General features: G+C 57.6%; 39 protein-coding genes and 1 riboswitch (1 of these 40 cut by a window edge). Of the genes, 20 read left to right on the top strand and 19 right to left on the bottom strand.

Annotation, left to right across the window (positions count from 1 at the left end):
* Window positions 1–375: 375 nt before the first annotated feature.
* Entirely contained in the window at window positions 376–2,721 is a 2,346-nt protein-coding gene (gene metE / locus ABIA45_RS37595; protein WP_036016021.1) for a 5-methyltetrahydropteroyltriglutamate--homocysteine S-methyltransferase, read from the bottom strand.
* A gap of 100 nt (window positions 2,722–2,821) precedes the next feature.
* Window positions 2,822–3,026: riboswitch (cobalamin riboswitch) on the bottom strand.
* Window positions 3,027–4,005: 979 nt separating this feature from the next.
* Between metE and ABIA45_RS37590 the strand changes: the two genes are divergently transcribed.
* A complete protein-coding gene (locus tag ABIA45_RS37590) occupies window positions 4,006–4,710 on the top strand; it encodes a nodulate formation efficiency C protein (RefSeq protein WP_225137372.1) in 705 nt (234 codons plus the stop codon).
* Between the two features lie 1,195 nt (window positions 4,711–5,905).
* On the opposite strand, the gene ABIA45_RS37585 is transcribed toward ABIA45_RS37590, so the two are convergent.
* Window positions 5,906–6,136 carry a hypothetical protein gene (locus ABIA45_RS37585; protein WP_157784129.1) on the bottom strand — a complete coding sequence of 77 codons (231 nt, stop codon included), beginning with the start codon at window positions 6,134–6,136 and terminating at the stop codon, window positions 5,906–5,908.
* A 387-nt stretch (window positions 6,137–6,523) separates the two neighbouring features.
* Here ABIA45_RS37585 and ABIA45_RS37580 point away from each other — a divergent pair, with 387 nt between their 5' ends.
* The 3 genes from ABIA45_RS37580 (at window position 6,524) to ABIA45_RS37570 (ending at window position 11,004) form a co-directional block, all read left to right on the top strand.
* Entirely contained in the window at window positions 6,524–7,249 is a 726-nt protein-coding gene (locus ABIA45_RS37580) for a thermonuclease family protein (RefSeq protein WP_036016026.1), read from the top strand.
* 8 nt (window positions 7,250–7,257) lie between these two features.
* Complete coding sequence (locus tag ABIA45_RS37575; RefSeq protein WP_240538290.1) at window positions 7,258–8,001, top strand: carbonic anhydrase; 744 nt, start codon at window positions 7,258–7,260, stop codon at window positions 7,999–8,001.
* A 1,836-nt stretch (window positions 8,002–9,837) separates the two neighbouring features.
* Window positions 9,838–11,004 carry an acyl-CoA dehydrogenase family protein gene (locus ABIA45_RS37570; RefSeq protein ID WP_036016037.1) on the top strand — a complete coding sequence of 389 codons (1,167 nt, stop codon included), beginning with the start codon at window positions 9,838–9,840 and terminating at the stop codon, window positions 11,002–11,004.
* A gap of 1,027 nt (window positions 11,005–12,031) precedes the next feature.
* Here the strand turns inward: ABIA45_RS37570 and ABIA45_RS37565 are convergent.
* Window positions 12,032–12,679, bottom strand: coding sequence for an FkbM family methyltransferase (locus ABIA45_RS37565; RefSeq protein WP_036016040.1), 648 nt, complete (start codon window positions 12,677–12,679; stop codon window positions 12,032–12,034).
* 1,028 nt (window positions 12,680–13,707) lie between these two features.
* Between ABIA45_RS37565 and ABIA45_RS37560 the strand changes: the two genes are divergently transcribed.
* From ABIA45_RS37560 to ABIA45_RS37550, 3 genes are all read left to right on the top strand, one after another.
* On the top strand, window positions 13,708–14,022 hold the full coding sequence (locus ABIA45_RS37560) for a co-chaperone GroES (protein ID WP_036016041.1): 315 nt from the start codon (window positions 13,708–13,710) through the stop codon (window positions 14,020–14,022).
* Between the two features lie 84 nt (window positions 14,023–14,106).
* Window positions 14,107–15,747, top strand: a complete 1,641-nt coding sequence (groL, locus tag ABIA45_RS37555; protein ID WP_225137364.1) for a chaperonin GroEL — start codon at window positions 14,107–14,109, stop codon at window positions 15,745–15,747.
* 723 nt (window positions 15,748–16,470) lie between these two features.
* On the top strand, window positions 16,471–18,051 hold the full coding sequence (locus ABIA45_RS37550) for an acyl-CoA dehydrogenase family protein (RefSeq protein ID WP_081494644.1): 1,581 nt from the start codon (window positions 16,471–16,473) through the stop codon (window positions 18,049–18,051).
* A 1,417-nt stretch (window positions 18,052–19,468) separates the two neighbouring features.
* Here ABIA45_RS37550 and ABIA45_RS37545 read toward each other — a convergent pair.
* Both ABIA45_RS37545 and ABIA45_RS37540 read right to left on the bottom strand, forming a co-directional pair.
* Complete coding sequence (locus ABIA45_RS37545) at window positions 19,469–20,302, bottom strand: YopT-type cysteine protease domain-containing protein (RefSeq protein ID WP_036015409.1); 834 nt, start codon at window positions 20,300–20,302, stop codon at window positions 19,469–19,471.
* A gap of 2,986 nt (window positions 20,303–23,288) precedes the next feature.
* Window positions 23,289–23,504: a hypothetical protein gene (locus tag ABIA45_RS37540; RefSeq protein ID WP_036015415.1), complete on the bottom strand. Its 216-nt coding sequence runs from the start codon at window positions 23,502–23,504 to the stop codon at window positions 23,289–23,291.
* Window positions 23,505–25,429: 1,925 nt separating this feature from the next.
* Between ABIA45_RS37540 and trpD the strand changes: the two genes are divergently transcribed.
* The 6 genes from trpD (at window position 25,430) to ABIA45_RS37510 (ending at window position 29,719) form a co-directional block, all read left to right on the top strand.
* A complete protein-coding gene (gene trpD, locus ABIA45_RS37535) occupies window positions 25,430–26,443 on the top strand; it encodes an anthranilate phosphoribosyltransferase (protein WP_036015426.1) in 1,014 nt (337 codons plus the stop codon).
* A gap of 261 nt (window positions 26,444–26,704) precedes the next feature.
* Window positions 26,705–26,887 carry a hypothetical protein gene (locus ABIA45_RS37530; protein WP_404655412.1) on the top strand — a complete coding sequence of 61 codons (183 nt, stop codon included), beginning with the start codon at window positions 26,705–26,707 and terminating at the stop codon, window positions 26,885–26,887.
* 53 nt (window positions 26,888–26,940) lie between these two features.
* The gene (locus tag ABIA45_RS37525) at window positions 26,941–27,291 is read left to right on the top strand and encodes a hypothetical protein (protein ID WP_036015430.1); all 351 of its coding nucleotides are present in this window, start codon (window positions 26,941–26,943) and stop codon (window positions 27,289–27,291) included.
* A gap of 95 nt (window positions 27,292–27,386) precedes the next feature.
* Entirely contained in the window at window positions 27,387–27,785 is a 399-nt protein-coding gene (locus ABIA45_RS37520; protein ID WP_193375108.1) for a hypothetical protein, read from the top strand.
* A 137-nt stretch (window positions 27,786–27,922) separates the two neighbouring features.
* Window positions 27,923–29,215 carry a peptide ligase PGM1-related protein gene (locus ABIA45_RS37515; RefSeq protein ID WP_225174313.1) on the top strand — a complete coding sequence of 431 codons (1,293 nt, stop codon included), beginning with the start codon at window positions 27,923–27,925 and terminating at the stop codon, window positions 29,213–29,215.
* Between the two features lie 306 nt (window positions 29,216–29,521).
* Complete coding sequence (locus ABIA45_RS37510; RefSeq protein WP_036015433.1) at window positions 29,522–29,719, top strand: hypothetical protein; 198 nt, start codon at window positions 29,522–29,524, stop codon at window positions 29,717–29,719.
* Window positions 29,720–30,353: 634 nt separating this feature from the next.
* Here ABIA45_RS37510 and ABIA45_RS37505 read toward each other — a convergent pair.
* The 14 genes from ABIA45_RS37505 to ABIA45_RS37440 all read right to left on the bottom strand — a co-directional run bounded on the left by ABIA45_RS37505 (window position 30,354) and on the right by ABIA45_RS37440 (window position 47,089).
* Complete coding sequence (locus ABIA45_RS37505; RefSeq protein ID WP_036015434.1) at window positions 30,354–31,031, bottom strand: 2OG-Fe(II) oxygenase; 678 nt, start codon at window positions 31,029–31,031, stop codon at window positions 30,354–30,356.
* Window positions 31,016–32,239: a GFA family protein gene (locus ABIA45_RS37500; RefSeq protein ID WP_036015435.1), complete on the bottom strand. Its 1,224-nt coding sequence runs from the start codon at window positions 32,237–32,239 to the stop codon at window positions 31,016–31,018. The genes ABIA45_RS37505 and ABIA45_RS37500 overlap by 16 nt, the downstream gene beginning before the upstream one ends.
* 1,183 nt (window positions 32,240–33,422) lie before the next feature.
* Entirely contained in the window at window positions 33,423–34,286 is an 864-nt protein-coding gene (locus ABIA45_RS37495) for an electron transfer flavoprotein subunit beta/FixA family protein (RefSeq protein WP_036015436.1), read from the bottom strand.
* A gap of 508 nt (window positions 34,287–34,794) precedes the next feature.
* Window positions 34,795–36,612, bottom strand: a complete 1,818-nt coding sequence (nifA, locus tag ABIA45_RS37490) for a nif-specific transcriptional activator NifA (RefSeq protein WP_404655411.1) — start codon at window positions 36,610–36,612, stop codon at window positions 34,795–34,797.
* Between the two features lie 181 nt (window positions 36,613–36,793).
* The gene (locus ABIA45_RS37485; RefSeq protein ID WP_036015438.1) at window positions 36,794–37,630 is read right to left on the bottom strand and encodes an SDR family NAD(P)-dependent oxidoreductase; all 837 of its coding nucleotides are present in this window, start codon (window positions 37,628–37,630) and stop codon (window positions 36,794–36,796) included.
* Window positions 37,631–38,353: 723 nt separating this feature from the next.
* Window positions 38,354–39,466, bottom strand: coding sequence for a nodulation protein NodZ (locus tag ABIA45_RS37480; RefSeq protein ID WP_081494646.1), 1,113 nt, complete (start codon window positions 39,464–39,466; stop codon window positions 38,354–38,356).
* Window positions 39,467–39,589: 123 nt separating this feature from the next.
* Window positions 39,590–40,036: a carbamoyltransferase N-terminal domain-containing protein gene (locus ABIA45_RS37475; RefSeq protein WP_276324974.1), complete on the bottom strand. Its 447-nt coding sequence runs from the start codon at window positions 40,034–40,036 to the stop codon at window positions 39,590–39,592.
* Between the two features lie 301 nt (window positions 40,037–40,337).
* Window positions 40,338–41,126 (bottom strand): ABC transporter permease, encoded by a 789-nt coding sequence (locus ABIA45_RS37470; protein ID WP_036015439.1) that lies wholly within the window; start codon window positions 41,124–41,126, stop codon window positions 40,338–40,340.
* 3 nt (window positions 41,127–41,129) lie between these two features.
* Window positions 41,130–42,050, bottom strand: coding sequence for a nodulation factor ABC transporter ATP-binding protein NodI (gene nodI / locus ABIA45_RS37465; protein WP_085969282.1), 921 nt, complete (start codon window positions 42,048–42,050; stop codon window positions 41,130–41,132).
* A 1-nt stretch (window position 42,051) separates the two neighbouring features.
* Window positions 42,052–43,761, bottom strand: a complete 1,710-nt coding sequence (nodU, locus tag ABIA45_RS37460; RefSeq protein ID WP_036015440.1) for a nodulation protein NodU — start codon at window positions 43,759–43,761, stop codon at window positions 42,052–42,054.
* A 13-nt stretch (window positions 43,762–43,774) separates the two neighbouring features.
* Window positions 43,775–44,404, bottom strand: a complete 630-nt coding sequence (gene nodS / locus ABIA45_RS37455) for a nodulation methyltransferase NodS (RefSeq protein ID WP_036015441.1) — start codon at window positions 44,402–44,404, stop codon at window positions 43,775–43,777.
* An 11-nt stretch (window positions 44,405–44,415) separates the two neighbouring features.
* The gene (gene nodC / locus ABIA45_RS37450; RefSeq protein ID WP_100213401.1) at window positions 44,416–45,783 is read right to left on the bottom strand and encodes a chitooligosaccharide synthase NodC; all 1,368 of its coding nucleotides are present in this window, start codon (window positions 45,781–45,783) and stop codon (window positions 44,416–44,418) included.
* Window positions 45,784–45,800: 17 nt separating this feature from the next.
* On the bottom strand, window positions 45,801–46,460 hold the full coding sequence (gene nodB, locus ABIA45_RS37445) for a chitooligosaccharide deacetylase NodB (protein ID WP_036015442.1): 660 nt from the start codon (window positions 46,458–46,460) through the stop codon (window positions 45,801–45,803).
* Window positions 46,457–47,089: a NodA family N-acyltransferase gene (locus ABIA45_RS37440; RefSeq protein ID WP_036015444.1), complete on the bottom strand. Its 633-nt coding sequence runs from the start codon at window positions 47,087–47,089 to the stop codon at window positions 46,457–46,459. Before ABIA45_RS37440 ends, nodB begins: the two co-directional genes overlap by 4 nt.
* A gap of 832 nt (window positions 47,090–47,921) precedes the next feature.
* Here ABIA45_RS37440 and nodD1 point away from each other — a divergent pair.
* From nodD1 to ABIA45_RS37405, 7 genes are all read left to right on the top strand, one after another.
* Complete coding sequence (gene nodD1 / locus ABIA45_RS37435) at window positions 47,922–48,866, top strand: transcriptional regulator NodD1 (RefSeq protein WP_036015446.1); 945 nt, start codon at window positions 47,922–47,924, stop codon at window positions 48,864–48,866.
* Window positions 48,867–49,521: 655 nt separating this feature from the next.
* Complete coding sequence (gene nodD2, locus ABIA45_RS37430) at window positions 49,522–50,514, top strand: transcriptional regulator NodD2 (RefSeq protein WP_036015447.1); 993 nt, start codon at window positions 49,522–49,524, stop codon at window positions 50,512–50,514.
* 920 nt (window positions 50,515–51,434) lie between these two features.
* Window positions 51,435–52,148 (top strand): MerR family transcriptional regulator, encoded by a 714-nt coding sequence (locus tag ABIA45_RS37425; RefSeq protein WP_193375001.1) that lies wholly within the window; start codon window positions 51,435–51,437, stop codon window positions 52,146–52,148.
* Between the two features lie 290 nt (window positions 52,149–52,438).
* Window positions 52,439–53,578: a branched-chain amino acid ABC transporter substrate-binding protein gene (locus tag ABIA45_RS37420; protein WP_225156247.1), complete on the top strand. Its 1,140-nt coding sequence runs from the start codon at window positions 52,439–52,441 to the stop codon at window positions 53,576–53,578.
* A gap of 1,404 nt (window positions 53,579–54,982) precedes the next feature.
* Window positions 54,983–55,345, top strand: a complete 363-nt coding sequence (locus ABIA45_RS37415) for a NolY (protein ID WP_081493935.1) — start codon at window positions 54,983–54,985, stop codon at window positions 55,343–55,345.
* Window positions 55,346–56,333: 988 nt separating this feature from the next.
* The gene (locus ABIA45_RS37410) at window positions 56,334–56,579 is read left to right on the top strand and encodes a hypothetical protein (RefSeq protein ID WP_036015451.1); all 246 of its coding nucleotides are present in this window, start codon (window positions 56,334–56,336) and stop codon (window positions 56,577–56,579) included.
* A 483-nt stretch (window positions 56,580–57,062) separates the two neighbouring features.
* Window positions 57,063–57,671: the 5' portion of an outer membrane protein gene (locus ABIA45_RS37405; RefSeq protein ID WP_036015453.1), read on the top strand. The gene runs 117 nt beyond the window's last position; 609 of the gene's 726 nt are visible here — the first part of the coding sequence; the start codon lies at window positions 57,063–57,065; its stop codon lies beyond the right edge, outside the window.

Below are 57,671 nucleotides of genomic sequence, written 5' to 3'. Positions count from 1 at the left end.
GGGCTTGCGGTGACCGTCCGGCATCACTCCTCGCATTGCTGTCGCAACCGTTCCCAATGTACTCGCGAGCGACACACCCCTGTGTAGATTTTGACTCTCATACCAAACGATCGCTTACCACGTCATAGTTGGCCACGATAAATGTGTCGATATGAGTCCATATTTTCGGCGAATGTTCTCGCCTTGATAAACCGTCGGCTATTCTCTCCCGGCCAAGTAGCGCGACGCGTCAGCGTCGTTCCACCGGGTGCACGTCCTTCGGACCACCAACTGGGGCCAGGCATTTTGGTTGGCCCCAAGGCTTGCTCGAGATTGTGGAGAGCGCAAATGACCACAAGCGATTTCGCTTGGTCGAGAACAGACCCGAGCGCGGGATCAATGGTTTTGCGGATCGGATGCTGCACGCAGTTCGCGGGCGGCAGCGACCATGTTGGTTAGCGCAGGCCGAACCTCCTCCCAGTTGCGCGTTTTTAGGCCGCAGTCCGGATTGACCCAGAGCTGCGCTTCCTGCAAACGCGTCCGAGCCAGCACCATCAGCTCCTGCATTTCGCCCACCTCGGGAACGCGTGGAGAGTGGATGTCGTACACGCCCGGTCCGATTTGATTTGGATATTCGTACTTGCTGAATGCGTCCAGTAGCTCCATTTTCGATCGCGACGTTTCGATCGAAATGACATCCGCATCCATTGCAGCGATCGCACCGATGATGTCGTTAAACTCTGAGTAGCACATATGTGTATGAATTTGCGTTTGATCGGCAACGCCCGATGAGCAAATGCGGAAGCAATCTCCGGCCCAATCGAGATATGCCTTCCACTCCGATCGGCGCAAGGGCAATCCTTCGCGGAGTGCCGCTTCGTCGATCTGGATCATGGCCGCACCGGCATTCTCGAGATCGCGGACTTCGTCGCGGATCGCGAGCGCAAGCTGACGGCAGACCTCGCTTCTAGGAATATCATCGCGAACAAACGACCAGTTCAGGATCGTCACCGGTCCGGTCAACATGGCCTTCATTGGCTTGCTAGTTAGTGATTGCGCATAGCGCCACCAGTCCACAGTGATCGGCTTCGACCGCACTACATCGCCAAACAGGATCGGGGGCCTGACGCAGCGCGAACCATAAGACTGTACCCATCCCTTCCTGGTAAATAGGAAGCCGCCGAGTTGCTCGCCAAAGTACTGCACCATGTCATTGCGCTCAAATTCTCCGTGCACGAGGACGTCAAGACCAATGTCCTCCTGCCAATGTACGGCGCGGGCTATCTCCTCCTTGATGAACCTGTCGTATTGTTCGTCGCTCATCGCGCCTAGCGCATGCGCCGCACGAGCATTTCGAACCTCTCTGGTCTGCGGAAACGATCCGATTGTCGTGGTGGGAAACGCTGGTAGTCCAAAGCGTGCCCTTTGGATCTCGGAACGACGGGCAAATGGGCTTGCGCGCCTGCGCATCGTCTGGTCGATCGCCCTCATCCGGGTAGCGACATTGGCATCATGGATCTTCGGCGAAGTCCGGCGGGCAGTCGCAGCGCATTCCGAATCGGCAAGAGCGAGCCCAACATTTTGGTCGCCAGCGAGTGCTCGCGCCAGGATCGCAAGCTCACGCATCTTCTGAACAGAGAAAGCAAGCCAGCTCTTGACGTCGGACGTGAGCCCGGTCTCGAGTTCAACATCGACCGGCACGTGAAGCAGCGAGCAGGATGGAGCGAGCTGTACACGGTGCTTGCCGAGCTTCGCAATCGCGGGCTCCAGCCGCTGACGAAGGGACGACAAGTTCGACCGCCATACATTCCGGCCGTCGATGACCCCGAGCGACATGACGAGATCACTTCGGCCGACAGCGACGATCTTATCCAACAACTCTGGCGCTCGAACCAGATCAAAGTGCAGACCGGAAACCGGGAGGCTCAATGCGGTATCCAGATTGTCGCCTAGCTCGCCGAAATAGCTGGCAACCATGATCTTGATAGCCGGTCCCTCCTTTGCGAACCGGTTATAGGCATGTAGCAATGATTTTCGCACCGCTTCGTCCAGATCAAGGACCAGGCAGGGCTCGTCAAACTGAACCCAACTTGCCCCTCGTTCGGCCAATTCATGCAGAACGTCGATATAGACCGGTATCAAATCATCCAGTAGGGAGAGGGGCTGGAACGCGCTATCGGCACTCTTACCGAGATTTAGGAATGTGACGGGCCCGATCAGGACAGGGCGGGTTTGAAAGCCTAGAGCCTTTGCTTCCACATACTCTTCAATGGGTTTGCGAGAGCAAAGTCTGAACCCCTGTCCCTTGTAAAACTCGGGAACCATGTAGTGGTAGTTGGTATCAAACCACTTAGTCATTTCCTGCGCGGGTGCGCCAGACCCCCGCGGGCCCAGACCGCAACTCGCATCCTGATCGTCGCATTGTGATCCGCGAGCCATGGCGAAGTACGTCTTGAGGGAAACGGATTCTCCTTTCGAGGCGTAGATCTCCGGGATAGCGCCAACCATGACACTTGTATCGAGCACCTGATCATACAGCGAGAAGTCATTCGACGGAATGACCGTGACGCCGAGAGACTTCTGACGAGCCCAGTTCGCTGCGCGCAGGCCGGATGCGTCCTCGAGCAACTGCTGTTCGCTGATCTTTCCGGCCCAGTAGCTTTCAAGAGCGAATTTGAGCTCACGCCTTGGACCGATGCGTGGCGTACCGAGCGTAGCAACCGGAAGAGAGAGAAGAGACATAGTGTTAACCCCTGTTGGGGACAGAGGCCATGGCGGACGCAGGCAGAGGAAGTCGCGCGCGCGACGGCTGCTTGGCGCACCACCGAGACACCCCGCCCGTGGACCAATCTATCGTCGGGGCAGGTCTCCTGGCTCGCTGGCTCATCGCTGCTGTCCGGCCTTCCCAAAGCCGTGCGGGCTTCAGTGACATCGTTGGACAGTAGCTCGCCGCTCACAGTTGCGGGGGCAGCGCCGGCATTTGGACCGGCTTCCCTCTTAGCTCCGGATCAAGTGGGATTCGGAGAACCTCGACGAGCTTGGATTATCGGCAGGAGGACTCTTCCGTCAACCTCTCAGATTATGTGCCACGCTATCTGCGACATCTACTAGGCGAATGACCGTCCATCTCTATGATTCTCTAAACAGAGCTGTCGCAATCAGAGATGTCCTTGTCAGATGTCGGAGTGCGACTCGGAGCTGCCTTGAGGCGACGCCGCCCGCCCCATCAATGAAGGGACAAAACCAGCCCGCGTAGCGGCGATTACCGCCGTTTCGAGCAGAATGCATTCGATGCGGCTTCCGATTTCCAGCGGTTCGCCCAGCACATCCGCTGGCCAGCTATTTTCTCGACTAGAGGATCCCCATTGAACACGTCAAGGCAGGAGGCGCAATCTAGCAACATACGCGGCGAGCAGGTTGATTTTCGTGCCAGCCAGACCTTCTCGGCTTCGTATCGCCAGCCATCATGTAGGCCGAACGCCGACGGCAACTTTAGCGAACCACCCGGTTCAATGACGGCAAACACACCGTCGAATCTCATCAGGCACTTGGCATCGAGGCGCTCACCTCTTCCGCAAACTATCTGTGCGGGACAAGGATGCACAAACTACGCCGATACACTGAATGGAAACATCGAAACGTGCGCAGGTCGGAAAGTCGACAATAGGGACATAAAACCCGTGCAAATCTCCGCCTGCTGCCTGGCACGAAGAATGCAAGCCCCTCGACATGCCCAGTCTCTTCTGCTGGGGATGTCCAGCTCAGCCAATTGACGCTGTCGCTGGCTATGGAAGTTAGCGGCGCGTGACATAGAGGGGAGCGCCTGCCCGCGCGGGACAGCCGCGGGTGCCCCGTCGCGTCTCCGTAAACTTCTTGCGCTCGCTCATAGCAGGTTCAAGGTTGCCCGCCTTGAAAGATGTACGGATGAAACGTGATAGGCCGAGGGTTATGAAGAGAATGTCGGGAAGACCCGCGCTATGGCTTCGCATGGGCGGACTTCTAATCTGCCTAGCCTGGCCGGCTGCCATGAGTAACACTATTCGCGCCAGCGACAACCCACTTGTCGAAAGACTCAAGTCAACGTGGCGAGCGCAAGATGGTGAGACGATAGAACAAATCATCTCCAATGTCTCGAAGGTGGCACAGTTCGTCCCTCAGATGTGGGGGGTCGCTGAACTTGGCGAAAACGACCATGTTTTCGTTTCGTGGACCAGGCACCGAGACAACAAATCAGACGAGCAGTACGCTATCACCTGGAAAGTCGCGCTCGACGGTACGATTGAGCTTGCGTCAACCTATGCGAAGCCGATGGAATTGGGCTGGCGTGCCCTAGCGCTCTCGCTGATCGCCAAAGAAGTCGCAGATGGTGAAAGGGACGCAAATCTTAGCTTTCTGCATGATCCAAGTAACTTCAACTTTGTGACTACGCCGCAAGGCCGGCTCGGCGATCTTCTGCGGCAGGGCCGATGCACTATCATTGAACCTGTTGGGGTCGACTACTTACCCAAGCAGAATGACAAGCCGAACGAGAAAGGCGATCTATGGCGCATTCTGCTCTTGGTGAATTGCGATATCCAAGGACCACGTTATTTTACACACAACGGGGTCATCACCTTCGAGAAGAGCGAAGGCCAAGATTGGGAGCCACAATCCTCTTTTGCCAAGCGCATCGCGAAATTTCCTCCGGGCTCCTGGTTCCAACGGACCGAGCCAAAGGAAGAGGAAGACTAGGAGAGCGAAGGCCTTAGCAGACGGTCGCGCAGGGCAACATCGCACCGCAGCTGCCGTACGGTCGAACGCCTCGTACCAACTGCAAGACATACGCGCTCTGCAGTTGCGTTGTTTACGGCTCCGCAACAGTCCCGCTGCCTTTCTCGCAGCAGTTCGGCCCGCCGTAAGGAAGGTCGAGCAGCACAATTGCGTTCTTCCACCACGTGTCGAGCTTAGCGGCGCGTACTAGTTTGTGAGATGTGGTTTGCCGCCTGCACTCCACCCAGTGAGAGCACGCCAAGTTGCTGGGGGGGAACCAGCTCTCATGCATTCTTCAGTAGAGAGCTTGTAGATGCCTCCGGCCCAAGCCGACTCGGCGTGCGCGCCGCGCATCGTGTGACTGCGGCATACGCAGGAGCGTGAGCCAAGCGACTTTGACCCGGCACTAGGGACCTATGCTGAGACGAAACGGGCGAGGAAGTTAAACTGGTAGCAACCCCGGCATACCCGCTGAGCGCTTGCCCATTTCCGAGTGCGCAGGGCGGGAAGCTCCGGAGCTGTACGCAAGAACGTTGAGCGCCGAACTGATTCGGCCCTAGATTTCCTCGCATTCATTCGTCTGCACGTCATAGACCCGGATTTCAAGCATCGGAAACCGCTTCTTTAATTCTGCTCGACCTGCCGTGGCACCGTCTTTGGTCGCGAATTCGGCTCTGAGTTGGCCATCTACTTCAAGCGCGTAAGATGAGAGCGGTACTTCCCGAACGACTGCGACCATCTCATTCCCATTATGTAGTGAGGTGCTAAGGAACGATGTGTAGCTTGAGTCGGCTAAACCGCACCAGAGCTATTCGCCCCGAGTGCGCGATGGGCAAACACGTATTGTGGACTGAAACCTCACACTGAATTGCATCAGGATGGCACTCGCGATTGTCCGAACACGTCGGCAGCTTGCCCACGCCCGGTGCATCCACGGCAAAGCCCGCGGCTCGATATCGCAGCCTTTCCAATTCCTGGAGAAAACGGGCGCTGATGCCAGCGTTCCTGGGTAAGCCACTTGAGATCGCGGGGAACCGTCACTACCAAAGAGCGGCGGCCCGTAGCGCCGCCTGAGCCATAAACAGTTCAATTCTTGTACACACGTCTGGGCAGTAGCACCAACGACGATGGTGCCGCGCGGAGGAGCCAAATGCCATAATGCGATTGGTATCAACGATCATCTCGTCTGGCGTAACAAGGAACGGATTTGCGCGGTTTGCTCGAACAAGAACGCTTCATTTACGCGGCGAGCGTTGAGGCTGAACTCCATCGCGTCTTTGTCTAACCCGGTCAGAGCGAGCCAGACCAGATCCTTTTTGAACATCTTTTTCGTGACAAGACTTTGGGGCGAATTTCCTCGCCCTCGTCGGAACTGTCCGGTTTGCCGATGGAAGTCATCACCAACCATGGCAAGGTCGCTCCTCAACGCCTGACTCAGCCGCAAGCGCCGACGCTTCATAGTCGCTCACTTTTTGCAAGGAGGAGCACAGCATTCCGAGGATCGGGTTTGTCCAGCATCGCGAGTTCGGCGCCACGCGGAGGATCTCCTCCTTAGGTTCAACGGTACAGTACGCTTCCGGTGAGAGAGCCGCCGATGCTCGAAGGACACCGCCGCACGCACGGGAAGAAAGCTCTTGATCCTTACGCAGCGTCAGGTCGTAGGTTCGGTCTCACGCCAAGCTATCATAAAGCACACATCGAAGCCGGCGGAATCTACATCTGTGGTCGAGCAATCGAATGTATCGGCACCGTATCGTGCGTGAACATGGATCAGTAGCGAAAGGTTATTGTCGGGATGAAGCACCGCGGAATTATGTTCGCATTGATCGCTCTCATCACATCTCCGGTTTTCGCCGCGACACTCAGCGGTGCTCCGCGCATCCTCGACGGCAATACAATCCAGATCGAGAAAACGACCGTTCGTCTCTCAGGCATCGAAGCTCCTGAGACGGATCAGATTTGCCTCGACGCACAGGGCCGGAAATGGGCCTGCGGCGTAGCTGTTCGCGACGAGCTCATCAAGCATTCGAATGGGCGAACGTGGGATTGTCATACCGAAAGAGTCGATGAGTATCGGCGAGCCCTCGGCAGCTGCTTCATCGAAGGCGAGGATATAAACGCCTGGATGGTACGCTCGGGCTTGGCGCTATCGGCTGGTGCATCTCACCATACCTACCTTGTTTATGAGTTGGCGGCCAGCACAGCCCATGCGGGGCTGTGGTCCGGCGCGTTCATCGCGCCCTGGGACTGGCCTCGCCGCAATAGGGGTACGATTATCGTGGGCGCGACGTCGGTTCCGGTCGACGCTCAGGAAGTCCTGCTTGGATCCGTCCTGCTATCGGAACCGCCGTCCCCCAAGTGCCTGATAAAAGGCACTGTCGAGCGCAGAGGCGAGCGCATTTATTACCTGCCAGGGCAACCCGGTTACGAACAAATCGGCATGACGAAGAAGCGCGGCGAACGCTGGCTCTGCAGCGAAGCGGAAGCCGAAGCCACCGGGTGGCGTAAGGCCGTGCCATGAGGCGACACATGCAAGCAGCCCATTCTCAAGACATGTCCCATTTAAACAAGCACGCGCGTTCGCGCCGGTCACTGTTGCTCTTTGCTGCTTCGACAGCTTTCCTGCGGTTCGGCAGTAAGATTGTCGACGCGAAGGAAGCAAAAGGCCCGCCCAAGCCAAACAACCTGCTCTCGCCAGATGCTGCCCTGAGTCGGCTGCTGAAGGGGAACGATCGTTATGTCCAGGGCGCATCACGAGTCGACGATTTCAGGCGCGAGCGGCCGGTCTTGGTTGAGGGACAAAATCCATATGCAGCGGTTCTGAGCTGCGCCGACTCCCGCGTGGTCCCCGAACTTGTCTTCAACAGCGGACTAGGTGATCTGTTTGTCTGCCGGGTCGCCGGCAACTTCGCTAACGATGATACGCTCGCCAGTATGGAATACGCGGTTGCCATACTCAACACGCCGCTGATCCTCGTACTTGGCCACGATCATTGCGGTGCGATAGACGCCACGATCAAGTCGCTCCATGAAGATAAGCGGCCGCCGGGGCACATTTCATCCCTGGTCACTGCACTTTCTCCTGCAGTGAAAGCATCTGGCGACCAAGCCGGCGACGCGTTCGCCCAAGCAACCCGACAAAATGTGATCAATAACGTCAGCAAATTCAAATCGACGGGTCCGATTCTGAACGCCGCAGTCGAGCAGAACCGACTGAAGGTCGTCGGGGGCCTGTATCGGATCGACACCGGCAAGGTCGATATTGTGAGCTGATGCCAGCACCTTCACACTCCCGGCAAATCGTCTGCTGCCTGATACAGCGCTTCTGTTCCGCGCCGTTTTGTTGGTCCATCGTCTACAACAAATACGACGGATGCTATCCGCTCCACAATTGTCATCGCTTCAGGAACCCTTAGATATGCGCGGCCTCTTAATTCTTCTCGTGTTATACGCACTCATGTTGGCAACGCGCGGCCAGCATCAAGAAACACACATAGCGCGTCCGGCAGCATTCATGCCTCCTGGTTGAACCGCCAACCCAATGGAGGTGTTCAGGCAGCAGATCGCATCGCGAAGCATTGCAGGCTCTGAACTCCAGAGCACGCGACGATCCCGAGAGCTTCTCAGCTCCGAGCGGGCAAGGCATCCACGGTCCTGCTTTTATAACCGAGCTCAGCCAGGGCCGAGGATCACATAGTACAACCAGCAAGACTGCACGGCCTGGGGCTGTAAAGCAACATGCTACCCGCATCAGTACCGGACAGCCCTCCTGCATCAGCCATTTGGGAGACCGCGACCATCGGAAAGCCAGCCGCGCATCAATCGTTCGTTAGATCGTCTCGTTCGCCGTCCTCCATGACGAGCTCGACACGAAAAGAAACCGGCGAGACTTAGCGAATGTTTCGAGTTCTATCTGCACAGCTGACTTCGGTGCGCCAGCAGCCATGTTTCAACTGCGCGCACCGACGGAAATCATCTGGCAACCGCGCTTCCGGAATCAGGCTCTTCAACCACGGAGTCGCTTATGGGAACAGAGCACTAGCTTCAGAACGTGCCGTGCCTGGTCTGTCGCAACGCTCGTGATGCGCGCATAGTTGTCGCAGGAATTTGGCAAGCTCGGCCAAGATCGGAAGAATTGGTAGACCGCCGAAGAAAGAGCCGCCGGCGGCCGCAAGAGGGTCGGCCAGTCAGGAATGTGCACGAACTTCTCGCGTTCGGTACGACAGAACGCGGACAGGCTCCTCTGTTGCTGGCAAGCCCGGAAAGCCCCCGAAACCTGTTCGAAACGCTTCGTCTTCGCTTGCATGAGCGGGGCACTCTTGCAGTCACCTCGAACCACAGTTAATCGTGCAATTACAGCGTCTGGAGCCGCCGTGCGTTTCTTGAACACCTGCGGTCTGGAGGTCAGCTTCTAAGCAAGCGCTCACCAGCAGTCGCACGAGCAGCAAATTTGGGCTGTTGGTGGCGTCAGGAGACCGGAGCGGGACTTAAGCTTAAGGAGGAACGTTGAACCCGGTCGTTGGCGGTCGAGGTCCGCCTCTGTGGTTTTCTTTGCGGCTTGTTGAGTTAATGACATCTTGTGCCTGAAAGAAAACACGGAGACACGAGCATCGTGCTGGCATGGCACGGCCGAGTGATCTCGCGCGATTCAGACAAAGTCGGCAGCCATGCTTGATGGCACGTCAATTGCTGGGAAGGCGGGCAAGAGGCCGCAGGCTTGGGCGCTCTACCAAGCACAACTCAAGAATTTCAAACTTGGTTCGATCCGGCCTGTCCCAAGTGTGACCACACGTTCATGTGGAGAAGACATGCACCGCAGCCCCCGATCGACCGCCGGAGAGTCAGTGCGGCAAAGGCGAATCGATGCCGCCGCAGCGTACCGGCTGCTTTGCCGGCCAGCCTCAATGCCAGCGACAACAGCTACATCTCGTTCAGGCCTCCGGCCGCTTAACTTGGGAAGCTACCCCATGCAATCTCATGCATTCGATATCAACTGCGACAGGTTTGAGAATGCCGCCCAGCGGGTGCCAAATCACCTGGCCTCGCCATACGCCCAGTCCATATGAATGACTCGCGGCGATGATCGGCTCAAGATACGGAGGATGATCTATGAACGCTCTACCAGAAAAGATAACTTCCGGGACCCACGCCGCGGCTGCGACCTGGGCTGATCTGTCGAAGCTACTCGTCGACATCCGAGCGCGTCGCAACGAGTTTAGCCGCGCGCAGAAGATTCCAAAAGAAATCGTCGACGGCTTCAGACGCGTCGGCGTCTATCGCGCTATGGCTGCCAAGCGATTCGGCGGTGAGGAGCGAACGCCAGCCGATTTTTGTCGGCTGGTCGAGCGCATTTCCGAGGCCGACGGCTCCGCCGGTTGGGTCGCCAGCTTCGGGGATGGAGCTCGCTACCTCGCTGCTCTTCCCGACGACACCCTTCGCAAAGTGTACGCCAATGGACCTGACGTGGTGTTGGCGGGTGCGCTTTTCCCGCTCCAACCCGCTAAGCGATGCGCCGACGGATTTATCGTGAACGGCGTGTGGCCATTCGCTAGCGGCTCACCCGAGGCGGATTTGATAGGAGTTGGTATCACGTTGGAAGACGATCCGAGCGGTGACCTCCCGCGTGTAGCGGTGATGCCGGCCGAGAAGGTGACAATTCGGCCCAATTGGGACGTCATCGGACTGCAAGGCACCGGAAGCCACGATGTCGTGGTCAGCGACGTCATTGTGCCAGAGGAATGGACCTTGATCCGCGGCGGTCCGCCGACACTTGATGGGCCGATCTATCGTTATCCGGCCGTCGCCTTCGCCGCGCAGGCGCATGCCATTGTCGGCATCGGGATTGCGCGCTCCGCAATAGACGACGTAATCGCCATGGCCGAAACCCGTGGCTCGATCACTGGAGCGCCCGTGATGGCTGAGCGCGGCTATGTCCAGCTTGAAATCGCCAAAGCCGAAGCCATGCTACGTTCCGCTCGTTCCTTCTTTTACGAAGCCACGGAGGAGCTGTGGAAGGAGGCGCTCAAGGGTGAGGTAAATCTTGGTACCACGACGCTAATGCGGCTCGCCGCGACGAACGCCGCGCGGCAGGGGGCAGAGGTCTGCAGGATTGCGAGCGGTCTTGCTGGAACTGAGGCGCTCTATAGCACCAGCAATCTAGCACGGGCCATGTGCGACAGCTTCGTGGTTGCCCAGCACGCAGCTTTAAACGAGGGAACGCTCCAGAGCGCTGGCCGCGCCCTGCTGGGAAGTGCAATACAACCGGGTTTCCCATAAAGTGGGGCACGCATGGGCAAGCCACACGCCACGCCGACGGATTACTGCACTTGCGTGATGATGTGGTCTGCCGCTGAGGACATGGCCCCTTGTTTCAATGTGAACAAAGACACCGCTGGGCTCTCTTGATGCCCCTCCATATCCTGGACTACCCTTTCGTTGTCCAAACATACGAGCCCTTATAATCTCTTGGCCCCTGCCCCGATCATTGACGTGGCCGCCCAGGATACACCTGAACTTCTGCGCAACGGCTCGCGGTTCAACTCACGAACTCTCCAAACCACCACGCAAGCGGGCTCAACTCTCGCACCGGTTGCCTACTTGCCGCTTGGGGCGCACGGCGCGGAAGAAGCTCTCCATGGCCCACTATCCTATCACTCACCCTTGCGGCTCATCGATGCGGCACGCCAGCGCTGGCAACGGCCGTGGGACGTTAATCTGAAGCGTACTGTACACCCCCGATCGGAAAATCGATCAATCATCTTGCCGCTGCTGGCGAATCGGCATCGAGGGCGCGGAAGAGGCGCTTCGGCCCGCATGAGGTCGCGCTTCGCCCGGGCGGCTCTCTTTCGGCTGAAGAGATCCATGGCGCCCGCCAATACAGCTAGCCCTATGCCGTTTGGATGGAGTGATATCGGCAAGCCGGGCGCGATTTTGGCTGCGCCGGTGAAGCCACGCGATCAGGTTCGGCGTGATCGGCGTTAGATCCTGGCGAGTGTCGGTGGAGCCGAACCGACGTAGCGGCGCCATGAGCGCGCGAGCGCCGTGCTGCTACATCGGCTGTTCGATCGCCACGCTAGCCCACGGCCCTGCCTTCCTCAGGACGGCGTGGATCCGAGGACTGCGATAGCGCGCTGGCCGCTCCCGCTCGATCGGCCAACGTGCACGCCGGCCCAATGGCAACCGCAGCCGCACTGCCTGTCCGGCTCGCGATAACCGCTCGCCTTGATGATCAACGTTGTGCAGCTGCGGCCAGCATAGAATCCGCTGGTCAGGCCGTGAATGAGACGCTCGATCTGAGTAGCCGCTAGGCACGCGTATTCTTGAGCAAGACATCACCTTCCACTGCGCGCGGATAGTGAGCCGCCACTTCAAATGATGGCAACAAGTTAAGAATGGCTTGCAGGGACAACTGCCCTTCGTAGAGCTCGCGGTCACTATATTCGGTGTAGATGAACCGCGTGTTGCTCAAGGTCCGCATACCGCCGGCGATAACGTCGGCCTCGGCTCCCTGAACGTCCATCCAGATAAAATCGACTCCGTCCAGCTTGGCTTCGCTGCACCAGTCGTCCAGCCGCCGTGTCTCAACGGAGACAGGGTGCTCAAACCGGACCCAATCGTACTCGGTAAGATGGTTTTTTGGACGGCGTATTGAACCGGATAGGTCCCAATCTTTCGCATCGCCATCTGCATTGCTTGGATGGAAGTCGATCGTTCCGTTTCGATCACTGATGGCGATCTCAAACAGCTTCACCCTATTGAGGGATGGGCCGAGCTTCTTCTTGAAGCGCGCGATCGCTCGAGGGTCCGGCTCAAAGCAGTAGAGCTGGGGTTGTGGGCACAGTTCTAGGAACTTTTGCGTATCAGTCCCGTCATTGCAGCCGATATCCAGGATGACTGGATTCGGCTTCTGAAGAAGTGAGACGATGTGCTGATGTACTTCTACGGACGACACAGCTGCTTTTCCATGGTGCGCGGAGATCTGGTGAATTTCGACTTCAAATCCGCCTTCACACGCCGGAAGCCGCCGCACAACGTATATCAAGGTATAAGATTCATTTATCCGCCAGTCCTCTTGATCCACGAAGCTGTTTGGATGCCATCGGCATCAACCGGAGAGGCTATCCCTCGCGCTGCAATTCTCGAACCTATTGTCGGAAAGTGCGGCCTCAGTGAGCCAGATCGTCGTCTTAGCTCTTTCGAGTTGCCGAAAGAGCGCCCTCGTTTGAGCGTCACCTGTCAGATATGGATGCCAATTGCGCAGAATGTGCTCGGCCGACTGATGGCCGCCATCTCAGATTCGCTGCCAGTAGCTCCCGGCGCTCGTGGGCGAGGAACGAAGTCGGCGAAAGCCGGGACGCACGCGTTGCTCGGTGCAATCAAGCTTTCGTGGCGCGTGCAACTTTCTTCAAGTGCTGTCGGCGTACCGACGACCAGGGTCGATTCGGCAGGCTTTGAGTGCCCTGCCACGGCTGGACACGGGCAATCCGGTACGATTTCGATGGTGACCTGCCTTGGAGCACGCCACCGCTTACAAGAAACAGCACCTGATCTTTCGAGATCGTTGCATACATATTCGCATGCACGACTACGGTAGATTGGACGAGCCGCTCTTCGATAAAGCTTGTAGACCGCACGCTTCCGGCCACACTGCTAGATTGTACCGTCAGGTAATTATGTGCGATCCCGACGTCGTCGAAACCCGAGGCCTCTCGATCAGTGCAACCGCCGCCTGAGCAACGTTGAAGTGTCCCGGGGCTCTCTGCGGGTGTTTCGAAGAAGCGCAATGTCTTTTTCACAACACCCGAGTGGGCTGTGCACCTCAGCGCGTTTGCTTCCGGACAAACACACACGCTGCCCGGGCAATGCTTTTACAGAACTGGAAGGATAGATCGCTCAGCGCATTTCTGGCCTGACTCTTGCTACAGTCTACTTGTCACATTGTGCCTAACTTCAACTTGTTCAAACGCTCAGGAGACCTCTATGACTTTCCGTCCGCTTCACGACCGCGTCGTGGTCAAGCGCATCGACGCAGAAGAGAAGACCGCTGGCGGCATCATCATTCCCGACACTGCGAAGGAAAAGCCCTCCCAGGGCGAAGTCGTCGCCGTTGGCCCCGGTGGCCGCGACGAAGCTGGCAAGCTAATTCCGATCGACATCGAAGTCGGTGAGCGGGTGCTGTTTGGCAAATGGTCCGGCACCGAGGTCAAGATCGATGGGCAAGACCTGTTGATCATGAAGGAGAGCGACATTATGGGCGTTCTCACCGATGTGTTCTCCAAGAAGAAGGTCGCCTAATCCTGGGCTTGCACAGCTCACCCTCCTGAGGAGAGCCCACCGGGGCGCTGAAGGATGAATTAAACGGAACTGAGGGAATTCTCTATGTCAGTCAAAGAAGTCAAGTTCGGAGTAGATGCGAGGGATCGTATGCTGCGCGGCGTCGACATTCTCGCCAATGCCGTACAGGTCACGCTTGGTCCAAAGGGCCGCAACGTCGTGCTCGACAAGTCGTTCGGCGCGCCGCGCATCACCAAGGACGGCGTTGCCGTTGCCAAGGAGATCGAGCTCGACGACAAGTTCGAGAACATGGGCGCCCAGATGGTGCGCGAAGTGGCTTCGAAGGCTGCGGATGCTGCCGGCGATGGCACCACCACCGCGACCGTCCTGGCCGCCGCAATCGTGCGTGAAGGCGCCAAGTCGGTCGCCGCCGGCATGAACCCGATGGACCTCAAGCGCGGTATCGACCTCGCGGTCGAAGCTGTCGTGGCCGACCTCGAGAAGAACTCGAAGAAGGTCACCTCGAACGACGAGATCGCCCAGGTCGGCACCATCTCGGCCAACGGCGATGCCGAGATCGGCAAGTTCCTCGCCGACGCCATGAAGAAGGTCGGCAACGAGGGCGTCATCACCGTCGAGGAAGCCAAGTCGCTCGAGACCGAACTCGATGTGGTCGAGGGCATGCAGTTCGACCGCGGCTACATCTCGCCCTACTTCGTCACCAACGCCGACAAGATGCGCGTTGAGATGGACGATGCCTACATCCTCATCAACGAGAAGAAGCTCTCCTCGCTGAACGAGCTGCTGCCGCTGCTCGAGGCCGTGGTGCAGACCGGCAAGCCGCTGGTCATCGTCGCCGAGGACGTCGAAGGCGAAGCGCTTGCGACCCTCGTCGTGAACCGCCTGCGCGGCGGCCTGAAGGTCGCGGCCGTCAAGGCTCCGGGCTTCGGCGATCGCCGCAAGGCCATGCTGCAGGACATCGCGATCCTGACCGACGGCCAGGCGATCTCGGAAGATCTCGGCATCAAGCTCGAGAACGTCACGCTCAACATGCTCGGTCGCGCCAAGAAGGTGATGATCGACAAGGAGAACACCACGATCGTCAACGGCGCCGGCAAGAAGGCCGACATCGAGGCGCGCGTGGCCCAGATCAAGGCGCAGATCGAGGAGACCACCTCGGACTACGACCGTGAGAAGCTCCAGGAGCGTCAGGCCAAGCTCGCGGGCGGCGTCGCGGTGATCCGCGTCGGCGGCGCGACCGAGGTCGAGGTGAAGGAGCGCAAGGATCGCGTTGATGACGCGATGCATGCGACCCGCGCGGCCGTGGAAGAAGGCATTGTTCCGGGCGGCGGCGTCGCCCTGCTCCGTGCCTCCGAGCAGCTCAAGGGCCTGCGCACACAGAACGACGACCAGAAGACCGGCGTCGAGATCGTGCGAAAAGCACTGTCTTGGCCGGCCCGCCAGATCGCGATCAATGCCGGCGAAGACGGTTCGATCGTAGTCGGCAAGGTGCTCGATAACGAGCAGTACTCTTTTGGCTTCGATGCGCAGACAGGCGAGTACAGCAACCTCCTCTCCAAAGGCATCATTGACCCGGCCAAGGTCGTGCGCATCGCGGTCCAGAACGCCTCCTCGGTGGCCGGGCTGCTGATCACAACGGAAGCGATGGTTGCCGAGCTGCCCAAGAAGGGCGGCCCTGGCCCCGCGATGCCTCCGGGCGGCGGCATGGGCGGCATGGACTTCTGATCCACCTTCTCAAGTTCTCGATGACATGCGAAACCCTGGCAATAATGTCAGGGTTTTTTGCATGGAGCGGCCGGTAGCCCGTTGCCAGCCCCCGAAGGTCCGGCCCATCGGCCTATCTAACGTGCGCAGCGGCAGGACCCCGATTCAAATTTCATGTGCTTCGCGACGACAGTACCGCGTCCGGTACGACGATGGAGCCGGCTATTTTGACGCACGAAGCTGCCTCTGCTCATCCAAATGTTCGAACCCTTGGCGTGCGGTAGACCCGGCGCCGCCTGCCCGCTTTCGACCTCCTTGCCCACTTTCTTTTCCTGTCGCGTAACTGGAAGCGACGAAATGCCTTTCGTGACGTTTCGCACTTACATCTTGTGGCCTAAGGGCTTGTTCGAACCCGGAGAACATTCTCAAAAATCACAAGGTATTTTGCGGAAAGTGCGCCGATTATTCTGCGCCTCATTTGGTCATCGCGGACGGCGCTCCCCTCAACTCCCCTGCTGCGGAGCTCGGGGCATGACATGCTTTAGAATGATCGCACACTAAAGTCGCAAGGCTTGCTTTGCGTCCAATCTATAGGGTATCCGATGGGAATGGTGGGGTGCTTTGCAAAAGAACTCGCCGGCGGGGCGGCCGCAAGACACTCCGGCCCTCGGCAATGTGCCTATACTGCGCCTGCATCCACACTATACCAATGTCTGGCCAAGGTAGCCTCTCGGATGAATTGGCATGAAACGCGGTCAGGATCATTGTGGTCTTATGGCCATGTACACCCAAGTTTACGCTCAATTCGGGGAGACGCAGGAACGCTTAGCTGAAGGGCATGCAACTGCACGATACTCCAGTTTCATCGCTGAGCTCAGTCAGCTGAATTTCGCAGACGCGGATGACCGCCGAGCCTTCCCTCCGACCCTACACAGCATCTTGGCAAGGCATGGACTGTTCGGGCTCACCGCACCAGGAGAGCACGGCGGATTAGCTCTCTCTTTGCAAGAGGCCATCGATCTCATCTCCGCCACGGCATCGTTCGATGTCTCCGCTGCGTCGACCCTCGTTATCCATAACTTCCTAGCTTTGCCCTGCATCGAAGCGGCATCGCACATACCCGCACAAGCCCATATCATTCGGGGTGCAACAAGCGGCGATCTCTGCGCTTTCGCTTTGACGGAGCCTGGAGCTGGTTCTGCCCCGAGACATATAGAGGCTGCGGCTTTCATGCACGAAGATAAAGTGCGTATCTCTGGCCGCAAAATCTGGATCGGCCTTGCTGACTGGGCTCGCTGGATCGTTTGCTTTGCGCGCGCGTCAGGACCCGATGCGAAAGGTCGGCTGGTTGGTGTACTCGTTGACAGACAGGCTCCAGGCCTAAAGGTCACGCACGAGCATCGTACACTCGGCCTACGTGGCATCATTCAGAATACCCTGGAGTTCCAGGACGTCGAGATGCCCCGTTCTTACGTGCTCTCTCGCGATCAAGACGGCTGGGGTGCGGCGGCATCTAGTATGAACCGCGGCCGCATCGGTGTGGCTGCTATGGGTCTTGGAGCCCTTGAGCGCGCTATCCAGGTAGCCGCCTCTTATGCAAGCCATCGTCGGCTTGGTAAACTACGCATGATCGAGAACAGTTACATCGAGCAGCTATTTGGACAGATGGTGCTGCGGCGGGAAGTAGTGAAGGCGATGCTAGCAGCATCCTGCCGACTTGTTTCAGCGCGCGGTGCGCCGAACGTCCACCTTGCGTCGGCGACGAAGGTTTTGTCCTCAGAGTGGTGCGGCCTTGTCGCCGATCAATGCGTCCAGCTGTTAGGCGGCCGCGGCTACGATGAGGGAACGCCTTTGGCCAAAATCTACCGAGACGCTCGCATCCTCCGCATCTTCGAAGGTCCGACTGAGGCGCTCCTATCGCATCTCGGCCGTTGCCTCCTCTCTAAAGCCACACGCGACGAAATAGCCGATCTGTTTCGGTCGATTGGGGCGGCATCAGTCCATGCTGCTGCAATTGACCAGCTCTCCGGGCTGAATGAGACTGACGGTGCCGTGCTGATCTATGCGGGTTGGCTCACCACATTGGGACTGGCAAAAGCTGTCATGTCTGCTGATTGCTTCTCAGCGTCAGATTGCGCCGCAGCGGCGGCTGACCTGGTCAGTTCTGAACTGACATCTCTCCGCACTCGCGTGCCGGCACGACAATCTGTCGAAACTCGCAGTCGGGCTAATAGGACACTCGCCACCTTTCTTCACGATGCGGCTTGCTCCATTCGCTCACCTGTCCTCACAGACGACTACCTTAAATTGGTGCAGTATGTCTGACATCTCCCGCATGTCCGACGTCCTTCCACGCGGTGGTTCCGCGCGCAGCGCGCAACTTCCGTAAGCGGAAGGGTCCGTGAAAACTGTCACGTCTACATGCGGCACGCGCTGCTATGAGGGCCTAACCTTCTCATTCCTGGCGGCACGCCGCGGCAGCGAAGGCTTTCGCGTTAAAGAGCACCCGATACCGCTCCCCGATCGGGGCTGGCGCTCGAGAAGGCTGAGCCGCCTCGATTCGCCACGCGCTGCAAACATCGATAGGCGTGGTGTGGTTTAAGCGTCCTGCTGCCACCTTCTCGCTGGCACATGGCATATGCGAGTTTTCACGACCTCTTAAAGGTGGAGCTTGCGTCTGTACTCAGCGATACTTTTAAGTCAAACTTCCGCTAGGCGGGTGGCGGGGTTCAAGACGGGAGGGCTTCCCCCGCACAGGCCGCTTTCGCTTGATGCATGGCGTCGGGTTCGTCAGGTTTCGGAAAGCTCGCCCGTCTACATCGATGTTGAAGTTAGCAGCACGTGGTAGGGACAGCGCTTGCCCCGAGTATGCGTGGGGATTTTGGCGCCGAGTCACGTTTCTGCTAACTTCAACCAGTGGTGCGGGCGTGGCAGAGAGAACATCTGATACATCCAGTCCGACCAGCGCCGAGTCGCGCCCGCGCTGCTTCCGACGTGAGACTGGGATCAGATCCACACTACCGCGCGGCGGTCTTCCAGATCAAGCTCAATGCCCGCATGCGCTCGCTCCGTCGAGGAGAAGGATCTCACCTCGCATTATTCGGCGAGTAAGTTCTCAAACGTAGTCCAGCTCGGCGGAAAAATTCGACCGTGAGGCTTGGAACGACGCAGTGCATAGTGTTGTCACTGAGTTAGATCGTGGCTCAGGTTTTCACCAAAGCCGGACGCTACGGGAAGTGCAGCGACGCAACAAGGCGCGGGAGCTCGTGGCGAGTGAGGACCCCGTTTGGGCGCCGGTGCGACTGCATGCGGTTGTCGTCGGCTGCAGCTATTTGGTTGGCGAATCAGTACAGAAGAGCTGGCGAGGATTCCGAAGCAGTCGAACTACAGCTTGTGCCGGCTCTGTGGATGCCTGGTCACCGACCTTGGCCCTGAGCGCGATTGGCCGGGCATCGGAACCCACACGAGGAAGTTAGCCTAACGGGCCCTCGATCCTGCTCGAGTGCAAGGGCTTTGAGGCGGCGAGGACGCTGGCTCACGAACTTGGGTGATCGGACGACCTATATCGCCTGAACATTCTCCCCTCTCTGCACTACTTCCAGAGAGCTTCCGTCGAGAGCACCGATCCGACATCCGAAGAACCGCGTCGAGTGCACCATCTAGGCGACGTGGCTGTCCCGCACCGACCGATGAGGTTCCGTGCGGGGGCATCGGGTAAGGTCCGTTGCAACCTAGGACGCCCTCACGTCACCCTTTGTGTGACGACAGTCGATATGTACATTTTGTTCGGGGGGCTCCTGTAGCGCTTCGCAAGACTCTTGAATAACTCTCCGACCTCATCTGACGGAACAGAAAATTCCCCATAGTTAGGATCAAAGAGGGTCGTCGTTCCATTCGACGTCACTGTCGCAATCATGTGGGCGCCACCTGCGGCGAAACGCAAGCTTACCAAATACATGGACGCATCCTCGGTGAGCTCCTTCACGATCTGGTCAATGCACGAAGATGTATCAAACCTATATCGCGTCTCTTCAGCAGACGGCTCTAAGCCAGCGTCGCGTAACGTTGTGCTTTTTGCCTGGAGGTTGTGAGACCCTTCCGCGCCATCGTTTTTCAATTGAGCCTTGAGCTCTTCGTACTGTTCCTGTCGACTTGCCGCTGAGCGGTGCTTTTCAGTGTCCGGGAGCAGAGCCCTCATTCGAGATGACGGGCTGCTTGGGAGGTTAAGGAGCCACTCCGCTACCAATCCAACACAGATTCCGTTGACATTGGCTTCGGGCAATTCAGCAGTCCTGTAATCGAATAGAGCGCGGACAGGGCTATCGGCAGAGGATAACTCCGAGCTGGAGGACAGAGAGGAGCTGTGGCGCGAGTTGCTTGGACTATAAACGATTGACTCTGAGGTATGTGGCTTGCTGAAGCAGAGCCCCATTCTGTCGATCAATTCGCCGGACGGCAGGCTCTCTCGTCGCGCGACTTCAGTGAGTGTTTGCGCAAATTCGCTACTGTCTTCGGGCTTGATCGATCCGTCGGCTTGATCAGCGCGTGTGTATTGGCCATCGAGTCGATTATACATGCTGGTTCACCTGCTTCTTCGGCGCACGCGTCCTCAGGGAGAGCGCGCTGCTTACATCTTGCTGCGGATGATATCGCAGCAAACTGACGAAGAGCTGACCACCAACAAGCCTGGGGAAGCTACCGCTGCGACGGCCAATTGGTTGCACGACAGTGCCACTCACGAGCGGGGCTGCAGGTGTGAGGCAGTGGCCGAACGGCTAGTTACTCTTGCACACTTACGGAGGGCGAGCTTGGAATTGCAGATGCAGTCAGGATGATGGCTACGTTGGACAGCGCGACCGTCGGTTTGGTGGTCGATCTCACCTTTATCGTGTTGCGCCGCTCGGTCGGCACAACTTCGCCTCCAAGAGTGCGCAATTCGCGTCCCCGTGATCGGCCATCGGCCAGTGAGATGCTGTTGTTGCCGCTGACGTACCTTCAGCACAGATCCGAAAACCCGGTTTGAACCCAAGTTACGGTTTTGTTCACTCACAACAAGTGGCGCAGACATTTCTCTCGCCGATCAGTGTGCCGTTAGCCGCTCGTGTTTGACGGCGGCATTTCAGGTTCAGCCCGCCTGAACACTGCAACAGTCGAGCGAGCCCGACATACACCCGCATGTGACACGTCATTTCGGGAAGCCGAACCGGTGCTTGTGCACCCGCTCGACCACACCTTCTGCTCGCACTTTGTTAGCTCAGCCCGTCATGCTGTCGCGTTCATTCGCGCGAACAACGTTGCCGCATCTGAGGGACTTAATCCAACGACGCCTACGAAGCTCGGGGACGGCATCGGAATGTCTCGATAAATGGGTCTCCACAAGTGAAGGCAATATCGGCTGTTATTCACGTACTTTGAATGTGGCGGATGCAGTTGCATGACGCACTCTTCTTCATCCCAGAACAGGTCTTTCACAAAGCACATCTCGTCCCAGTTCGGACAACGCCGCGGGGTCGAAACAGCGACATGCTCCCAGCCAGGACGGACGAACGCACTTATCTTGAGCTCACACCCACAAGGCCCCTGCACGAGGAACAGACCGGAAGGGCCTGACCCTGGAGCAGTAGCGAACCGGCCGTGTTGCACGCGGCCGGCCTCCAGCTTGTCTATCATCTGCGCTCGCACGCCCGCCCCTTTGCTTCTCGGATAGCCCTGAAGTCTACGTAGATGACGGTGTCTCGTAACAAGTTAACCTGCTCGGTCCTCGGCCCAACGTTCCTAAACCAATCTACAGCGCGCCATCCGCGAAAGCCGTAGATGTCTATCATCACTCACTCTCCTCTGATTATTCCTCTAAGACGTATTGCGCCATCGGGCCGCCGGTTGTCTGAGCATGAGCGGTACCACTATCTGCACGTCGGGCGACTCGAGCCGGCGATTGCACCTGCCGCTACTTATGTAAGTCCATCATTAAGTCTCTCCGAGGCGAAACAGTTTGTCATCGATGCCAGGCAGTATTCACTGCTCATCGCCGGCAGAACCGCACATCCCGCATGAGCGGACGAAATCGGCGACTCTTGACGCGTCACGTCGTCTTCAATGAATTGGTCTTCATCATGGCACGCTCCCCTGTTGGCGACGACATCTAGATCTCATGATGCTCGCAAAACCAGTAGTGGCACCAGATAGATCGGGGTTACATTGCTGCTTCGCGAGAGAGTACTTGATCACTCGACGGCCTCCTCGCCAAGGCTGAACAGGCCTAATGCGCCATTTATGTGAAATTGGTTCAGTTTTATGGCTTCCAAATCGGCACACACATAGCCGCGGACGCCGGCATGCTCCGTTCTTCCAAATGAACCATCCGGCGGATCGCCTGCTATCTTGGTCGTAAGCTAACGGTCAGAAACTATGATTAGTCGATCTCATCGACTGCAACTGCGAATGTCGCCCGATTTTTCCGCATCACTGAGCTGCAGCTCCTAACACGTTGTCTACGGCATGGCGCTCGCGAACCGCTCATCCTTTGCCGCTAATCCGGGTGTTGTTTCCGACATGAATGTCGCGACTCAGACGTCGCACAACGGCTCCGTGTCACCAACCCACCGCATCAAAAGCGCTGCAGACACTTCTACCTCGTGGCATGTCGCTTGCTGTGCTGACAGAACGCGACCTCGCTGTAGCGAGGATGCACGAGCAATGAATCGGCCGAATCGTCGCCGCAACGAACATCGGTTCTGATGCACCATGAAAAGAGGACTGCTAACTTATGAGTGATAGGGGGCATGCAAAGCTTGGCATTTTTCTGTTCACCGGCGCTCAGCGCAATGAAATGACACATTGGCGCGCAACAAAGCGCCCAACGATCAAGCATTTCGGCGCTGATCGTCCCTCCCGGCGAGCCCAGAAAAGGTGGAACTTGTGGCCTCTGGCCGCACTCCTCATAAACGCGCTGCTTTGGGCCGGGATCTACTTAGTCATCGCAGCGTTCTTCTGAAACACTCTCGCGCATGGCAACCGCGCGATGGACTTCTGGCGCCTCTCGCAACCGCGGGTCGCCACGGCTGCGAACAAACTGATGCCAGGGCGCTTCGCGCTGCTACCTGGACATAGAGTGCGGCTGCTCCGGCGGGTGCAAAGGAAATGTCGACGCATGACCCAGATGCCTCGAATTAGCGACACTGATGTGCCGCTGCAGCGCGACGAAGTGCCAAATTGACCTGTAGCAGCTCAACCGTCCGCGGCGAGTGGGATCCGGGCTTGCAAGTGAGGCGCGACGGATCGACTGCAAGTGAGGACTAGTGCCCGTATTGCCCTTATGTGAAAGTTAGCTTTCGAGAAGCTGACGAAACAAGGTGACCTGGGGAAACGTTTGGCAGGCGGCCAGCTCGGTCCTCAAGTGCGTGTGGCATAGGACGGTCAGGCGCTTGCCTTCTGGCTTTCTCAACGCTCCGTACAGGCGGCATTGACTTGCTTGCTGAGCGATACCTAGCCAAAGGGTCGGCTAGAGATCGACGGGCTGAGGCCTTCTGGACCGTAGCGACGCTTTACAGCTCTTGCTCGGGCTACGTATCGTCCTCATTCTTGCGCATCTGCCACACGTGGGCACGCCACGCTAACTTGTCGTACTCCAAGGCGATCTTAAGGAGCCTGTCTTTGGCTTTTCCGTCGATGAGCGCTGCCGCTTTCTTTCGCGTTGCTTCCGCGCGGGCTCGCCAGTGATCGGGCTGGTACAGTTTGCTTTTCGGGTTCATGCCGAGAGCATGCAATCCGTAGATCAACGAATTGCGACACCGACGCTCCGTATTATCACGTAGGAGCGACGCTCGTGTTGCCGGCTGCCGAAGCAGTCAGTGCCCAGTCCACAGCAATCATTCAGAAACGACTGAATGCGCATTGCAGACGATGCTCGTACGATGGATGCACAGTCACCGACAGATTCAGACTATTGCTCCCACCAAAAGACTTGAATCGCACGCTGCGTTAGATTGTAGGGTTCTGGACAGGTTTGGATCACCTCTGACAATCAGTCGAGTGGTGACAGTTTACGAGCATTGGGAATGCCTCAAACATCTACAATCGCCCGGGACGACCGAAGAGAGAGCCTAACATCATCCAGATGCGAGCCGGCCCGCGATTCATCGAATCTTATTCCTCTTTCTGCTGGACGTAATCGCGCGTTACGACGTCTGCGCGGCCCGGTTCCGATCAACGCAGACTCCGCTGACTCGACGCAAGACGAAACCTACCTCACAGATAACCCCGCCCAACGTCTTCCCATAAAGTGGAACAGAAGCGCGATGACACCAAACATTGTCTCAGCGCGCCATCATGGTCGCTCTTGCAAGGCCGAATGCATCATCAACAACGACATAAGCACATCTGGCCTCTCTGATCTCTATGCTTCGCCAGAGCTGGCCAGGGCCGCGTCGAGCCGGCATCGTGGCGAGTCCGCCGCCACTCATCGGCCGGAGATTAGGCTGACCATAGTACCTCAGGTCATGTCAGGCCGACTCAAGCGATCCTCGAGGCATCGAGGCATGCACTGGCTGCACAATCACAGAAACTCCAAGACGTTCATCTGGTGCGTCGGCGCAGCTGTTAGGACCTCCCCTCTTTCGTAAGGCTCTGCCGGTATGGAAGGTGTCATTCCTGTCGTCCTGGAGCAAATGAAGAGCTCCGTACAGTGAGGACGGCAAACGTAGAACAACGAGCTTGCAGACAGCTAAGCAGATCCGCCTGTTTCCCGGTTTGCAGGTGATGCGTTCCGGGCAGCAAGAACAATAATCAGCTCCTCCGAACTGAAGAAATGTCATGGTTCAAAAACAACGAATTCAGCCGGCCCCGCGCCTGAGACTCTACTACCGCGATATAGCCCTAGGCCTAGCAATGGCAACTGTAATACTTGCGCCGGTCAACGCGCGTGATCGAACGCCGACCGCAGAAGAGAAAGAGGCCTGCATGGGAGACGTGGTTCGCCTTTGTAGCAGTCACATACCAGATCGTACCGCTATTACTGCCTGCCTCAGATCCAAGCAAGATCGCCTCACTCAGCAATGTCGCTACGTGATCTCCGGGCGGGACATCGGCAATAAGAGCAGCGGATCGAAGTGAAGATGCTGCGAGCTGTCCGTCCGACTCCTCTCCAGAAGTCGTCCCAGCTTGACGTGCAGCACGTCACACGAGGGTTCGCCGAACGGCTCACCACCTCATGCGGGGCCGTCAACGGACGCGTCCATCGCGCCTTGGAGGCTGTCATGCGGAGGTTCATTATAGTGAGGCGGGGTCATTTTGTAGAACCAGGTAAGCTCAGCCTGGAATTGGCATAGATTATATTCATAGCACGCGCGGAGGCCGCTCTGCGGCTCCGCCACAGCGGCACCGGAAAGCGAGGCCCTGTGATCCGGCCGAAACATCGACGGCAAGCGGGCGCGAGACAGAGCTATTATCCTCGCATCAAGCAACTCAGTGCTCTGACTAGCCGCCGATTTCCTCTCGAGGGCACCATCGAATGGAGAACGCTTGACCCTGACGTAGCGTCAGGTTGTAGCGTCGCCACGGATGCCACGTTCATCCGACGGCCCGCCAAGGACTCGTGCGGCATAGCGAGTGCGGATAGACCGGCAGCTGCACCAGGGCACCCGGTTGCGAAGACGCGTGGCTGAACGGACGGACCCTAGATTGGATAAGGAACGTGTAAAGTTCGATGGAACCGCTTAGATCGATCATCGGCAAAGTTGCCACCGGCGCCACTCTGACCCGCGAGGAGGCTGCGTCAGCGTTTGACAGCATGATGTCCGGCGACGCAACTCCCTCGCAAATCGGTGGCTTGCTGATTGGGATGAGGGTCCGCGGGGAGACGATCGAAGAAGTCACAGGCGCCGCATCCGCAATGCGAAATATAATGCCCACGGTCGAGACGCGATGTGACCCCATCGATATCGCTGGCACGAGCGATACCGTTATGTGTTCGCTCAACGTATCGACGTGCGCTTCGTTCATCGTCGCCGGGGTCGGCGTTCCCGTCGCCAAGAATGTCAACCGCGCGGCATCTTTGCGATCAAGCACCGCAGACGTGTTGGTACGCCTCGGCGTAAAGGTCGATCTCAAGCCTGAGGCGATTGCACGTTGTGTGCACGAAGCCGACATTGGCTTCATGTTTGCGTCACCCGACTATCCGGCGATGCAGCGCATCAGGCAGATCCGGAGCGTACTTGGAACCCACACGATGTTCAATCTAATCGAGGCTCTGTCGAATCCAGCCAGGGTCAAGCGGCAGATCCTTGGAGTGTTCACTCCCGAATGGGTGCAGCCTCTGGCGCACGTCTTGAAGAACCTTGGTGCCGATTCGGTATGGGTTGTTCATGGCTCGGACGGGCTCGATGAATTATCCCTCACCGACACAAGCTTTGTTGCTGCGGTTGAGGCGGGTACAGTCCGCACGTTCGAAGTCACGCCGGAGGAAGCCGGGCTCCCCCGCTACCGCGCCGATGCGCTGGAGTGCAGTGATGTCGAGGCTCATGCCTTTGCGTTACAAAAAGTGCTTGATGGCCTGCCAGGTCGTTTTCGTGATGCCGCCCTTCTGAATGCGGCGGCCGCACTGGTGGTGGCCGGGCGGGCCTCGAACCTACAGGAAGGCGTGGCGCTTGGACAAGAATCACTTGATCGGGGCGCTGCAGCCGCTCGATTGAATCGCTTGATCGCGGTTTCAAACGCCTGACCTCCGAGCTGGTTGATGCCGCATCCTGGCGATCAATAGTGCAGCTTACGCGCGAGAAACCTGTTGCAGCCGCGAATGCGCGTAAATTGTGCCGATTTCTCATGGAGCGCCCGCTTGCGCAAGTCCTTGTCAAAACAGCTCCGCGCTGAACACTCAGCCCGACAGCCAACATTTGGTGCACTAAAGGGTGTTCGAGCCCCGGTTGCTGAGGTGAGGACCCGCGACGAAGCGTGCGCAACGCGCCAAAGGAGACGAGCGAAGATGGCCTGGCAGAGGATTGAAACACTTGGAACTATCGCAACGATAGAACACATCATTCGGAAGTTTCGGGAATTGATCGATACAGATAGCTCGATCCCGCCGGAGCTGCGGCGTGCGCTGCACGAGACGCTGGATGGGCATCTTCTGGAGGCAAAGCGGCGTGTTCTCCTGAGAGAACATTAGGTCCGGATGCCGTTTACACACGGAGAGACACTGGCAGGCCGGCGTTGCGCTCTATGCCCACGCTCAAAAAGCTTGCGGCCAAGCTTGGCTTCGAGCTGCTCGCTCGTTCAGCGGTGATTCCGATGGCGATTGCTCAGCGCCGCTCATCTCGCCGCGGACTGGCCATCGATGGTGATGGCCTGCATACGCACCCTGACCAACTCTACATTTCGTCCAAACTGGCCGACTGGGGTCATGCGTTGGACACGCCGCCGGCGCGTTCGCCGGATCGCTCCTCCAAGGCCTCAGCCACAAGCTTCCCCCTCAGGGCAGCGCTGAATGCTTGCGACACCAGCCCCTCGGGGGCCCTCTTCGGGCAGCATGAGCTTGGCCACGTTCTCATTGGCCCGCAAAAAGGGGCTTGAATCTGACGTAACGTTAAATCGTAGGCTCTTGAGGTGTTACCTACATGGGTGTGGAAGGACTTCGGATGCCTCAGCTGCGATCCGCGGACCGGTCGATGGTCATGCTCCTTATGCCCGATGGCCCATCGGTCGAGAGGGCTTTGCAGCGAGTTCCGATTGCGGCGCTAAGGGTAGCACGTAACTTTCAATGGTGGGGCATTTCGGATCTGGACGAAGTGGCGGTCGCGTACCGCCCCGCCAGAGAGCCGATAACGACAGAATTGATCGAGGTAGAATTCAATCCGAAGCACCTAGATGGCGCTGCTTTCCTGAAGCTGACGCAAGCCCCTCCTCTGGCGCAGCAGCGCACAAAATCAGTTCGCCGAACCCGCTACCTTCAAGCTGCTTTCCCGCACGTGGCGTCTCGATCGCGCAAAGGTGTGACAGATGGTGGGCCTGCGCAGGTTTTCGAAGTGACCCGGCGTCTTACTCCGCGTGACCAGCGCGGCATCTGACGTTATTGCATGGCATGCTGGAGCAGCAAGTTGAAACACCCGGACGGTGGGGTGGCAAGGCTGTCATGCTTGCCATGACCATCCCATCCTGATCAAGTCCAGATGCCCGGAGGTCGCGAATGCCGCGGATCCTAATTATGAATGCCGGTACGCCTCAGATGTCGGGCGCCCATCTAACAAAGGCTCAACGTTCGCTGGCCGCCAGCTCGGCATACCGTTCAGCGTGGTTTGCTCAGGAGGGCGACCTGATCGTCTCCCCGGTAGTGATCCCGGCGGATCTGTTATCCTTCATTGGCGCGACGCTCGATTTCGATGCATCGAGTCTTCGCCTTGTTGTACCTGCGAGCCGCCAATCGACGATTCTCGATGATTGCACGTTGCTGTCCCAGCCCGTTGTCGAGCGGCTCAAAAGACATATTCGTCAGAAATCCGCCTGGCGATTGTATCCCTGCTACTTTACTGAAGGTGTCGCACGCTTGGCGGCCAAACTTGGCATATCGAAGACCGGGGACGACTTCGCTCTGCAGCGCGGGCCTGATCTTTTGAATCGCAAGAGCCACTTCCGTCAATTGGCAACAAGCGTCGCACTTCCGCTCCCTCATGGATGTGTCGCGACGGACCCAAATGGACTATTCAAAGCGGTCACTGCCCTCAAATCCGAGACCGGCAGGGTCATTGTAAAGTTGGATAATGGAGCTGGAGGAGTCGGAAATGTCATCTTGACCGGCAGCAAAAGCGATCCGCTACCTGGAGCCAGAGATACTCGGATGATTTCGTGGCCGTCGCTTGATCCTGACGCGCTTTACTCTGAGATCACAACAGCATCGTGTAAGACGCTGGTCGTGGAATCATACCACTTGGCCCGATCTTTATTTTATCTCGAGTATGCAATCCAGGATGATGCATCAATCGGTTTTATCAACAGTGGAAACATACGCCTGCGTAAAAGCACAGATCGGTCCGAACGGGCTCTCACCTGGACGGGGCTTGAGCTTCCAAGCGACCTGGAGAACGAGCAATGGTTGACTGCCCAGGAGCATGCCTACCGATTTGTGGCACTAGCGAGAGACCTGGGCTATCGCGGAATGATCAACATCGACGCCATTTTCACAAAAGACGGACGGTTGCTGTTCAATGAAGCGAACGGCCGCTGGGGTGGCGGATCGGTGTTACACAACATTGCGATCCGGCTGCTCGGCTTCGACTATTCCAGCCGCAACGTTATTCTATCTGTAAGAAATGTGCGATCGCCATCCTTTCAAGCGGCGCATGATCGCTTCTTCAAAGAAGGATTCCTATTCGACCGCACACGTAAGGCGGGCGTGATCCCGCTTGCCGCCGACGAGGAGGCTGGTACCGTGGAGTGCGTTGTGATTGCGCCCGACAGGACCGCGGCCCACGATCAGCAACACCGACTTTTGAGTTCCTAGGGAGAACATCTCACACGCTCAATTCACTGCCCCGTTCCAAAGCAGCGCTTTCTCAGCCCCTAGATAAAAGGGAGCAAAGTCAGAGCAAATGGGTTCGGCGCTGCGGCCGGCTGCCCTCGCTTCAACGCCGGACACGGCGAGAGGCTAGGCTGTGATCGCTAATGCCAAACGTCGGATCCTGATCGTGCCCCTGCGCGGGACATATTTCTCGCCCAGCTGACCGCTCGCTGCAACGGGCTATCCTGCGCAACGGCATCGGCCAGGCGCATTGCGTCCATCAATCCCACGTTGCAGAATATTAGAGTCATGCTCAAGCGGCTGCGCTTGCAACCAGTGACTTTGCAAGTGAAACAGCGCGGAACCGATCTTCGGGTGAGGGTTATGGCGAGTGAGACCTTCGTCAACCGGCTGATCGCAAAGCTGAACAGCGATGCCTGGCCTAGAGCTCTTACGCAGATGCTCATTGAGGCTGCCAATACCAGTAGCATACTTCTGACCAGCTGAGCTGTGCCACTTATTTTCCTTGATGATAGGCGACTTGCATACTCTCAAGAGGTCGGTTTCATCGGCGGAGGGATTCGCCTGGCTTGCGACGATGCGTGTCCGCCCGCGAGGCGCTCAGACGACGGAGTGCGGCAAGGATGACCCGCTCGCCGGAGTTTTGAACTCTGCTGCATCGCTGCCAGTGTCGTAGACACGCGGCTATGCCCTTCTTCTGGTTCTACGCGAGCCATCGTCCAAATCTCAGAAGAGAGTCCACATCAGGCTTGGCAGTACGCTCCTTGAACCCGGCCCTGATGCGTGCCCGGCCTTGACAGCTCGGTAAGAGACGCATCTCGAAACGCGAGAGGCTCGCCACTACCGCTTGCGAAAACCCAGGCCGTCCGGGATACACCATCGCGCAGCGCCGACGCGCCTCCCTGGTCTCACCCTAGCGACGAAGATGGCCACAATCACCGAGCAATCTTTGCTCGGAGGCGCGTAGTGGCCTATACATGGATCAATGTTAAGCAAGGCTTCCGACCAGAATTGTCGCAGACCTTACGACAACAGCTGACCACAAGATGAGAAATGAAATAAGTTCCCGGAGAACTCGCCCGCCACCCGATTCTCAGAGAACCATATCAGGCGCGCTACCTCATAGCCGAGCGCCGGAACTTTCGATGATCCGGCGGTTCGCGCCGCCGCGTTTTGAACAGAAGTAGACGAGAGATCGGCGCTCCCCGCTCGACACCGGCTTTACTTCATGCCGGACCTTACAGGTTGTGACAAGCACGGCGCCAAATGGCGGTCGGAATACGTGCTGTTCGTGCCTAGTAGGATATACCACGAACTCCCCCCCGTCGAAGTCTCTCGCTAGCTGCACAATCACCGAGTACTCGAAATCCGGATCACTCTCCGCATCCAAATGGATGCCAACAAAGGACCCGGGCGGCATACGATGCATTTGGCATCGGCGAACCACGTAATCTGAGGATGCCCCGAAGATCTGTCTCAGCGCGAAGCTGCGGTCTTTACTTTCAATTAGCTCCATGATCTGCCCTGAAGCTGTACCACTCACGTTGCTAGGCCTGTGGCCGGGTGGAGCTACCCTCACGCGCTTCACAAAGACGCTGTGGAAGTCGCCGGCATCTCCCTCCCGCACTTCTTCTTCCGGAATCTCAGCCTGCAGCTGATCGATCTTGGCCAAGTCGGCTTGGGTGAACAATATCTGGGGAGCGATCACGGCCGTCCCCTTTACCAACAGCTCTACGCGGTACTTTGTCAGCACTTCTTCTGAAAGCAGGCGGGATTTATCACTCATTGTGCGCGCCATGCGAGCTCACTCCTTTGATCTTCGAAGCAGGACTCCGGGTCCTGGTGCATTGAGACGAATGCTTGCTCCCAATGCTCGCCATCGAACTCGGTTATTCTTACGCGTGCGATCGTGCTTCTATCCAGGCATCGAATATTCACGCTGAACCCGGATGGGTTCGACCTCGGCCTATAGAATGGTTTTACCCCACAGAGCCGGCAAAACGTGTGCCGAGCAATGTTCTTGTTGAACTGATACGTAGTGAGAAATTCTTCACCGCGCTCGATGCGTAGCTTATCGCCAGTTACGAGCAAGTGGATAAACCCAGACATTTGACAAATCGAGCAATTGCATCGAACTCCAGAGAGCTCTCGCGGCGCTCTGACGTAGAACTTGATAGAGCCACAATGGCAACGGCCATGATGTTGGATCTCCGAGTGATCATCTCCCGTGCGCGCCGCAATTCCGATGAGATCGCGGCACCACTGGACGCTGATCCGATAGGCTCTAAAGAATTCATCCAAAAAGCGACCACTACGGTCAGGCTGCACAAGTTCACCAATCAGCCGGCCTGTCATTTCTCCGTGGTACTTCTCCGCGGGATCTTCTCCGCCGACATGGCTGCGAAAATACTCAAGATCGTCCGGCTGCGCTTTAAAGGTTTTGGCCAGAGTGGTCCACAGCGACTGGATCATGTCCGCAGCATGTAGCTCAAAAGCTACCATGTAAGCGCAACGAACGAGGGAGTCTTTCGAGGACAATCCGGCATAGAGAGAATGCAGGTACTGCTTCGTCCTAGAGGTATAGTTGGGCAGTATTGCTCGGCCGAGTAGTTGGGAGGCATCCTTTTTCAACAGGTTGGAGTGAAAGTTTTTCGTCAACAGAATATCCGGTAGCGCGGCCTTGCCCCCCTGGAGAATTCGGCCATGGCCACCGGTCTCATCCCAACAGATAAAGTTCGCGACCACGCTGGTCAGCTCAATGTCTCGCGCAATATCCCGATTGTGATGCATTGCATCAAATATGAGGTCCCTTTGGGACCCCGCCTGCAGGTACGGGAACGCCTGTGACATCGCCAGATATTCGGGCAGCAGACTGGCTACCTGATCTTCGGACATCTGCGCGGCGAACGGATGCGGGCCGAACAAGGCTCGCGCTTGCTCGGTCAGGTACTCGCAGCATATCTTCGGAGGCTGATCCGCTGCAGCTCGAGACGCTTGAGATGTCATGTGACCCCTGCAGATGAGAAGCGAACGGTCCCTGACGGAGCAACTTCGTGTCCGGGCCAACCATTAACCGTCCTGGGTTTCATCGGCTTCGAAGGGCCAATGATCGCGTTCACCTTCCAGGCGAACTTTCGGTAGTTTCCTTCGCGATGGCAGACAGCGCCATGCTCAGTCCAACTCATGAGCATTGAAGGAATGCGTTCAGTATTGGAGCGGCGGGAATCCGATCGGATTCCCGTCCACGAGCAGTCCGACGCCGCAACGCCCGCCACGACCAGCATTCGCGCGGAGACTCATAATGGATACTGCGCCGCCCACGCCATTTTGATGCTAATGTCGCGTGCGCGAGTGGCGTGCCTGGCCGCTCGGCGCGCTTGCAGCTTTCGCGATGTTGGGCGAATGGATCAAAGCCTCGCGGTTGCTGCTCCCGCCATTTCGTCGAACCGCTGTCAGCCTGGGACAGAATTGTAGTCTCCAATTTGTACCTATGATGCTCTTAAGTCCTTTGGAGGCTGGTGTCATACCGCTGCTGGCGGCACAAAGCATCTCACAGAGACCCTCGCCCGTTCTTCGCGTTCGCGATGACCGCCTCTAAGTTCTTGGTGGCTCACAGCAATCATCATGCCAACTGTTGAATTCGCTCCGCAGGATCTGACCAAGTTGATAAAACGGTCGTGACGCCTCCTCATTGCGAGTGTATCGAACTTCAGAGCCTGCGCGCCGCTGTCAGAAAGCAAACAGCGAAGAGCCAGCGGCCGCTCAAATGCGTACAGGTCTGCTCAATCGCGGAGATTGCTTCAAAGGCGACGCATAGGTTGACTCTGCGCTCCGAAGCCAGCGACAGCGCTTTGTGCGTGCAGACGGCAGCGCTAGTACGGTGACCCGGGTCGCTGACTATTCAGTCTTGGCTCGTGCCCCTTACGTGAGAAGCAATGGCCTTCCACGACCTCCAACACGGCCGAACGGGACCCTGGAACATGCGCAGGCCCCTTTGTCTGTGCCCCGACAATCCCGCGCGACTCCGTTGTAGCATAACGTGGTCTACGGAACATGCGGCCCCGCTGCTCGCGATATCGACGGATACCATTGGCAGACGCTATTGGTAGCTGGCCGAGATGCGTCGGCACTTGTTGTGCGCTCTCCGACACGGGTGCGGCGGTGATACATTCCTCGGGCGTATCCACTATCATGGCCTGGACTCTCCGGATCGAGCGTCACGAGCAAGTGCCGCAAGATCGGGTTCGAGCTTCGGTTGAAGCGAGAAAATTGCGTCTATCAACGCCTGCGCCGGTTGCTCAGCGGCCTCAACCAGCGCCGCCCTCTCGGCCCGCGCAGAGGGAGCGAACACACGCTTAACGACCGTCGGCGAGCCCTTGAGGCCGCAGTTGGAGGTGTCTTCGACACCGGCTTGTTGCGCGCTCCATTTCACGATTTGGGCACGCGCTGCACGCAAGGCATCCGCCATCGCGCCGCGCCGGATCTGATTAGTCGCCTCAAGCATGGTGACGAGGCACGGCAATTTGGTTTGCAACACCTGCACACCTCCTTCGCAGCGTCGTTCCACTTCAATCGTTTGAGCGGCGAGGTCCAAGGATCGGATCTTCGCGACGTAAGTTAGCTGCACTACGCCCATTCGCTTTGCGATGCCGGGCCCTACCTGCGCAGTATCGCCGTCGATGGTCTGCTTTCCCGTGAAAATGAGATTCGTCGGGCGATAGTCCTTACCGATTTTCCGGATGGCGGTTGCAAGTGCATACGTTGTGGCCAGTGTGTCGGAGCCCGCAAAGCAGCGATCGGTGAGTAGGACGGCGCGATCAGCACCATAAGCCAGCGCCTTTCGCAAGGACTCTTCTGCCGATGGCGGTCCCATGGTAAGCACGGTAATTTCGCCGCCGAATCGATCGCGCACCTCCAGCGCGGCCTCGAGCGCGAAGAGGTCATATGGGTTGATGATGGTCGGCACTCCCTGGCGCATGATTGTATTGGTCACGGGGTGAACACGGATTTGCGCCGAGTCCGGAACCTGTTTGATGCAGACGACATTGTGCACGATGTTGCTCCAACAGTTGCGATAGCTACGAAGAGAACAGCAAGTGTTGTACCATCGCCGCCGTTTCGGAATCGGCTCGCTGTCACAAGGGCTTAAAACGGGCGATAAGTCGCTCCAGCCCGCTCTTCCTGACGAACGAATGCCGACACAAGTCAGGGCACCAACAACGCGGTTCCGCTCGTCACGCCAGCCGAGAGACGCAAGGAATGCTCGCAGGCTAACTGCCGCGAACCACCTGCGGGCATCGGACCGATCGACGGTTAAGCATTGCCGCTCACACGTCCGCAGAATAGGGATAATAGCTTATTACATGTTCGAGCTACCGACGGTTCGCGATTGTATGGTGCGCAGGTGAGGCTCTGTAACTCATGGCGCACAAATCCATGTTGCGCGCGCGCCACGTCGTCGCCGCAGGCCGGCCCATTCCCTTCAGAGGGCGTAGATTGCCTCTTCGGAATCATTCTTCAACTATCTGTTTGGCAGCAGAAGTTCCGGCGGATGTGGTTCTTCAGAACCGCTTTATCTCAACTCCGTATTTTCGCAGCGCATAGCCGATTTGGCGCGGGGTTAGTCCGAGTAGGCGCGCTGCCTTGGCCTGCACCCAGCCAGATTTTTCCATGGCCGCAATGACACGCTCGCGATCGGTCATGCTCGAACCACCAACGAGAACTGTGCCGGCAGGTGCCAGTGGGGCCGATTCGCAGACAGACTGCGGTGGCAACGTCGTTTGAGCTAGCGGAATGATGGACTTTGCAGGCATCGGCTGCATGGGTACCGCCACGTCGGTCTTGTCGTTCGATGTGCTTTTCCAGAGCATCATGGAAAGGCACTGGCCTTGGGAGCATGCAAAGTCACTTCTCACAATCGACGGCCCGGTACACAGCGTCGCTGTTCGCTCGATGCAGTTTTCGAGTTCGCGAATATTTCCCGGAAACCCGCAGTTCATCAGTACATCGATCGCACTCGCCTCCAGGGTGAGCGTACGGCCGTTCTCGCTGTTGAACTTTCTGAGGAACTCTCTGGCTAGCAGCGGAATATCAGTGCGTCTTTCGCGCAGCGGCGGCAACAACAAGGGAACTACGCTAATACGATAGTAGAGGTCCGCGCGGAAGTCGCTCCTTGCCACAGCCTCTTCAAGGTTCTTATTGGTCGCAGCTATGACTCGAACATCGACCTTAATCGTGTGATTGCTGCCGACGCGCTCGAACTCCTGCTCTTGCAGAACTCGCAGCAACTTCGCCTGGAACGGAGCTGAGATCTCTCCGATCTCATCCAGAAATAGCGTCCCTTTGTCAGCAAGCTCGAAGCGCCCCTTGCGCGAGCTGACCGCACCGGTAAAGGCACCTTTCTCATGGCCAAACAATTCCGATTCCAGGACCGTCTCGGGCAGCGCCGCGCAATTCAGTTTAACGAACGGTCGTTTAGCACGGGACGAGGACTCGTGAATTGCCTTGGCTACGAGCTCCTTGCCGGTGCCGGATTCGCCACGCAGCAGAACCGTGCTGTTCGATTTGGCTACAACCGCAATCTTCTCGAGCAGCCCGCTCAGCGCGGCGCTGTCGCCAATAATCCCGTGGGCGTGAAGCTTCTTGCGCTCGCGAGCGACCACCCCAAGCTCAACTACCTTCTGTGGCTGGTCTTTGTCCACTAAAAATCGTTCGCGATCGCAGGCGAACAAGCGATGTAGCTTCACTGTTTGTCCCACCAAGTCGGCGACCATAGCGAGCAGCCGCGCATCGTACTCGAGCCGAAGACTGGAACTATCGTCCTGGATACGGTCTACCGTCAGCGTACCAACGACCCTCGCTTCGATACGAATAGGAGCCCCAATGAACGATACGCGCACGCTGTCGGAGGCGCCGAGAAGCTCCCGGTCGGCAGCGCTGAAGGCCGGCTCGCCGGCTACGCTCTCGACAACAAGAGGCCCGTCTGTCGCTACGATCTGGGCGATTGCATTCTGCGGCAGCCACGTGCGGTAACGTTCGTCACTGCCTTCGCTCCAGCTGGCGCGAACGGTAATTTCCGGGATGCCGTCATCGCGGAATAGTGAGACGATGCCGTGTCGCATCTGCACAAACGATTGCAGCAGGCCAAGGACCTTGGCCAACGTGACTTCGAGCCGATCAGGAGCGCTGACTACTTTCGATATTTCGAAGATGCCGGCCAGCGCGCTCTCATACGACGGCTGCCCCGAGGGATTACCCTCCGGCTCCGGTTGCGAGGTAGGTCGTTCGCCCGAGGATGGGATATGCAGCATGAGCCTGTCTCCGTTGTCTTGATTATCCTCCCTGGAGTCATGCTGGGATTGGCGAGCTTCGTTTTGCATGTCACTCTCTGATCTAGCCCCACGTGTTGACGGGATGACATAGAACCGTGACACCTTATTATGGCACGACACGAAACTTGCAATGTGCCCTCGTTTCACTTTTTGCGGATCGTGCGCGTCGTCAGCGGAGAACATACGTGCCGCTGCAGGACACGTCAGCTGCGTCGCCAGAGCGGCGGCTTTACAAATGCTGCCCGCCATTGATCGGCACCTCGGCTCCCGTGACATAACTCGCCGCATCCGAGCACAGGAAGAAGATGACCTTGGCCACTTCATCCGGGGTCCCCACTCTGCGCAGCGGGATACTTGGCACGAGACGGGCTTCCGTGTCCGGCGATAGCATGTCGGTCTTGATTTCGCCGGGTGCGATCGCATTCACGCGAATGCCATGCGGCGCATAATCATAGGCCAGCTCGCGTGTGAGGCTCGCAAGCGCCGCTTTCGACGTCGCATAGGCGCTACCGGCGAATGGGTGCACCCGTGAGCCTGCTATTGAAGTCACATTTACGATTGCTCCTGACGCGGCTCTTAGCTCGTCAAACAGACCCTGCGCCAGCAGGATCGGAGCTACCAGATTAAGATGAAACACCCCCATCCAGGTCTCGGTTGACGTGGTCAGCGACGTCATCCGATCGCCAGTGGGCGTTTTCGGCGAGACCCCGGCATTATTCACCAGCGCGTGCAAGGGCGCACCAGCCAAGCGCTTCTTGACCTCGGTGATCGCACGCGGCAGCATTCGATGATTGCTGAGGTCGATCTGGAAATGATCGTCATTCCCTGCCTCCCAGGAGCATCGCTCGCTGTCGAAAGGTTGGCGCGCGCAAGAAATGACACGCCAGCCCGCCTCCGAGAACAGCTTGGCAGTGGCATGACCAATTCCGCGCGATGCCCCGGTGAGCAACATCGTCTTTTGTTCTCTACGATTATCACGCGCTTTATCGGCGTAAACGAGGCAACCCAAATGTGTTTCGGCCAGCGGCTCTCTAATCAGATTGTCATTCGGCAGATCGAGATCCAAGGCCGCCTCCTCTACTGCTAGGCCAGCGGACGATTAGCAGGATTTGCGCCACTGCGGTGCAGATAAATCACCTCCATTTTGCGTCCTAACGTCGCGCACGCCGAACACTTGGCCGATTTCAGACAGCCGTGGGTGTGCTTTGTGACAACAATGGCAAATCAGCTACGTAAGCTCTCTAGCACACTCGCCTGCTTCATCACAGGGGACGGACCGCGCTCGCTTTCTTGATCGCGCAACCGAATGAGCTGCGGCTTGTCGCCGCCTCACCGAAGTCAACGACCGCTCGGGAGCGACCACGGACATTTTGCCGTGCTAACTCCAAAACTGACGTACCCGCCTCGCACGTCAGATTTGTCATTCGTCGATTCTGTTTGTCGCACCCCTGGGCAGAACTCGGGATATCGCTGGACGGGTTGGCTCCAGGCACGAGCTGGCGAACTGATATGTTCATCCACGCTCGAGCACTGATCAGCTCCGATTTGTCGCTTACCGAAGCATGACGACGACGTGTTCCGTCTGATTAACGCTGCGCAGCACTTTAGGGCGGTTGTTATCGACGTCATGGCTCAAGCCAGGGCACCCGGCCGTCGCTTCGTTCCGCTCTTCGCTGCAAGTTCTCGCCAACAGCATCACGTTGGGCAGACGATTGTTGCCTGTACAAGAACTGGCAGTACTCTTGGATGCAAAGAGCGACAATCAGGTCAATCAAGCGCGCTACAACTTTCATGAAGTTACGAGCTCTTGCGAGTTGTCTTCGACCAAGATCAACCTGCTCGGATCGTTCAACTCGAACTCTATAACGCGTGGAGCAAAGAGACGCGCATAGCGCGTGAAGGCGCTCGTTGGGGGAAAACGGATCACCGTGTCGCAGCGCGCAAGGAGATACATCTCAGTGAGGGCAGAAAAGCCACCCTCGGCTCCGAGGGCGGCGTTGTGCAACGGGCCGGCGTGAGGCGCCTGGAACTGTTTTGGAATCGTAAAAACATCGGGAAGTATTGCCGACATCTGCTCAAGGATGAGCGCGCTGTCCGTGCATAGGAACGCCCTCACAGGCTTCGCATGTGGTAACGCCCTCGCCTTGTCAATGGCATTACAGACCTGTCGAAAGGCGCGCTCCGCGTCCGCCCAGTAGGGAGCATGCCCCATAATGTCCTCACCGTTGCCATGCCGGACATGAATGCCGATCACGCTGTACGGCTCAAAGTGCTCGCGGTAGATAGCATCAATCCGAGCCTGAATTGCAGCTCGCGGCTTGATGCTCCGAAAGATCTCTCGCTCCGCCTCCTGATCGCAGCGCCACATCAGGCAGGCATCACACACAACCGTGTTAGCGTCACTATCGCTCTGACTTTGGAACAGTTGATCGAGTTGGTCGCGTTCAAGGAAGATCTGCTCGTCCGGGCGGTAGACGCAATCGATAGACGGCTTGTTCCACCATACCGGAAAGAATGGTCCCGGAAACGAACGTTTGTTGATGTCGTCGTCGCAAATCACCGGCACGCCGGCAATGTCTTCAACCGGTTCGAAGAAGACCGGAAAGGCATTGGTGAATGGTTCATCAAGATAGCAAGACCCCCGCCAATCGATGGCTAGCGTCCGCCCTGTCTGCTTTGCAAAACGCCAAGCTGCCGCCAGGGACCACAGACAGTCGCCAAAACCCGTACGCCGCCGGGACACTACGAACCGATCATTCATCGCACCGCTAACCATCTCGATTGCCTTTTCGCGCGCTCCTGGTTGGACAAAAGACATCGATACAGACATCTCGGGTCTCTTCTCGCCCGGCGTCACAGTCTGAAATTGCGGTTCCGGCGATCTGCGTCGGTAGAACTTCATAGCAGGGCTATCCGTGATGGCCGCGTCCTCTCAACACTTTCTGTCCTTTCTTTAGCGGTGTTGCATCTACCTGCCCGAAGTCCGATGCCCAATACTCCCTGTGCGTCGGATGGAATGGTCCCCTCACATGCAGGCATAGGAGGCGTGGCCACATGCGCTTCGTGGTGCTTCACCAAGGACTCGGGACGGATCGATCTCTGCCCCGAACTCCCCTGCCAGCAGCTGCCGCAGCAACAGTTTGGCGTCCAACGTAACCGGCTGAAACACAACAGGACGCTCGAGCGTGGTTTTGCAATAAGCTTCAGTCGCGTAGAACGCGATGCGGTCGATCTCCCCGAGCTCGACTCCTGCGGTAGACAGGCAGTATCGGATCGAGTTGCTAGGGAGCTTGTTGGATGGCTTGACACAGTTGAGGCGCTCGTCTTCGACAGCAGCAATTACGCGGTGATCCTGCACAAGAACCGCAGCGCCATCGTGAACAGATCTATTCGGCAGCTCCGGAGAGCTTTCATGGATTTTATCAAGGTCACAACTCAGTCCCGGGCACAACATCCCGTTCTCCATCGTCATGAGGGGAAGGCCAACTGCCGTCCCACCGAACTAACCTATACAGTCACGCTCCGCCGCTGCGGGGCCAGACAGCACAACACGACTTTGCAAGGTCTGTCTCGGCGCGTAGCGACAGGCGCTCAGAAATAGGGTGCTGGCGTCCGATGCAGACGGACCGAACAGGCGGCCATAGAGCTGGCTTGATCACGGCCTCTTAAGGCCGTTGCAGAAGCCGCTGTAACAGACCAGGCCGCTCGCGAGCTACCGCGGAAGGACTCATGACACTGCATCGATTGACTTTCTCCCTTTCGCTCAACTCACGTCAACGCAGCAGGCGCCGCCGAAATAGTGCTGTCGACGCGAGAAATGGCAAGACCGCGTAAACACAGAGCGCACCTACGTGCAGGGCGGCACTGTCGGCGCCGCGCTCAAGCATCGTTGGACGAATAAGGTCGACCGAATGTGCGAGCGGCAACAAGCTGGCAAAATGCTGAAATGAGTCGGGCAGTTGGCTCGTCGGAAAGACCGCGCCACAGAGAAACACCATGGGCGTAAGGACGAGCGACTGGTAAAACACGAAGTAATCGTAAGTTGGCGCAAGAGATATGACGACCATTGCCAGGCTGGCGAAGACAAGGCCGGTAAGGGCGACTGTTGGTATCGCACAAAGAATGGACGACCAGGATGCATAACCCAGCGCGGCAGCGACAATCCCGATTGCTGTCCCGGCTAGAACGGACTTACTGGCCGCCCACACCAACTCACCTAGAACGATATCTCCGAGCGTGAGCTGTGTGAACAGAATTCCCTCCCAGGTGCGCTTGACACCCATCCTAGCAAAGGCCGCATACAGCGTTTCAAAGGTCGCTGATGTCATCGCGCTGATTGCGACCATACCAGCCGCCAGAAAGGCAATGTACGAAGTCCCCTCAACCCGTCCCACGATGAGTCCGAGGCCAAAGCCAAGGCCCAACAGATTGGTGATGGGGTCTGCGAGATTGCCGAGAATCGATGCAAGCGCGACTTTCCTCCATGCCAGGAAGTTTCGTCGCCATACCGCGATCCAGTTGTACGCGTTAGCCGGCATCAACGATGCATAACCTTCATCCATCGCTCATTTCTCCATCTCGCGCCCGGTCAACCGCAAGAACACGTCTTCGAGATTCGCGGGGCGCTGCAGTACGCGAAGGTCCGCTTGCCCGCGCAGGTGCACGCGGACTTGCTCCGGATATGGCGCGTAACAAAAGAGCGTCTCTCCACTCACTTCGATATGGCGCGCATAAGGCCTGATCAGCTCTCGTAGTTGATTGACATCACCGCCATAGATCTCGATCACGTTGCAGCCGATATGCTCGTCGATCAAGGCGTCTGGCTTGCCTTCGGCGATTTTGCATCCACTCTCAAGCACGCATAGCCGATCGCACAGGCGCTCGGCCTCTTCCATGAAGTGAGTGGTCAAGAGGATCGTCTTGCCACGCGCTAGCAGGGCCCGCAGGCGTTCCCACATCAGGTGGCGTGCATGCGGATCCAGCCCAGTGGTCGGCTCGTCCATCACGAGTAGATCTGGATCATTAATCAGGGCACGCGCCAGCGTCAGCCGCCGCTTCATGCCACCGGACAACTCGGAGACACGCACGTCCGCTTTGCTTTCAAGGCGCGCAAACTCAAGCAGCGAGGGTGCAACCGCCCCGATCCTGCGAGCGCTCATGCCGAAATAGCGGCCAAACACAAGCAGGTTCTCTCGCACAGTGAACTCGAGCTCAAGGTTGTCGAACTGCGGCACCACCCCGACGCGCACACGCGCCGCACGCGCGCGGGAAGGCACAGGCTCATCGAGGACTGTAATCTTGCCTCCGTCGGGCGAAATCATGCCGAGGAGCATGCGCGCAATCGTACTCTTGCCAGCTCCATTCGGCCCAAGCAGTCCAAAGCACTCTCCGCGCGCAACCGAGAACGACAGGTCGTTGACGATAAGCTTGTCGCCAAATGACTTCTTTACACCGGCAAGGTCGATCGCCACAGTGGACATGTTCATCTTAGGCTGACAGAAGTCGTTCCGTGGACGATGGCTTCTTGGCGACCGTTTTGCTCCAGAGCATGCCCTCGCACCAAACATGGTCGACACGCCCCCATTGGCAAGCTGCCGCAGCGTCCGGAAAGAATCCTCTTCCGTGGAGGTTGGCGCTCGTGTTGCAGAGCAGCGGAATGCCCGTGAGTTGCTCAAATTCGACGAGAAGCGCAGCAATTTCGTGAGGAGAGTTGCGGGAAATTGTCTGCAGCCGCGCCGAGCCGTCAAGGTGGACGACCGCCGGGACCTTGTCGCGCCAATTCGCCCGGGTCTGGTGATCGAACAGCATGTAAGGATCTGGCGTGCCCGGGCTGAAGATCTCCGGCGCCCGATCCTCAAGACAGATCGGCGCCACTGGTCGGAAGTGCTCGCGACGTTTGATCTCATTGAGATGATCCTTCATTGAAGGGCATGCTGGGGCTGCAAGAATGCTTCTACCCCCCAACGCCCGCGGCCCAAGTTCGGCGCACCCGGAAAGAAAGATGACGGGCTTATTGTCGGCAAGAATCGACGCAAGTTCACTCAGACTGCAAGGTACGGCCTCCCACTCCGGCGGAACCTCGCTCTCCTGGAGGGCAGGACCACTGTAAACTGACCATTGCAATGGCCCGAAGCCATCCTGCGCTGCCATGGCTCCGCACGCCGCGCCGATTGCCGAGCCGCTGTCATTCGGAAACGGGGGCACCCAGACATCATCGAATAATCCCGTCGCGCGAAGCGCGCTGTTCCATTTGATATTGAGACCGCAACCTCCGGCGACACATAGATTTCGCGCTCCCGGAAGCGACGAATATCTCAGCAGAAGCAGCGCGATTTCCCTAACAAGAAGACGTTCCAGAAACACATGGAACGAGGCGAGGACGTCCTCCGCTCGCTTGGTGGCCAGGCGCAATGCGCTTGCCTCGAAGAACGCGTGCATAGCTGCAAGAGACGATTCCGCATTGTTGATGTCTTCGCGGTAGCGGCGAGCCTGCTCCGTGTCGGCCGCCAAGCGTGTTTCATAAAGCTCCTGAAACACTTCCACGATGCTTTCATCAACGGAGCCAAGAGCGATGTAAGCCATCAGCTTGCCGGCGATGCCCAGATCCCAATTGGAGCGGTTCGGCTGCCGGTATGGCCCGAAGTGAAGGCCCGCGGCAGCATAGGCGTGGCCAATCATCGGAAACAGCGATCCGATGAACCGAGCTCCGCGCGGTTCGACATAGTAAAGACGTGGAAAGATACAGCCATCCCATACCAGACAGAACGAGGGCTGTCCCTCGGCTGCAAAGGGACTGGTGCTATATGCCGACGCGACATGGCCTGTGACATGCGGGTAGCTCTTATATGGAAACTCCTTGCCTCCGAGGAGGAGGCCAACGCCGTCGACCGGATCAAGGAGGCCCTCAGCATGACTCTCGACATATGGCGCGCCTTTTAGCGCGACCTGCACCGCTCCGCTTAGGAGCTGGAACTGCGATTCACTCTCTCCGTCCCAGCCGTCAATGACGAACTGATCGATATCCCGCGGCTCCAGGCCATGCTCCGCCAAGGCGCGCACGACTGCATCGAGATTGTCGACGGACTGATAGCGTAGACTGTTGCCGCGCTTCTCTTGCTCAACACAAAAAAGAAGCCGACCGTCTTCGACGACAGCAATTGCTCCGTCATGTGTCAGCTTTATTCCGCAGATGCGCATACGTGCTCCTGGCCTAATGACCGACGTTTGATTGTTCCGACGAGGCGCCTGGCTTCCGAAACCGGACGATCAAGCAGTCTTCGTTTGCCGATCCGGTGCAGCAGTGCCGACGCTCGACCTCCGATAGGCTCTCCTTAAAGAGAGCGATCACAGTTTCTGCACCAGCAGCATGCCCCCAGCGTTGACATAGTTCATCACGCGCAGACCCGAAAATCAGAGTGCCACCTGGCGCAAGCATACTCACCAGGTTGCAGATAGCCGCATGCATCTCCCTCACGTCTTTGAGGTAGTAAAGAACCTCGGCCACGACAATCAAATCGAACTGCTCAGTGGTCGAGAACCGCTGAATGTCGCAGGTCACCCAAGTATTATGTGACCACTTACTGGTCCGCAGTCGCGCTCGCTCGATTGCCTGCGGCATGACATCCACAACGGTAAGTCGCTCGCATAGCGGCGCCAGCATCTCCGTGAATGCACCGGCTGCACATCCTACTTCGAGGGCAGACGCAGCATCTCCGTTGCCACACGACATCCGGAGCATTTGCGCGTATCGCTCCTGCTCGAACGAACTGCTGTCAAGGCGCCATGGGTCGTCGACAGCCAACTCTCGCTCTAATAGCTGATGGTTCGCGTCCAGATTCATGAGACGACCACTTATTTGTAGGCAGTCGAGCGTTCGCGACCGGAAACACTCTCCGTGGCCGCGAGGCCCCCTTTTTGAATGGCAGTATGAATGGCAGTAGGCCCCATCCCTACACTAGCCGCACCTCGTCCGTCATTGGGGCGCAGGATGACACGCTGCTTCTCCTCTTCCGCCGGCACATTGGTAACTTTTCGGGATAGCCAATCGCTATTGCTCAATGTACAAAGCGCATAAGCCTTCAATGGTAGTAAAAGAAAGATATTGATCGGTGTGTGGAGCGAGAAGCCGATAAACCGCAAATCGCGGGCACGAAGCGCTGCCACACTGCACCGGACCATAGTCATTGCAGCAATCGTCAATCCCGTCCACCAGGGTATAGAGCCACCGATCACGAGCTGTGCAAGCGCAGTAAGTGTTGAAATGGCGAGGAGAAGTGGGCCGAGATTTTGCCCGATAACATCTAGGGTCAAATATCCATCGAGCTCTGGCAGCAGGCGCAATGCAAGAAACGTATCTCGAAAGGTACTGCGGGCCCAACGGAGCTGCTGACGCAGATATGGCCCAAGACTGTGCGGGACGACTGTGGCTGCTATCGCGTCTGGGACGTATTCGGTTCGAAACCCCGCCTTGAGCATGAGTATCGTTAGATGGCGGTCCTCGCCGAAATCACTCGGCTTCCCACGAAAGAATTGCGCTTCGTACTGATCAAGAAGCAAGGTGAGTGCGGAACGCCGATACATTGCACATGGGCCGCAGCAACACATGACGGCACCGAAGCGCGCCTGTGCCGCGCGCTCTTCGTTGCACGCGAGCCAATATTCCATATCGATCAGCCTGGTCAGCCAGGTCTGGTTGCGATTACTTGCTACGAGTTGACCCATCGCCGCACCAATTTCCGGGTCATGCATCTTCAATACAAGCTTCGTGACGACGTCGGGAGCAAGAACCGTGTCGGAATCGACGTTGACAACCAGATCCCCGGATGAGCTGCGTATTGCAGCGATCTGCGCTTTGCGCTTTCCGACGTTGTTGGCCAACAAGATGATATTGAATCTCGGATCAATGGCATATATCTGGTGTACAGGCGCGACCACGTCCCGGTTTGCAGACCCGTCATCGACCACATAGACCCGCATCTTTCCGGCGTAGTTTTGACTGGCAATCGACTCCAGACATTCAGCAAGCGTGTTTGGATTCTCATTGAAGCACGGCACGATGACGTCCACAGAGGGAAGGACCACCTCGGCTTGTCCGAGGCTGTCCTGTAGCGATGAGCTGATCGTCGGCTGGGCATAAAGCGCTTGCACGCTCTTATAGACAGTCGAGAGTAGCGCATAACTTGAAACAGCGGCAGCACTGGTTGTCGCGAGCAGGTCCATAGGGTGCCAGTTCTTGTTCAGTGGAGTTGAGGGAGTGGACGGATTACAAACCCGCGCCGTTGTAGTGCCGGAATCAGAGATGCCAGCGCCTTCGTGGTCTGATCACGCAGCGTTGTATCGGTGCACAGTCTCTCCTCATCGGGAGGATACCCGTCGTGCAGGAGCACAATTGCACCCGGGCGAACGTTCGCCAGCACCGAATTCACAATTGTATCAACACCAGGGCGGGACCAATCTCTCGGGTCGACCGACCAGTGCAGAGCCGTGAGACCAGCGCTCGCCGTCATTGCGAGCACCTGCTGCGTCCATATGCCGTAAGGCGCTCGCATATGCCTGGGCGAGGCCTTCGGGCACGCCAGACGGATCGCCTCGCTCGCGGTCAGCACTTCATCCTGTAGCTCCGCAGGTCCGCATCTGGATAGATCAGGATGGGTCATCGTATGGTTCGCAACCTCATGCCCTTCCGCAATCACTCGTCGGATGAGGTCAGGATGCTCGATCGCGTACGTGCCGATGACGAAGAATGTCGCCGGAACCCGATGTTGCGCCAGCACATCGAGCACCTCTGGCGTACAAAATGGGTTCGGCCCGTCATCAAAGGTCAAATAGACAGCTCGACTTCCGCTCACGTCAGCGTAGTCGCAGCGGACAGTGGATGGGGTGGAATGCTCTGTCACAACTCAGGCCCGTTCCGATCGATGAAAGTCCCGGCCGGCCATTCGCTTATCGAGCGTCCCAGCGGAAACACCACGACGACCACGTCCTCGAGGCGGGTCGGCGATAAATTGGGATAGACATCCGGCTGCGTGGAGCGGACGCGAATGCCATGCATCAGGGTGGCGAGCCCCTGCCTTTCGACCAGTCGCGTCATATGTCTCTCAAGCGCCGGCCGAACCGTGCCAAAGCCGAATGGAACGCCAAGCTCCTGCAGCACTGGATACATCACGCGCATTGCGTGGCTTATTCCGAGCCCTTCGAGATCCGGACGCACCGCATACAACCCCAGTTCTGCTACGAGGAGATCGACTTCACTAACTTTGATGAAGCGACGTAGTAGCCCGAGATGGGCCGCTACCCCGCGCGCGTCGTAACCAATTGCACGGAGCTCCGGTCTTGCGCCGGCCCAACTTCGGCTTCCCTCAAAGGGCTGCGCATTGAACGCGCCCGTCGGCCCATAACTCTTGCGGAAGAACTCCGCGAGCTCGGCATGATCGGCGAGCCGCAGCTCGTTCTCCCAACGAAGGCTCCACTGCACTTGAGCGCGCGCAGAAGAGCGTTCCGCAGCCGGGGACACGGCAATGTTCATGGCAAGCTTCCTTGCGCCAGTGGAATTAAGAGCGAGACGGTCAGGTGAACTCGTTAGTCGCCGAACGGCCAATCAAAACCGAGATGCGCGGACTTGCTGTGTCGGACCTCGGCACTGCTCGCCTGCACAGCGCCGCTGGCCCCATGCTCGCGAGGCAGCCAGCGCTCGGTTCGCGCTCCTCATCCGGCCAATGCCCTGCGTGCCATATATCGGAAGATGCCCACGATGCGATTCGACTAGCCAGAACCTGCCTGCACCAAAGAGCTTTTGCGCCTCCTGTCGCATCGATGTCCCTCGCTTTGATCTCTGAGGGCAGACCATCGACGCGCGGCCCTCATCGACGGCGCTTGGGATCGGCATCAAGTCAAACTGGCTTTCATACATCTTCGACACGCCCCGAATGCACTGGACAGGCGAGCCATTTGGAAAGGCGCCTGGATTTCTTGGCATCCGCAATCTGCGCCTGCCGCTATTCCCTGACACTAGAATGATGCTGAAAGCGCTCTCAAGTGTACGCGGGTAAACCTCGAATATGGAAACGGATGGCATCCCCATACCAAGGTTTATCGGACGCCGCTTGCCGACCAAACGAGCGCACTTCGCACGGAGGCGCAACACGGCTCGCATGCCGCGCCTGTAGACGGCCATGAAACGGACTCGGCGGCGCGCTCGCACGTCCAGGAGCTTTCCTCTGAGCTCACCTGAACGACCAAAATCCGTTGTGGTGTGCCTGGTTACTTTTTCAAACTTCAGTTTGCTATCCAACATCCCGCAATTTGGTAAAATCGATTGTTTCGATAGAACACATCCACACGATGGATAGACTGACAACATGCGGTTCAAAGGACTCGATCTAAATCTTCTCGTTGCGCTCGACGCCGTGATGACGGAACGCAACCTCACAGCGGCGGCTCGCAAAATTAACCTGAGCCAGCCAGCTATGAGCGCTGCGATCGCACGGCTGCGCACCTATTTCCGCGATGAACTATTTACTATGAGAGGTCGCGAGCTCGTCCCGACACCTGGCGCGGAGGCGCTTGCAGGTCCGGTTCGCGAGGCCCTGCTGCACATCCAACTCTCAATCATATCACGCGACGCGTTCGACCCGACTCAGTCGAGTCGACGCTTCAGGGTCATTCTTTCAGATTTCATGACGATCGTTTTCTTCCGCAGAATTGTGGACCGCATGGCACAAGAAGCTCCCGCCGTGCGGTTCGAATTGCTGCCATTTTCCGATGAACCCGATGAGCTGCTCCGTCGGGGCGAAGTCGACTTTCTCATTCTGCCGGAACTGTTCATGTCGAGTGCGCACCCTAAGGCGACGCTATTCGACGAGACCCTTGTGTGCGTGGGATGCCGCGCGAACAAGCAGCTATCCCGACAGCTTACGTTCGAGAAATACATCTCGATGGGGCACGTTACTGCCAAGTTCGGACGAGCACTGAGACCGAACCTCGAAGAATGGTTTTTGCTTGAGCACGGTCTGAGGAGACGAATTGAGGTCGTCGTGCAGGGCTTTAGCCTGATTCCGCCCATATTGTTAGACACGAACCGTATCGGCACGATGCCCTTACGACTGGCCAGACACTTCGAAAAACGAATGCCACTGCGCATCATCGAACCGCCTCTGCCCCTACCCATATTCACAGAGGCCGTGCAGTGGCCCTCGTTCCACAATACCGATCCCGCGAGCATCTGGATGCGGCGGATATTGCTGGAGGAGGCATCCAACATGGCATCTGGTGAGCAAACGCCTCCAACTCGCAGGCGCTGTTAGGCTTACCGCAAGCTGCGACTCCGAATATCCTAAGCACGCTATAGTCCCTTCGACGTGCTCGGTCCCTTCCTCGCTTCCGCGTCTCCTGGTCGTCTCCTGGGGAGACACTGCCACGACCTCACAATGCAGCGATCCGTTGCGAAGACTTTTCCAGTTGTAAGCGAGGTGACTTCCCAGGTGTGGTTTGATGGTCTTGCGCTGCATTCAGGGCTACCCCTGGCACTATCGCGGATAGAACACGCCTCCATCACAAATGTTTAGCTTGGCCAATAAAATGGCTTGAATCGCACATTGCGTCAGGTTGTAGGTTGACGGTCGCGACTAGCGCTGCACGACGCAGCCGTCGACGGAGCGCTTTGGGGAGCTCACGGCGCTCACGGACGCTGGGATGATCTGCCATCAGCGAGCTGAACGGACCAGCTACGTGGTCGGCCGAAACCGGCGAGACGGATCAGCTTGGAGGGTCCTGAAGCTTTCCCGCCGCGGCCGATCGGCTTACCGCTTGCTCTCCATTCTTGTGGTCATTTCGCGACTTCCTTATCGTGATCGCAGGGTTGAGCCGATGTCCATTCGGGCGAGCCAGGACGATTGCTCCAGGTGGAGCCGCCACCGCACGTTTTTTCGCAGCAAGGACGTTTGCGCCGGATAAGAAGAGATGCGTTTCAAAGGCCTGGATCTAAATCTTCTCGTCGCGCTGGATGCTCTGATAACTGAGCGCAATCTCACCTCAGCGGCACGCAGGATCAATCTCAGTCAGCCGGCCATGAGCGCAGCCGTTGCCCGGTTGCGTTCATATTTTGGCGATGAACTGTTTGGGATGAGGGGGCGCGAACTTGTCTTGACCTCGCGCGCGGAAGGGCTCGCAGCCCCTGTACGCCAGGCTCTGGTGCACATCGAACTCTCAGTTATGGCGCGAGACGTGTTCAATCCAGCTCGATCGAGCCGGCGATTCAGGATCGCCCTTCCTGATTTCATGACAGTTGTATTCTTAAGAAATGTCGTGGAGCGCGTCACGCGAGAAGCCCCCACCGTCAGCTTCGAACTGGCAGCGCCGACCGTTGAGCACGAGGAGCTCCTCCGCCGGGGCGAAGTCGATTTTGTTATCCTGCCAGATTCTCTCATGTCCAGCGCGCACCCCAGGGCGGCCCTGTTCGAGGAGAGACTCGTCTGCGTAGGTTGCTGCACGAACAGGGAATTACAACGCGGGCTTACATTCGATCGATATATGTCGATGGGTCACGTTGCAGTTAAGCACGGAGGTGCGCCCCACACGCCAATTGAGCGATCATTTTTAAGCGATCTCAGCCCTACTCGGCGCATCGACATTCTCGTGCAAAGCTTCAGCATGATCCCGCCCCTCCTTGTTGGGACGAACCGCATAGGCACGATGCCATTAGGGCTCGTGAGGCATTTCCAAAAGACCATGCCTCTTCAGATTGTCGAGCTTCCGGATCCATTCCCCGTCTTCACTGAAGCGGTCCAATGGCCCGCAATTCACAACAATGACCCGGAAAGCCTGTGGATACGGGAAATATTGTTCCAGGAGGCCACGCGCATGGCAACTGCACAAGAGCACCCCGTGACCAGCACTCCGGAAGGGGCCGGCAGTGCCGGGAAGTTCGCACAATCCGTCTCGCCGTTGCCGTAAGGATGTTCGTGAAGTCTACGAACTTCACACTCCAACACTTGTCTCGACACACACAATTGCACCTGCCAGGCTTGCTCTCCTTGTCGCGGATAAAGACCCTCCGGGCGCGCGGTTCATGAGACGTTCTTGATTTCTTTCGCGCGTTGGCGTTAGGCGCGATGTCACAACCGCAGAGTGTTGGTCTGACTTTAGAGACGGGGACGGAGCAGCACGTTCGCGCTTAGGCCAGGCGTTAAAGTTACAACCGCGACCGCCAAGCGCGTCTCTCGAGAAGGCAGGACCGGCACGGGGCTCCTGTCGTCAACGCTCCGAGTTAGTAGTTGCTCCCGATGGATGGAGGCGATCGGCTATTTGGAGTCGCAACAAAATGCGTCGTGAGCATAGAGGGCGTCGAGCATACATATCGCGCGGCTCTGCCGCGCTGCCAAAGCAAGCATCGCGCTCGCGTGTGGCCCTATGGCATCACTCTACAGTACACCGCTTCTCCCTCGCTCTGCGCCGCAGGTATGACTTCTTTTGGCCCTACCGCAGCCAAACGTCTTGACGACGTGCGCTGCCCTGGACGCAATTCAAACAAGGAGCTGAAGGTTGAAGCTATGCAGCAGCGTGTTCGATCCAGAAGAGCTTTCTGCCCTCGGACGACTTTATGATAGCGCCGTCGACGCGCTACCCCCTTCGATGCGGAGTCAAGAAAATCGTACGGCAATCGCCAAGCTCATCCTGGAGCGTACAGCGGCTGGCGAGGCTCAACTGGCATGCCTGTCGAAGTTGTTGATCACCCTTTCCCCCCAGGGTTGATCCGCCGCCATTCTAAGGATAGTCACCACTCTCGCGCTGGAATGGAAGACGATTCAGCTGGAGCTTAGAAGGCCGCTTGAATCATACGTGACGTCAGGTTGTAGGCTTCAGAATTGAACAACATGAACAAACCTACACCAAGAAGGCGCCGATTGCGCATTGGCGAACTTGCAGAGGCGACCGGAGTAACGGTACGCACGCTGCACCATTATGAGCACACAGGACTCCTAGCAGCCACAGAGCGTACTGACGGCGGCCACCGGATGTATGACCGGGATAGCGTGCAGCGGGTTCACCAGATTCGCGCGCTGCGTGAGCTTGGCTTCTCACTCGTCGAGATCCGTAAAGCCATGGAGGGCACGACCTCTCTCACGGACCTGCTGCGCAAACATCTAGAGCGCATAGAACTTCAAGTCGCTCGAGCAACTCTGTTGCGCGACCGTTTGCGCAACATGACAATCGACGGCGAGGCGCAAGTAAGTGTGGATGAGCTGCCTGCCACTCTGAATGCCATGTCGCGAGTCGAGACGCGTAGTCAAACGTCCCCATGCATCTGCAATTTGGCGTCAGAGCGCGAGGACCGGTGGCGGCGAATCCGTGACGACCTTCGCGATTGCATGGATCGGAGCGAGCACCCTTGCGGTGAGCGCGCAAAGGCTGTCGCGGTTGCGGCACGCTCGCTGATCAGCGAAATCGCCGGTGCCGATTCACGCGTTTCGATGATCCTGAAGGTACTTGCACGACTGAGCGCCCCCCGCGCTCTGGCTGGTTGGGATCCCTGCCTAATGCAATATCTCGATCTTGCCCTTGGTGGGTTGGAGGATCAGCCGTACTGACCCGTTCATGGCCGTTTCCACACGTCGGTTGACGGCAACCTGACAACGCTAGGTTGATTGGCCGCTCTCTGATGCGGGCTGAAAACTTTATGGGCTTAAGCGGACAGATGGTCATAGCCCGCCGATGCGCGCTCCTGATGCACCCATGCCCCTCAAACCCGCTTGATCCGCACGTAACGTCAAATTGTAGACTCTAGGGAAATTGGAAGCTGGTCGAGCCAACGCACGTTTGGCTTGGAGCAGCCTTGACCTGCATGGGTGTCTGATCACAACCACTTGGGATCACTTCAGTGAGCATTGAAGGCTATACAATTGCAAATACGCAGCGCGCTTCTGTTGCAAGTGCGGCGATTCTCTTCTGCGCTCTCGCCGCCCCGCTTGCGCGCGGTTCTGAAGTAAAGATCGCCGTGGCTGGCCCAATGACTGGAAGCAGCGCCGCGTTCGGCGCGCAAATGCGCGATGGTGCAGCTGCGGCGGTTGAGGACTTGAACGCTTCGGGCCTACTTCCGGATAATGCCAAAGTTATATTGAGGGTCGCTGACGACGCCTGCGACCCAAGGCAAGCTGTCGCAGTTGCGAATAAGCTCGCGACAGAGCGCGTCCTGTTGGTGGTTGGCCATTTTTGTTCCTCTTCGTCGATCCCGGCCTCCGACATCTACGCTGAAGCAGGCATCGTTCAGGTGTCACCAGGCTCGTCAACTCCTCAGCTAACAGAGCGCGGCCTTGAGACTGTCTTTCGGATCTGCGGTCGCGACGATCAACAGGGGACCGTTGCCGCCGAGTACATTCACGTGAACCATCCCAACGAGAACATCGCGGTGATCGACGACAAGAGCACTGCTGGAAAGGGCATTGCCGACGTGGTTGAAGCCCAGCTTCATCGACTCGGACGACAAGTCAGTCGGCAAAGCTATGTTGCAGGTGAACGGGATTTCAGAGCGCTGGTCTCAAGAATGAAAAAGGATCGAGTGCGCGTCGCCTATATCGGCGGCTATCATACCGAAATCGGATTGTTTGTGCGCCAGGCATCAGATGCAAAAGCAGACTTCATAGTCATGGCAAACGATCCGCTGATGACCTCTGAATTCTGGGCGATTACCGGCAGCGCTGGGAATGGCACATTGTTTACCTTCATGCCCAATCCCGCCGGGAGTGCCAAGGCGGCCGGCGTTGTCGCCGGACTCAAAGCTTCCGGCCTGTCCGGTGAAGGCTACACGCTATACGCCTATGCAGCTGTGCAAGCCTGGGCAGAGGCGGTGAACCGGAGCGGCTCCTTCCATGCTACGCGGGTCGCCAGCGCACTTCGTTCATGGCCGGTCGACACCGTGATTGGCCCGGTCCGGTTCGACAAAAAGGGAGACAACTCGGCTTCTGGATTTTTGGTTTACCGCTGGCGCGACGGCCATGTTGAACGTGTCAAGCAGTACTGATTGGCACGCACCGCCGGCTCCAAACGCAAAGTATCACGAATGACGAGACGCCCTCAGAACGTTATCGCAGCGATACTCGCTAGCTCTTTTATACTTGCTGCTTTCGGAGCGTTTTTCGCGTTCGCTGCGGCGCTCGCAGAACTAGCTAGGGTCGAGCTGACGGAGGTGCTACGTCCGATGATAGACAAATAGCAGCCCCCTTGTCCTGATCCGTCCGGCAGCACAGGACCGCTGGGCGGTCGACTACAGTTCTGGCGGGTCTGAAGGCATGACCAGCCGGATCGCCATTGACACATTCTCCTGGACCGATCATATCGCGCAAGCTCGGATCCACGCAGGGAAGAGAGAGCGGGACGGCATGAAGCAATCAGGACCCATTACATAGGCTATAGCCGGGTATTGCGGGTAACCACAGCTGGTGGATCGTCGGCGCCGAGATTGCATGTCTTGTCTCTTCGGCTCGGGACTACTGCAGAGCTTCTTCGGCTCCATTTCAAAGCTATTCGCAAACGTGCAGCCCTGCGACTTCTTCTTTGTCAACCATGATCGGTGATCAACGGATCAGCAACCCTGCCCGACATCCCTTATGCTCTGAGCCCAGACCGCGGGAAGAACCAGTTAACCGGCTCCCATGAAGGCGGTGAGGCTGCTCGCGGGCGCTATCAACGAACTGGATGCATCCCATCAACACTTTCGATTTTACTCATTCAGCCCAAACACCGCATAAGTCGACGCCGGATTACGGAAAGAACAGTCCACGAATGTCTCGTGACAATGGCTCTTTGCAGGTTGGTCGCAGCTCAATTCGCGTCTGTCGTGGCTGCATCACGCAATGTTTGACAGCGAAACACGCGGGGCACCAATGCAGTGCGATGAGCAACCGCAGGCGGGCGCGCAATCTATCACGTTGTTGTCTCTCGCCTTTGCCATGATACTCGGCGGCTCCAAGAAAACAGCTTTCACGCGCACTGTTCGGCGAAGGTAAATGCGTCCGCAGCATAGAACTTGGGCAGGTGAACTGTCCTTTGCACCGGTGCGGGCCGGACTATTCGCTCTGACCAGGCCGATAGCATCAACAATCCAGCCGTGTCGCCGCGGCTCCAAGCAAGGCAGTACAATCACCAGTGTGACCCCGACTGGAGTCACTGCAGCTATCCGACGCGCTGGACGGCTCGATCACGCTCCAATAGACTTCCGGGCCACTTACAACGCTTGTCGGCTTTTCCATATTCGCTCACTTCGCCTTTGCAATCCTGTCGCGGGAGATGTGTGCCGCCCTGTTTGGGGACCGTGCGCACCTCCCGTGCAGCAGCGATTCGTCGGCCGACGCATCCGGCATCTGGCGAACGGGAAAAGATACCCTTATTCCGCCTGTCTTGCATTTCACCATTTTGGAGAAATTCCGTGAAACTTGACCCTTCCAATTCACGCATACAGGATCTCGAGGATCGCATCGACCTGCAACTCGACATCGTGGCCGCGCTCATGCGCGAAGAAGGCAACGAGCTCGAAGCGATCCGACTGCTCAATGCACTCATAGGCCAAATGATTACGGCGGAGCTGGAGCTCGGCCAGCGTGGTGATACGAGCACCGATGACGGGCGAATGCGACTGTCGCGAGACCGTGGCGTTTACCACCCCGAGGACCTTCATTTTTTGGGACGCCTCTTCGATCAGACTGTGGCGGCATTACCGGCAGCGCTACGAACTTCCGTCAATCGAATGACGATCGCCAAGCTGATTTTTTCACGTGCGGCGGCGGACTGAACTTTCATTTGGCTTTTTCTGGGTTGACGGCGCTGACCGAACGTTTATCGCTGGACTGACAATCGTGCCAATGTCGTCCGCACCAGATCGAGGGTATGCGGCTTATGGGCTCCCCGTCCATAAGCGGGTCGCTTCCGCTGGCTTTCTATATCGCAACTGCTCGCGACGACGTTCGAGAGCAGGCTCGCTTTATCTCGCGCCGCGGACGACACAGTTACGTTCGATCTAGCAAGACCTTGCTGTTCCTCGACGCCTGTGGCCACCAAGAGCTGATAGCGCGGAAGCGCAACCCAACACATACGTTCGAGACACCGGACGGCTATCGCCGCTTCCGACCGCTCCCTGCGCCGACCTTCGAACTCGCTACATGTATCAGATACGATTCCCCAAGCAGCCCTAGGGGATGTGGTGCTTCTTCTTCCGATCAAGGTCTACCAGATGAGGTAGCTACGACATGTTGGATGTGTGGTACCCTTCAAAGCTAATGCTCGGAACAGGGCGATCAGCCACTCCGCACGTTAGCAATCTTTCCGCGAGGCACCCCGAGATTGTCCGCCGCGCACTGGTGGCGCTGAGACGCGGCGCGCACCACCTGTCAGTATCCGAGAACCTCACATAGCTTTCCGAGATCACAATATCGCGGTTGGGCCGCTCACGTCCGGTTAGTCGTGACTGGCCTAGCGCGGATCTTCCGTTTGCAGGAAGAATATCCACAATTTATTGTCGACACCAATCAACAGCGCACTACGGTAAAGAAGCGCGCTAGAATCCCTGCTCGTTTCACTCCTTTCAGAATTATTCGACTGCGCCTGGCAATACGACATTCGGTCATCCGACTTTCAACAACGATCTATAAACTTCCCTGAAGCACCGAGAGCAGCTCGATCGGGGGTCTGCACGCTGATGTCTTGCTTGCTACACGTCACGAAATCTCGGTTAGCTTTTGGGAGGTTACTCCCTTGTGTCAGGATGTCGAGGAGTGTTTTAGATGGATCAGTTTTCTTCCGACCAAGTGCAGGTGCCAGATGCTGTCGTGAGCGTCGCATTTGACAAGGCTTGGGGCTTCGTCGAGAAGGATCCCTTGCTGGCACATAATCTGAAGGCCGTCCTTCATAGACAATTGCGCACTTACCTTGAGTGTTCGATAAGAAAAGGCGAACGGAATACTCTGAATCTGGCAAACGAGGCGATACGCAACTTGCGTGCTGAACTCGCGCCGTCGACGGAGCAATGAGCGCTTGCAGCCGTACCGCTGGGAGCGTCTGGCTTGGTAAACGCATCTAACGGGTCTATGCGATAGACAAATCGGGTCAGAGCGTGGTCGAGCAGACTTTCCTCTACTGAGGCTCTGCCCGGCGCGCCCGTAATCAAGGCCTTCATTACCGATCTGTCTGAGCCGTCAGCATGCACGAAGTGTGTAAGCGCGGCCTCGGTTTGCCGGTTTGCAACAGAAGGAGCCAAGCACCTCCCAACTTTGCAGTCGCATCGACGTCATCATGAACGGCTCGTGTCCAAAGAAGGGCCCCGCGAGGCACACTGCCGGGCCGCAGCGTCTCGATGGATGTGGAGCAGCGGCATTTTGCGCGCTCCGCAATCTAACGCCGCGTACGATTGGACACATTTCTTTCCAAGACATGTTGTGCGGCAGTTACAGCAATTCGCGTTCATATTGTTAAACGCACGGCGCCGGGGGGCACCGAAAGGAAACGACACTCGAATGAAAAACATTCTGATTCTGACTGCAACCATCGGCGCACTCGTTGCCGCCGCTCCCTCCTTCGGCACGGACCTGGCCGGGCAGCCTGTCAAGGTCAAAGCGGCACCGCTGCCTGCCGCGGCCCCGATTACCGATTGGTCCGGCTACTATATCGGTGCAAATGGCGGCTGGGGAACGAGCCACAATTGCTGGGATTTCAATGGCGCCACTCCCGAGGGCTGCCATAATTCGACTGGCGGGACCATTGGTGGCCAGATTGGCTATCGTTGGCAGATCTTCAACATGGTCTACGGCATCGAAGGTCAGGGCAACTGGGCCGACTTCAACGGCTCCAATATCAGCACCGCCTTTCCGGCAAACACCGTTGGCACCACAACAGATGCATTCGGTCTACTCACGGGCCATATCGGCTACGCGTTCAATGCCGTGCTCCTGTACGGCAAGGGTGGTGCTGCGGTGACCAGCAACACCTATCAGATCAACTCAGTGGCTACTGGCGCCGAGATTGGCAAAAGCAGCGATGTGCGTTGGGGTGGCGTGCTGGGCGCCGGTGCCGAAGTCAGCCTCACGCCGAACTGGTCAGCTGGCGTCGAGTATAACCACTTCTTC

Source organism: Bradyrhizobium sp. USDA 336 (genome assembly GCF_044908355.1).
GTDB classification, from domain to species: Bacteria; Pseudomonadota; Alphaproteobacteria; order Rhizobiales; family Xanthobacteraceae; genus Bradyrhizobium; species Bradyrhizobium yuanmingense.
The sequence above is the reverse complement of the archived record's forward strand: the minus strand, read 5'-3'. Positions and strand labels throughout refer to the sequence as shown.

Bases quoted from the DNA above. Each gene is read 5' to 3' on its own strand.
- ABIA45_RS37550 (WP_081494644.1), top strand. From the start codon at position 16,471: ATGAAACGCGGTCAGGATCATTGTGGTCTTATGGCCATGTACACCCAA.
- ABIA45_RS37515 (WP_225174313.1), top strand. From the start codon at position 27,923: ATGAATGCCGGTACGCCTCAGATGTCGGGCGCCCATCTAACAAAGGCT.
- metE (WP_036016021.1), bottom strand. From the start codon at position 2,721: ATGTCTCTTCTCTCTCTTCCGGTTGCTACGCTCGGTACGCCACGCATC.
- ABIA45_RS37440 (WP_036015444.1), bottom strand. From the start codon at position 47,089: ATGAACATTGCCGTGTCCCCGGCTGCGGAACGCTCTTCTGCGCGCGCT.
- ABIA45_RS37505 (WP_036015434.1), bottom strand. From the start codon at position 31,031: ATGGCGCGCACAATGAGTGATAAATCCCGCCTGCTTTCAGAAGAAGTG.
- nodD1 (WP_036015446.1), top strand. From the start codon at position 47,922: ATGCGGTTCAAAGGACTCGATCTAAATCTTCTCGTTGCGCTCGACGCC.
- nodD2 (WP_036015447.1), top strand. From the start codon at position 49,522: ATGCGTTTCAAAGGCCTGGATCTAAATCTTCTCGTCGCGCTGGATGCT.
- trpD (WP_036015426.1), top strand. From the start codon at position 25,430: ATGGAACCGCTTAGATCGATCATCGGCAAAGTTGCCACCGGCGCCACT.
- nifA (WP_404655411.1), bottom strand. From the start codon at position 36,612: ATGCAAAACGAAGCTCGCCAATCCCAGCATGACTCCAGGGAGGATAAT.
- ABIA45_RS37510 (WP_036015433.1), top strand. From the start codon at position 29,522: ATGCTCAAGCGGCTGCGCTTGCAACCAGTGACTTTGCAAGTGAAACAG.
- ABIA45_RS37520 (WP_193375108.1), top strand. From the start codon at position 27,387: ATGGTCATGCTCCTTATGCCCGATGGCCCATCGGTCGAGAGGGCTTTG.
- ABIA45_RS37480 (WP_081494646.1), bottom strand. From the start codon at position 39,466: ATGAAGTTCTACCGACGCAGATCGCCGGAACCGCAATTTCAGACTGTG.
- ABIA45_RS37410 (WP_036015451.1), top strand. From the start codon at position 56,334: ATGGATCAGTTTTCTTCCGACCAAGTGCAGGTGCCAGATGCTGTCGTG.
- ABIA45_RS37500 (WP_036015435.1), bottom strand. From the start codon at position 32,239: ATGACATCTCAAGCGTCTCGAGCTGCAGCGGATCAGCCTCCGAAGATA.
- ABIA45_RS37560 (WP_036016041.1), top strand. From the start codon at position 13,708: ATGACTTTCCGTCCGCTTCACGACCGCGTCGTGGTCAAGCGCATCGAC.
- nodC (WP_100213401.1), bottom strand. From the start codon at position 45,783: ATGGACCTGCTCGCGACAACCAGTGCTGCCGCTGTTTCAAGTTATGCG.
- ABIA45_RS37590 (WP_225137372.1), top strand. From the start codon at position 4,006: ATGAGTAACACTATTCGCGCCAGCGACAACCCACTTGTCGAAAGACTC.
- ABIA45_RS37570 (WP_036016037.1), top strand. From the start codon at position 9,838: ATGAACGCTCTACCAGAAAAGATAACTTCCGGGACCCACGCCGCGGCT.
- ABIA45_RS37580 (WP_036016026.1), top strand. From the start codon at position 6,524: ATGAAGCACCGCGGAATTATGTTCGCATTGATCGCTCTCATCACATCT.
- ABIA45_RS37530 (WP_404655412.1), top strand. From the start codon at position 26,705: ATGGCCTGGCAGAGGATTGAAACACTTGGAACTATCGCAACGATAGAA.
- ABIA45_RS37425 (WP_193375001.1), top strand. From the start codon at position 51,435: ATGAACAAACCTACACCAAGAAGGCGCCGATTGCGCATTGGCGAACTT.
- nodU (WP_036015440.1), bottom strand. From the start codon at position 43,761: ATGCGCATCTGCGGAATAAAGCTGACACATGACGGAGCAATTGCTGTC.
- nodS (WP_036015441.1), bottom strand. From the start codon at position 44,404: ATGAATCTGGACGCGAACCATCAGCTATTAGAGCGAGAGTTGGCTGTC.
- ABIA45_RS37525 (WP_036015430.1), top strand. From the start codon at position 26,941: ATGCCCACGCTCAAAAAGCTTGCGGCCAAGCTTGGCTTCGAGCTGCTC.
- ABIA45_RS37470 (WP_036015439.1), bottom strand. From the start codon at position 41,126: ATGGATGAAGGTTATGCATCGTTGATGCCGGCTAACGCGTACAACTGG.
- ABIA45_RS37475 (WP_276324974.1), bottom strand. From the start codon at position 40,036: ATGACGATGGAGAACGGGATGTTGTGCCCGGGACTGAGTTGTGACCTT.
- groL (WP_225137364.1), top strand. From the start codon at position 14,107: ATGTCAGTCAAAGAAGTCAAGTTCGGAGTAGATGCGAGGGATCGTATG.
- ABIA45_RS37545 (WP_036015409.1), bottom strand. From the start codon at position 20,302: ATGTATAATCGACTCGATGGCCAATACACACGCGCTGATCAAGCCGAC.
- nodI (WP_085969282.1), bottom strand. From the start codon at position 42,050: ATGAACATGTCCACTGTGGCGATCGACCTTGCCGGTGTAAAGAAGTCA.
- ABIA45_RS37575 (WP_240538290.1), top strand. From the start codon at position 7,258: ATGCAAGCAGCCCATTCTCAAGACATGTCCCATTTAAACAAGCACGCG.
- ABIA45_RS37585 (WP_157784129.1), bottom strand. From the start codon at position 6,136: ATGGTTGGTGATGACTTCCATCGGCAAACCGGACAGTTCCGACGAGGG.